Below are 56962 nucleotides of genomic sequence, written 5' to 3'. Positions count from 1 at the left end.
CGCCATCGTGTCGGCGTTGACGTTCAGATCGTTGACGCCGTCCGAACCGATAGGATATATTACCGGTACGACGCCCGCATCCAATATGTCATTGAGCATGCCGGTGTCCACACTGACCACCTCTCCGACAAGACCCATGTCCGCCGTCTTCTCTATACCGTCTTCGATATATGCGACCGGATCCGTCTTTTTGCACATGGTGCATGCATATGCCGGCATCCCTATGTGCGGGACGTCCGCGCCGTACAATGCGTCGGTCACCCTGGTATTGATCTTCTTCAGCACCTTGGCCGCGACCTCGAGGCCCTCGGCGTCGGTCACCCTCACTCCGTTGATTTTGGCGGGCTTCATGCCGAGCCTTTCCATCTCGGCAGATATCTCGGGCCCTCCCCCGTGCACAAGAATGATCTTGGAACCTTGGTCCGTCATCTCCCAGATCTCTTCGCAGAGGCGGGAGAGGTCCTCGTCGTCGCTTATGGCGTTACCGCCGAACTTGATCAGGTAGAGCATCCCATCGCCTCATGTGGCATATTCTGCGTTGATGCGCACGTAATCGTAGGTGAGGTCGCATCCCCAGCCGGTGGAGGTTTCGTCGCCTGCGGCAAGGTCGACGATTATCGTGACCTCCTTGTTGTCCATCGCCATGCGGACCACTTCGACCGAACGTTCCTCCTGGAACACCGGCGCCCCTCCATCGAGGATGGGGACCTCCATGTCGCCTCCCTTTATCGTGAGGCGCATCTCCTCCAGATTGAACTCGGCCCCGCTGTTGCCTATTGCCATCATTATACGCCCGTAGTTCGGGTCGGACCCGAATATGGCGGACTTCACAAGCGGGGAGTTCAAGACCGTCTTAACGACAGCGCGGGCATCCTCTTTGGTCTTGGCCCCTGAGACATCGACCTCGATGAGCTTTGTGGCCCCTTCGCCGTCAATGGCTATCGCTTTGGCCGTTTTTGTCATAAGGTATGTGAGAGCATCCACGAATTCGGGGTCCTCGTCGGCAACGCCGCTCTTCGACATGCCGTTGGCCAGGAGTATGCTCGTATCGTTAGTGGACTGGTCACCGTCCACGGAGACCATGTTCATTGTGTCGTCCAGTATCTCCTGCCATTTTTTTGCGAATGCGGGAGATAGTTTCGCGTCTGTGGTTATTATCGAGAGCGTTGTCCCGTGAAGCACGCGGAGGTGGGGTGCGATCATACCGCTGCCCTTCGCCAACGCGGCGATATAGACCAGAGTGCCGTCTCCCAGACGGACGCTTACGGCGAACTCCTTCTTCATCGTGTCCGTCGTCATTATCGCTTCCGATATTTTCGCATCAGCCTCCCTTCCCGAATCAAGCTCTTTGGCCGCGCGGCTGATGCCGTAACGGACCTTGTGCATGTCCATGAAGCGCCCGATGAGCCCCGTGGACATTATTCCGACCTGTTCGGATTTAAGACTTAGTTCCGCGGCGGCGGCGGACTGCATCGACATTGCGTCCTCGATACCGCGGCGTCCGGTCAACGCATTAGCATTTCCGCTGTTTATGACGACCGCGGAAAGCAGCGGCGAGTTCTGCTTCATCATGACCTGCACGGGTGCAGCTTTAACGTTATTGCTCGTATATCCGACGAAAGCGTTCGCCGGGACCACCGAATATACCATGCCCAGGTCCAGCGAGCGGTACTTGACGCCGCTGTGCACTCCGGTGGCTTTGAATCCTTCAGGGGTGGTGACCCCTCCGTCTATTGTGTTCATTTTTCACACTCCGAGTCCGGGCGCTTTCAGCCCTTCAGTTTCTTCGAGCCCCAGCATCAGGTTCATGCACTGAACCGCCTGCCCGGAAGCTCCTTTAACAAGGTTGTCCAACACCCCGAACGCCACTGCGCTCGCGCCGTCCGCATGGGAGGCTACCTGCGCGTGGTTGGAGGCCACTACTGCCCTGATCGACGGTTCTTTCACATAATCGACAAAGAACTCGCTATCATACGTCTTGCGATACAATGCGTCGAGCTTCTCCTGCCCGACTTCCTCGGCAAAACGGAAATAACACGTTGAGATTATTCCGCGTACTATAGGAACAAGATGCGGCACGAAAAGGACGTTGGTATCCTTTCCCGATATGTCGCCCACTACAGTTTCTATCTCCGGCGTGTGTCGGTGCAGACCGACGCTGTACGGTATCACGGACTCGCCGCATGTCGGGTGGTGCAGGCGCTGGGACGGGTTCATTCCCGCCCCTGACGTTCCGCTCTTGCCGTCGATGAATATCGGCCCTTCCGTCAGCCCGCTGCGAACCAGCGGCGCCAGAGGCAATATTGCGGAGGTCGCATAGCATCCCGGGTTGGCCACCAGATCCGCCTTCTGGATACTGTCGCGGTAGAACTCCGGGAGCCCGTAAACCGCATTCTCCAGATTATCGGGGTCCGTATGCTCGTGGCCGTACCATTTCTCGTACAGCGGTATGTCGTGGAGCCTGTAGTCTCCCGAGAGGTCGATCGCCTTGATGCCGCGGTCGATGAACCCCGGGACGAGCTTCATCGCCGCCCCGTGGGGCGTGGCCACGAACACGAGGTCGACATCGACGGAATCAGGAATGGACTCCGTGAACTCGATGTCGGTATATCCCTTGAGGTTGGGCTGCAGACTGCTCACCTTCTGCCCGGCGTTCTGGCGCGATGTCATCGCTGCGATGTTGACATCTGGGTGCATCGAAAGGATGCGCGCGAGCTCTCCGCCCGTGTACCCGGTGCCCCCGATTATACCAATGTTTTTCAATTCGATCCCTGTACCGCTTATTGCTATCTGAGCATTGTAATACTGTTAAAAAAGATATTGTTCCATTTGAGACACAAGTTGTACATCTCGTAATTATAGTGACAAATTGGCTCTCACGGAACGTTTTGGTCCAGGCCCTGGGCCGGCCCCAATTTATATTCGACAAGGGTGTGCGCCGGCCCGTACGCCTTTTGTTGGCCGGTGAACGCCAGACGGCGTCCGTACCACAACAATATAAATAAAAAAGGCAATCGAGCGGAAAGATAACATGACAAACAAAGAATGCTCCGACAATGGCAAAAAAAAGGGCAGGGACAAAGTTGTCCTTGCATATTCAGGCGGTTTGGACACATCTGTGGCAATCCGTTGGATCCAAGAGGAATACGACCTTGACGTCATCGCGGTGTCGATCGACGTCGGACAGCCTCCGAGCCAGGATGACATAATCGCCCGCGCGATGAGGAACGGAGCCCTCAAAGCCGAGCTCATCGACGCAAAGGACGAGTTCATAAACGAATATGCATGGACCGTACTGAAGTCGAACGCGATGTATCAGGGCGTTTATCCTCTGAGCACCGCCGTCGCAAGGCCTCTGATGGTCAAAAAGCTTGTAGAAGTGGCCAACAGGGAGGGTGCCAAATACATCGCCCACGGCTGCACCGGAAAGGGCAACGACCAGGTAAGATTCGACGTGGGCATCGTTTCGCTCAACCCGGACCTGAAGATCATAGCTCCCATGAGGGACCACCCGACCACCCGCGAACAGGAGATCGAGTACGCGAGGGAGAAGGGCATAGAGATTATCGTAAAGAAAGAAAGCCCGTTCTCCCGTGACGAGAACCTATGGGGGTCGTCGTGCGAATGCGGCGCCCTGGAGGACCCATGGGCCGAGCCTCCGGCCGGCGTGTGGCAGAACACCACCGACCCCGAGAAGGCACCTGATGTTCCCGAGTATGTGGAGATCGAATTCGAGAACGGTGTGCCGGTGGCCCTTAACGGAAAGAAAATGAAGGGCGTCGAACTGGTAGAGGCCCTAGACAGGATCGCGGGAAGGAACGGTGTCGGAAGGATCGACCACGTCGAGGACCGCCTCATCGGAATAAAGAGCAGAGAGACATATGAATGCCCCGCGGCCGTTACACTGATAACGGCCCACCGCGCCATCGAGGGCCTTACTCTCCCAAGGGACACGATAGAGTTCAAGCGCACACTCGAACAGAAGATGTGCCAGATAATATACGACGGCCTCTGGTTCGATACCTTGCGCGGAGCGATAATGGCGTTCATAGATAAGACTCAGGAGACCGTTTGCGGCACAGTTCGTATAAAACTCTACAAAGGAAGCTGCTCGGTCGTCGGAAGGAAGTCGAAGAACTCGCTGTACGATGCAGGCCTTTCGACATATGCGGAAGGCGACACGTTCGACCACACGTCCGCAGTAGGTTTCATCTACTGCTGGGGACTCCCCGGAAGAACGTCTGCCGGCGTGCGCAGGAAAAATTCGAAGAAGTGAAAAACATGACACAGCAGGCTCTATGGTCCGGCCGTTTCGACTCGGAAATGGATGATTCCACCTTAAGGTTCACGTCATCGCTTGAAGTGGACGCGGCGTTGGGATACTATGACGTCATGGGGTCTCTGGCACACGCTAAAATGCTTAAGAAGTGCAACATAATCCCGAAGAACGATGCGGATTCCATAATAAGCGGTCTGAAAAGGATCGCAGAAGAGATGGAAAGCGGGGCGTTCGAGATCGACGAATCGCTGGAGGACATCCACACATGCGTCGAATTCAGGCTGACGGAGATCGTCGGACCTGCGGGAGGGAAGCTGCACACGGGAAGGAGCCGCAACGACCAGGTGTCGACAGACTTCAGGATGTTCCTGAGGGATGCGGTGCTCGAAATCGTGGAGAAGATCGAGAGGCTCCGCATAGGCCTCATAGAGGTCGCAGAAGAGAACTCCGGAACCATAATGCCCGGATTCACCCATATGCAACATGCTCAGCCTGTGACTCTGGCACATCATCTTATGGCCTACGTCTTCAAGCTGGGACGCGACTCCGAGCGCCTTATCGACAGCTATAACAGGATCAACGAGTGCCCGCTGGGCTCCGCCGCATTGGCGGGGACCACATATCCCATTGACAGGAAGATGACCGCCGAGCTGCTTGGGTTCAGGAAGCCCACCGAGAACTCCATGGACTCTGTCAGCGACAGGGATTTCGCCGCCGAGCTTACTTTCTGTTCCGCGCTCATGGCCGACCACCTTTCTTCGCTTTCGGAGGAACTGGTACTTTGGTCTTCACAGGAGTTCGGGTTCGTGGAGATGGACGACCGCTATTCCACCGGCTCTTCCATAATGCCGCAGAAGAAAAACCCCGACATCGCCGAGCTGATCCGAGGACGCTCCGGATCCGCGATCGGTGCGCTGGTGACCATACTTACAATGCTCAAGGGCCTTCCTCTGACATACAACCGCGACCTGCAGGAAGACAAGAAACCGGTCATAGATTCCCTGCAGTCGGTCGCCGACTGCGTGGACATGATGTACAGGATGGTTACGACCATGAAGGTCAACAAAGAAAGGATGCTCGACGCCATGGACAAAGGTCAGATAAATGCGACCGACCTCGCCGACTATCTTGTGACAAAGGGAGTTCCGTTCAGGGAGGCCCATGGAATCGTTGGCGCAGCGGTGAGATACTGCATATCCGGAGGGCTGAAACTGGAAGAGGTTCCTCTGACGGAACTGAAGAAATTCAGCGACAAGATCGGAGAGGATGTTTACGGAACGATCTCCATCAAGCAGTGCGTAGAACGCAGGAACTCCTACGGAGGTACGTCGCCGTCTTCGGTGACCGTGCAGATAGAGAAAGCCAGGGCATCGGTGAATGACACCATGAACTTCGTCACATACGAGTCCCAGACATACGAAAAATGCTGGACCAGGCTGCTGGGATGATCACTCGAACTCGATGCGGTCGTTCTTTTTGATATCGAACTTGACACCGGCGGCCGTGAGTATCTCGGATATCTTGTCCGATATGCTTGCAAGGTCTGTGACTTTGCTGTAGCTCTTCAGATAGAACTCCTTGCTGTCGATCGGGAAAACGAGCCTGACCTTCCCCTTGCGGTTGTAACCCTCGGGCTTCCTGTTTTCCTTCAGGTCTCCAACATTCTCCTCGATATACATCTGCATTATCTCCTCTTCGTCGGGGAGCTGTCCAATCTCTTCGAGCAGCATCCTCAGAATATCGGGGAATACGGGAGCGAGGTCCTTGTAGTCGGATTTTCCTTTGAGGATGAAATGCGTGCTGTAGACTTTCACGCCACCTAATCCTGGTCGATTTATTAATCACTTTTGACGGTTCGCCAAAAAGGAATTCACATTTCTTTAATACATTGTAAAACATAACCAGGAATGTGAGAACTGCTTTGACGATAGCGGGTTCCGACTCCATCGGCGGAGCGGGAATTCAGGCCGATATCAAGGCCATGGGTGCATTGGACGTGCACGCTGCCAGCGTCATCACTGCAATAACGGCACAGAACACATACGAGGTGGCCGATATCTTCCCCGTACCCATGGATTTCATAGAGGCACAGTTCCGTTCCGTGGTCAGCGATTTAAAAATTAATGCCGTCAAGACCGGTATGCTCTACAGCTCCGATATCGCCGAACTTGTCGCAGACCTGCTGGAGGACCACGAGGTGCCGCTCGTCATCGACCCTGTGTTGACCGCGGGCGTCGGAGGCTCCCTTGCCGAGAACGGCCTTGCCGATTCCATACGCAAGCATCTGATGCCCCTGTGCGAGCTCATTACACCGAACAAATATGAGGCGGAAATTCTTTCCGGGATCGAGATCAACAACGAATACGATGCGACCCTCGCCTGCGAGCTCATAGGCAGAGACGGTTCGTCCGTGTACCTCAAGGGAGGGCACATGGACACAAAGAAAGTAATCGACTATCTTTATCTGAATTCGCAGATCAAGAAATTCGAATATCCCCGGCTGAACAAATCAGGGCACGGGAGCGGATGCACCCTGTCATCCTATATAACCGCCAACTGCGCCAAAGGGATGGATATCGCCACTGCGGTCACGAAGTCGCGCGCTATGATACAAAAATCGATAGAAACACAGTACTCCATCGGTAAAGGCGACGATATTGTGAATGCCCTTGTACGTTTGGATGATAATCATCCGGCGAAGGACGTCATCGACGAGGTCGAGTCCATTTCATCGAGGATCGTTGATATCTTGCCTTCCGAACTTGTTCCCAAAGAGGGCCTGAACATCGCATATGCCGCTCCCGGTGCCGAAGGCCCCGAGGATATCGCGGCCATCGCGGGACGTATCACTTTATTCAACGGCAAACTGAAGAAGAACGGCCCCGTTAAATTCGGGGCCGCCGAACAGCTTTCCTACATGCTGCTGAGCGCTATGAAGTTCGAACCGGAGACGCGTTCGATGATGAGCCTCAGATACAGCAGCGACACCGCCGACATATTGGAGGAGCTGGGATATACCGTCGGCAGGTTCGACCGCAGGGCCAACAAGTCCATCGATTCCCTGGTGGAAGATGCCGTTAGGAAAGCGGGAAAGGTCCCCGATGCAATAGTAGATCCCGACGCAAGGAAGGAACGCATTATAAGGGTCTTCGGAAAGGACCCCAGAGATGTTCTCGGCAAAGTCGAGACCATCTTCTGAAGATTGAGAAAAAGAAAGAAATTTTACATCGCCTTAAGCGATGGACTTGATCTTTATGACGAAGTACAGGTCTTCGCCGGCCGACGGGTCCGTGGTTATTGTGAGGACGGATCCGGAATTGCTCTGAACATAGAACTTCTCGGATTCCAGGTTGACCCACACCATCTTGTAGGGGTCGGAATCGATGCCTTCGACGCCGATGGTGCACACGATCTCGTCGCCCATCGTATCAACGGTCAGATTCGCCGTCCCATAGTCGTTCAGGTCGTTGGACGCGAGTTGGTATGTCTCTCCCTTGACCGGCTTGTTGATTATGCTCACCCCGCCCCTATCGCTGGAATACACGGCGGTAGCGTCCCATCCGTAGATCGTTTTGAACTCTACCTGGGCCCCCGCGCTGACGGTGAAATCATAGAGCGAACTGAACTGGGTCTGAGACATGTACTGAACAGTCGGAACCGAGAACTGGTCGTCCCTGGTTATGCTCTTGGATGCGTAACCGTCGGCGGAAGGTATCAACACTTTCACCGTATCTCCGACCTTATGTCCGATAAGCGCGTTCTCGAACATTGTTAGGGCTCCGCCGCTTCCCGGAATGACCGTATAATCGGAGAACGTCGTCTTGCTGAAATCACCTTTTATCGGATAATTCTCGGAGTATGCCTTGACGTTTGTATCGAATATCAACGCACCGTCTTCGTTGTAGTAGGCATAAAGGGAGCCGGCATAGTCCACGGTAACCGTGGACCCTGGCTGGACGGTATCGCTGTCAGAGCCCGAAATATAGTTGTCGTTAACGAATACCGCAAGTACCGCTACCGACGCCAGAAGGAAAACGACCATGCTGATAGCCATAATGGGCTCGATGTCCCTCTTCTTTTTCTGCCCTGGTGCCATATTGAAGTGACAAATGGAGCTCATTTATTAATAGGTAGCGTAGGCGCGCGCTCAAACGTTTTTAATACAACCCTCCTCATCCACACATATGAGCGCCGCCCTTTTTGTGGGGACGGAGCGATTAAGGACATGGTCTCATGAGAGCACTGTATATTCACGCGGACTCTATGGAGTTCGAAGCTAAGGAAAAGACCAAGGTCGCCGAGGAAATACCCGACAACCTTCACAACGGCAGAATGGAAGAGGTACTTGTTGCCTTCATCACCGTCGAGAGCAGCGACGAGGACGCACTTCAGGACGTTGCGGCCGAGGCGTCTAAAGACATCCTCGTAACCAAGGAAAAAGTAGGCGCGGAGCGGGTAATGCTCTACCCTTACGCACACCTGAGCAACGACCTGGCAAAGCCCAAATCGAGCGTCCAGCTTCTGGACATGATCGAGAAGATGGTAGCCTCGGACGGAACGGAGGTCATCAGGGCGCCTTTCGGATGGTACAAATCGTTCAACGTCAAATGTAAGGGCCACCCGCTTTCCGAGCTCTCAAGGGATTTCACCGGAAAAACTGCAAAGAAGGCCGCCGCGAAAGGAAAGGACGCCTATTTCGTTCTGACCCCGAATGGAAAAGAAGTACAGATCGAGGACTACAAAGCGACCGCGGACTGCATGAGATACATGATAGACAAGGAGGCCCTCGGAAAGGAGGCGCCCGCCGTCAAAGAGCCCGACTACCTCAGGCTATGCAAGAAGTTCGGGATCCAATGGGAGTCCATGTCCGATGCGGGACACATGTGCCTCGCCCCCCACGGCGCTATGATGTTCGACCTGATATCGGACTATGCGACGCAGATCGTCAACGATTCCGGATTCAACGTCTACAACGTAAAAGGCACCAACATGTTCTCGCTGGACGAGCCTGCGGTGAAGGAGCACGCGGAACTTTTCGGAGACAGACTTTACACTGTGGACACCGGGAAGAAAAAATTCGTCCTCAGGTACGCGGCATGCCACCAGCAGTTCGCGATGATCCGCAATTGGAACATAAGCTACAAGAACATGCCCTTCGGAGCGTTCGAAGTGGCCGACTCGTACAGGATGGAACAGTCCGGCGAGACGATGCTGTGCTTCAGGACCAGGAGGCTCAACATGCCTGACTTCCACGTCATGTGCAGGACCATACCGGAAGCTCAGGACAGCTTCCGTTTCCTGGACGGCAAGATTTACGATGAGATAGAGGCCGTCGGAAGGGATTACGAGATGCTCGTCAACTTCTCATCGATGAAGGCCTACCAGGACAACAAGGACCTCATCATTAAACTGTGCAACGACCACGGCAAGGATGCGCTCATACACATCTATCCCGAAGGCATCAACTATTACTGGACCGTGAACATCGAGTACCACATGCTGGACCAGATGAAGAGGCCCAGAGAGATCGGTACCGTTCAGATCGACATCGGCAACGCACAGAGGTTCGGCATCACATATTCGGACGAGAACGGAGAGAAGCAGTACCCTGTGATCCTGCACTGCGCGGTCATCGGTTCCATAGAGAGATGGATGTACACGCTTCTGGACACCGCGGTTGCCCTGGAGAAGACCGGGATTCCCGGATATCTGCCCGTATGGATCGCTCCCGAACAGGTAAGATTCATGGCGAAGAACGAGGAATGCGTCGAGGCGACCCTGAAGATCGCCGATGCCGTCCGCTCCGCCGGCATACGCGTCTCGGTCGACGACACCGACGCCACCGTCGGAAAGAAGGTCCGCCTGTCCAAGCAGGACTGGTGCTCCTACGCCGCGGTCATCGGAGAGAAGGAGATCGAGTCCCACCAGCTGAAGGTTTACGTCAGATCGGAGAACACGGACGTCGACATGACCGTCGAAGAGCTCATATCCCGCATAAAGAAAGAGACCGAGGGAATGCCCGTACGCCCGATGTACATGCCATCGGACCTCAGCAAGCGCTGCGCGTTCTAAACCATAATGCGGGCTCTGCCCGCTTTCAATCTTTTTTATTATATTTCATTCTGCAAAGACGACGTCACGGCGATGGAATTATACATTTCGCATACATGCCATATTCATGATCGACCTGTATGTCGTCACCGATTCCTCGCTTTCCAAAGGAAGGACCGATGCGGAAGTGGCCAGGCTTGCTTACGAAGGCGGTGCAGAAACGGTACAGCTCAGGATGAAGAACGCCTCCGGGCGCTCGATGCTCGCACAGGCTAAGAAGATCCGGGAAATAGCGTACGAGATGAACAGGATCTTTATCGTCAACGACAGGGTCGACGTAGCCATGGCGTCTGGCGCCGACGGCGTGCACCTCGGTCAGGACGATATGCCTCTCGAGGACGCGAGACTTCTGATGGGCGATGACGCGATTATCGGGATCACCGTCTCTAACGTTGAAGAGGCGGTCGAGGCCTACGAAGGCGGGGCCGACTATCTGGGCATCGGGTCCATTTTCACAACTACCACAAAACCCGATGCCGGTCAAGGCATAGGGCTGGATGCCATTGTAAACATACGCGAGGCTGTGCCCGACATCATGTTGGTGGCCATCGGCGGGATAAATCAGGGCAACATAAAGGACGTGATACGCGCAGGTGCCGACGCTGCTGCCGTTGTTTCGGCCGTCGTAGCCCAGGAAGATATAAGAAAAGCGGCCCACGACCTCCGCGACATGATACTCAAGGTCAGACCGCACGTCTTGAACCCATGACGCCCATAGAACAAATATATTGTAAGTTGCCGGCATATCCATCGGCCGAGGGTTTCCCATGATAGCGAACGGAAAGGAAATGAAGATCGGGGCCGAAACTACATTGCAGGAGTTCCTGGTCTCGTCCGGATATGACCTGTGCAAGGTCGCCGTCGAACTTAACGGGACGATCTCCCCAAGGAAAACCTTCAATGACGTCATCCTGAAAAATACGGATTCGCTGGAGATCGTCAGCTTCGTCGGGGGCGGATGAATTGGCCGTCAAGGTTGGCATTGCCGGCCTCGGGGGCCTCGGTTCCAACATAGCAGTAATGCTGGTCAGATCGGGATTCAATAATCTGGTACTTGTCGATTTCGATACTGTCGCAGAATCAAACCTCAACCGACAAATCTATTTCAGGAAACATCCTGGAATCAAAAAGACCGAAGCCTGCTCGGAAATATTGAAGATGATAGACCCCAAAATCCAACCGGTCACGTCCGATGTCCGTTTGACAGAGCAGAACATCCCCGAGATTTTCAAAGGATGCGCCATCATATGCGAGGCGCTGGACAGCCCCGAGGCGAAGGCGATGCTCGTAAACACCGTGCTTACAGAAATGCCTGGTACATATGTGGTTTCGGGTTCGGGCATCGCCGGTTGGGCCTGCCCCAACAATATAATCACAAAGCACAGCTTCAAAAATCTGTACGTATGCGGCGACGGGACCTCCGATACGGGAGATATGCATGCTCCCAGAGTCATAGTATGCGCCGGGCATCAGGCAAACTTAATTCTGAGATTGATATATGGAATGGAAGATGAAAAAATTGAACGATGACCTGCTTGAGATCGGAGGACGGAAGTTCAGATCCAGATTTATCCTGGGATCCGGAAAGTTCAGCCTGGACATGACCCGGACGGTGATAGAGAACGGAGGCGTGGAAATGGCCACGCTCGCGGTGAGAAGGGCGAACGCAGGAGGGATGGAGAACATTCTGGACTACATGCCGGCCGGCATAACGCTCCTACCGAACACATCGGGTGCAAGGAACGCCGCCGAGGCGGTCCGCATCGCGGAACTTGCAAGAGAACTGGGATGCGGGGATTTCATAAAAGTGGAGATAATACGCGATTCCAAATATCTCCTCCCCGACAATGCGGAGACCACGAAAGCAGTGAAATTGCTTAAGGCCAGGGACTTCGTGGTCATGCCCTATATGATGCCGGACCTGTCCGCCGCAAGGGATATGGCGGATGCCGGGGCGGATGCCATCATGCCGCTGGGAGCGCCGATAGGCAGCAACAAAGGCCTCCTTACGAGAGAGTTCATAAAAATACTTGTGGAAGAGATCGATCTTCCGATCATAGTCGACGCGGGAATAGGCAGGCCGTCCCAGGCCTGCGAAGCAATGGAGATCGGGGCCGCCGCGATAATGGCCAACACCGCGATAGCCACTTCGAGGGACCCGGCATCGATGGCCAGGGCGTTCAGGATGGCGATCGAGGCCGGACGTCTGGCATATCTGTCCGGGCCCGGAAGGATCCTCGAACACAGAGCCGAGGCGTCCAGTCCTCTGACGGGATTCCTCGAGGACAGATGAGATGAGAGATTTCACGGACGCAGATGATTACGAACAGGGAATGGAGCACATAGATCCGGAGATTATGACCCGGGTGCTCGGCCGAGCCTCGGATTATAACCCTGAAGACTACTCCGACCGGGATGTTCTCGATGCCATATCATCCGATAACGTCGGCGAGGATAGTTTCGGAGCCTTGCTTTCGCCTGCCGCCGAGCCGTTCCTTGAGCGGATCGCCATAAGGGCCAGGGAAGAGACGATGAAGCATTTCGGGAATTCCGTAAACATCTTCACGCCCCTATACGCTTCAAATTACTGCACCAACAGGTGCGTCTATTGCGGATTCAACAGCGGCAACGACATCAAACGAGCCAAACTGGTCGGCAACGAGATAGACCGCGAGATGAATGCCATTTCATCGACCGGTCTGAGGGAGATCCTCCTCCTCACCGGGGAATCGAGGGCCCATTCGGACCCCGATTATATAGCCGACCTTGTCTCCAGGGCTTCTAAGTATTTCTCCAATATAGGCTTGGAAGTTTATCCCATGAATATCGGCGAGTACCGTAAGATGCGCGAGATGGGTGCGGATTATGTTACGGTGTTCCAGGAAACATACGATACCGATGTTTACAGAAGGGTGCACCCCTCGGGAAGGAAGAGGATTTTCTCATACAGGTTCAACGCCCAGGAACGTGCGCTGATGGGCGGTATGCGCGGAGTGGGCTTCTCTCCTCTGCTGGGTCTTTCCGATTTCAGGAAGGATTCCTTTGCCTGCGGACTTCATGCGATGGAGATCCAGAGAAAATACCCCCATGCCGAGATATCCTTCTCGCTACCTAGGTTCAGACCGTTCATCAACCACGAGGATGCCGAGAACAGCGTCACCGAGTCCAAGCTCCTGCAGGTCGCCATGGCGTACCGCCTCTTCATGCCGTTCGCCGCGGAGACCATCTCCACCAGGGAGCGCCCCGGTTTCAGAGACAACATCGTCGGAATCTGCGCGACAAAAATGTCTGCGGGCGTGAGCGTCGGGATAGGGGAGCATTCGGGTGCGGAAAAGGGAGATGCCCAGTTCGATATATCTGACCCCAGAAGCTTGGAGGAGGTCATGAACGCGCTTATCGCCAACGGAAGGCAGCCCGTGTTCAACGATTATGTTAAGGTCTGACGGAGGAGTGTAATGAAATCCAGAGCAAAGATCATCGCCGTGACCGACAGAAGGATCATGACCCGGCCTTTTGCCGATCAGATCGCGGCCATTGCCGAATCGGGAGCGGACATGATAATACTCAGGGAAAAAGGCCTCATAGAGCCGGAATACAGGTACCTGGCCACCGAATGCCTCGCCATATGCACGGAATACAGCATGCCGATGTGCATCAACACCCACTCGACAACTGCCATTTCCCTGAACATAGAAAACATACAGCTCCCTCTGGGAAAAATGCGTGAACTGAAAAACAGGGACGGATTTTCATCCATCGGGGTTTCGGTACATTCCCTTAAGGAAGCAAGGGAAGCGGTGAAACTCGGGGCCGATTATCTGATCGCCGGCCCCATATTCAAAACCGAATGCAAGCCCGATGCTGTCCCGAAGGGGACCGCGCTGATCACGGATGTGTTCAAATCTGTTAGCGTCCCGGTCTACGCTATCGGCGGAATAACTCCGTACAACATCGGCCGCGTCTCTGAAAAAGGAGCCGCCGGGGCATGTGTCAGATCGTCCATGATGACGACCGAGAACCTGAAGGTGCTCGTCAGGGAGCTCAGGACCAATTTCGATGCGGGATTAAAGCATCTTGAGATCGCCGGTGATCTTGTCCAGCACTGAGACCTTTTCGGGACCTATGCCCAGGCAGGTGATGGACCCGGGCTCTATCTGGGTCCTTCCTGCATCGGTGATGATGGAACATGTTATCCCTATGGCCTCGGCAACAGCCTTGAATTCGAAAAGCTCGCGTTCGGAATCGACCTTAAGAACCACCTTGGCCTGACCGGAATCATACCAGGCATTGAAGTTGGCAGAGTCTTTTTTCTTGGATGCAAACGCACAGTTCACTGCCGCATGGGCCACCTGGGCTGCGATTTTGCCTTTGGTCATCTTGAGGTCGTTCCTTACAAGGACCACCAGTTTGCGGTCGTCCGGGTCGCGTCCTGCCATATGTCGAAACGTACGCCTAAATAGTATTTCAACTAAACCCAGGGCCGAACTTCAATAATCCTTTTAATATACTCCCGTGTTAGGCTTGATATGGCGATGATCAACATAGAATACAAGCACTCCGGGGAGCCCCCGGAAGCCAGCATTATCAGGAGGAAGACCATAGAGGAGATGAAGAACTACCTCATGGGCCTCGTGGCTGAGATGCTTTTGGCCGACATATCGGCACAGTACGTCGACACCTCATCCGACGGCAGGAACACCGTCATCATAAATGGACAGGACGTCAACGATATTCTTAACGGACTGCAGATCAAGATGCTGGACAGCGAAGATGCCTGCGACACTGGAAAACCTTCGTTGATAAAATTCGAGAGGCCCGTTCTCGATTGGAAAAAGGAATTCATAGAGGACATACCTGACGTTCTTATGAAGAACGCCATCTCCAAAGCTTACGCAGACGCCTACAATAACAGGATAATGTGAGCTGATGGCAAGCTTCGAGCTTCTCAGAAGAGATGGTCTGGCACGCATATGCCGCTTCGAGACCTCTTCCGGCTCCATAGAGACTCCGGCGTTGCTGCCCGTGGTCAACCCGAAGATCAACACTGTACCTCCCAAAGAGCTTCACGACGAGTTCGGTTTCGGTGCGTTGATCACCAACTCTTACATCATCAAGAACACTCCGGAACTGAGCGAAAGGGCTCAGGCAGAGGGCCTCCACAAGATGCTGGATTTCGACGGCATCATAATGACCGACTCCGGAACTTTCCAGAGCCACATGTATGGCGAGGTCGACCTGACCAACCAGGAGATAATCGAATTCCAGAAGAGCATCGGTACGGACATCGGCACCGTGCTAGACATATTCACCGAGCCCGAATGGTCCAAAGAAAAGACCCAGTGGGCTACCGATGAGACCTTGAAGAGGACCAAGGCCGCCTGCGATATGAAGGGCGATATGCTTCTCAACGGAGTCATCCAAGGTTCTGTGTTCACAGACCTGAGGACATACTGCGCCGAGAAGATGGCTAACATGGATATCGACGTCCATCCCATAGGCGGGGTGGTCCCCCTCATGGAGCAGTACCGTTATTCAGATCTGGTCGATGTGATCATGAGCTCCAAAATGGGCATCAACCCCGGGCGTCCCGTGCACCTTTTCGGGGCCGGACACCCAATGATACTCGCTTTCGCCGCGCTCATGGGCTGCGACCTTTTTGATTCTGCGTCATATGCCAAATTTGCCAGGGACGACAGATTGATGTTCGTTGACGGAACGTTCCGCCTGCAGGAGATGCAATCTCTCGACTGCGCCTGTCCCGCATGCATGGGAGTAACGCTCGAGTCGCTCAAAAAGATGAAGAACCGCGAACGCGAAGCCCTGATAGCCAGGCATAACCTTTATCAGATCAAGAACGAGCTGGAAATCGTTAAAAGATACATACGCGAGGGAAGGTTGTGGGAGCTTGCCGAAATGAGATGCCGCGCCCACCCCGCGATGCTTGACGGCCTTAGGAGACTTGCCGAGTACCGCAGGTTCATGGAGGTCCACGACCCCATAAGCAGAGATGGCGCGATGTTCTACACGGGCCCCGAGACTTACAACCGTCCGGTATTCCAGAGATATGAGTCCAGGCTGCTGACCAGATATGTTCCGCCTTCGGACAGGGTAATGCTCTTCCCCGACAACGGAGGAAAACCCTACAGCCGTTCATATGCCAACGAATTCGACATAGCCAGACGTAACGGTTACGCACCGGTGGTAGTGACGCCCTTCGGGCCCATCCCGGCCGAACTGGACGAAATGTATCCTTTGTCCCAGTCGCTTTTCCCCTCGATAACGGACTGCGACACGGATAACCGTTCCATGGCGATAACAATGGAATTCCTCGAGAGATACGACTTCAAGGAGACAGCGAAGCTCGAGGACATTGAAGATACTGGCACATTGGAATATGATGCTGACCTCCTCAGAGCCTTGGCCGTATCCAGATATCAATTCGGAATACTTGCCACCGAGGCGCTGTTCCGCGGGAAGATCGAGCTCGTAAAGAGCAAGAATACAAACAAGATCCGCAACGTCATCTCCGACGGGGAGCATATACTCTCCATGAGGGCGGGCGACGGGATGTACACCCTGAAAACCGAAGGCGCTACAAGAATAGCGGCAGCGGTACCGGCACCGTATATGAGGGTGGTAGTGAACGACGACTCCGTACCTTACGTAACGCAGGGGAGAAATGCATTCTGTCAGTTCGTCATCGACAGCGACCCGGGCCTCAGGCCGATGGAGGAAGTGATCGTAACGGACAGGAACGATAAAGTCCTCGCTACCGGAAGGGCGTTGATGACCCAGAAAGAAATAATGTCATTCGGGAGAGGGGTCGCGGTAAAGATCCGCAGCGGAACCTCTGACGAGCCCTGAAGTCTCTTCGGCTATCTTCAGGCAGGCCAGGAGGTCGTCGGCCGTGTTCCGGAGGGAACCGGCCGACGATGCCTCCATTTTAAAGTTTATCGTGTTTCCCAGGACCTCCATGTACACGTAGGTTCCGTTGTCCGGATCTAGAGCGGCGGCGATCGCTGCCGCCATCTCCGGGGAACCGTACTCGACTCTGAGGTCCAGGCTTTTCATTTGCTCTTCCCGTTGCGGATCTTCTCTGCGACAGCCTTTCCGACCTGCTCGGTGCTCATCTTTCCGCCCAGATCGGGAGTCGTCATTTTCTCCTTCAGACAATCCGAGACGGCCTTGTGGATCAGCTTGCCCTCTCCGGGATAGCCTTGGTCATCGAGGAGCATCTGAGCTGCCAGGATGGCGGCTATCGGGTTGGCGATCCCGCGTCCCGCGATATCGGGCGCAGAACCGTGGATTGGCTCGAACATGCTCAGCCCTTCGGGGTTGATGTTGCCGCTGCATCCCATCCCGAGGCCTCCCTGGAGCTGGGCTCCGAGGTCGGTGAGTATGTCTCCGAACAGATTGGGCACCGCTACGGTCCCGAAGGTCTCGGGACGCACGACCATGGCCATGGCCATGGCGTCCACGAACATGAACTCCAGTTCGAGACCGTATTGGTCGGTCTTCTCCCTGAAGATGTCCCTCTGCATACCGTACATGTTGGTGATGACGTTGGCCTTGTCGACCAATGTGATTTTATCGTCGCCGCGGGCCATCGCGAATCTGCATGCGTAATCTGCGAAGCGGGTGACGCCTTTCTTGGAGAGGAATCCTATCTCGAACGCGAAGTCGTCGTCGTTCGAAGGGTCCGCCTTCATTTCGACTTCCAGTTCGTAAAGCTCCCTCTTCACTTTCAGGCTTACTTTGTTTCCGTTGAAGGACGGGCCGAATTTTCCGCCGGCACCCATGTAGAAGTCCTCGGTGTTCTCCCTCAGGAAGACCATGTTGAACGGGACCTCCCTCTTCAGGGGGACGAACGGGAACCAGGATGTGACCGGCCTCATGTTGATGTACTGGTCGAAAACCGCCCTCATCTTGAGAAGCACGCCCTGCTCGAGTATTCCGGGGCGGACCTTGGGGTCTCCTATAGCTCCGAAGTATATCGCGTCCTTCTTCCTGAGACCATCGATGTCCTCGTCGGTCAGTAGCTCGCCGGTGCTCAGATATCTGTCGGCACCGATGTCGAACAGCTCTCCGTCGTAATCGAATGTGGATATCTCAGCGACCGCATCGAGCACTTCCATTCCTGCATCGATGACCTCTTTGCCTATTCCGTCTCCGGGTATTATTGCCAGATGTTTCATAGTCTTCCCTCTTTGACCAGATTCATGAGCCCGCCGGCCTTGACCATCTCACTGATGAAACCGGGATACTGCGGGAATTTGTATATCTTTCCGCCGGCCTTGACCTCGCCCTTGTCGGGGTCCACCGATATGACGTCTCCCTCTTTGGCGTCCACTTTGCATTCGACCAGCAGAAGTCCGATGTTCATCGAATTCCTGTAGAATATACGTGCGAAAGACTCGGCCACTATACAGGAGAATCCTGCCTGGATAAGCGAAAGGGGGGCGTGCTCCCTAGAGGAGCCGCAACCGAAGTTCTTGCCTGCGACGATGATGTCGCCTTTGCCGACCTGCTGCGCGAATCCCGACCTTGCCTTCTCGAATATGAAATCGTTCAGGTGGTCCAGGTTTGCTGATACCAGGCGCTCGGCCGGTATTATCTGGTCCGTGTCGACGTTGTCGCCGAACCTCCATACTTTGCCTTCGATCCCATTCATCACTGTCCCTCCAGCTGCTCGGGGGTCGCGATCTTCCCTGCGATGGCCGAGGCGGCCACTACGGCCGGGCCTGCGAGGTATACTTCGGAATTCTTGTCCCCCATCCTTCCTATGAAATTCCTGTTGGTGGACGATACGCACTTCTCGCCGGCGGCGAGTATTCCCATGTATCCTCCGAGGCATGCTCCGCATGTGGGTCCCGAAACGAAAGCACCGCTGTCCAGGAATACCTGCATGATCCCTTCGTCGATCATCTGTCTGAACACTTTCTGGCTGGCGGGGACGACGAGGAATCTTACCCCATCGGCCACCTTGCGTCCTTTGACGACATCGGCCGCTATCCTCATATCCTCTATGCGCCCGTTGGTGCAAGATCCGAGATAGGCTTGGTCGATCTTGACGTCGGAATCCTTAACGGGGTGTCCGTTCTCCGGAAGGTGGGGGTAGGCGACCATCGGAACGATCTTCGAAAGGTCGTACCTGAGCACAGATGAATATTTCGCATCCTTGTCGGCCTCTACGGCCTTCCATTCGCCTTTTGCCGTGTCCTTGATGTATTCCTCGGTGAGCTTGTCGCAGGGGAATATCCCTCCTTTCCCTCCGGCCTCGATGGCCATGTTGGAAACCGTGAGGCGGTCGGAAACAGATATATTGGCGATGCCGGGCCCGTGGAACTCGAACACCTTATAGTTCGCTCCGTCCACTCCGATATCGGTTATTATCCTGATTATCAGGTCCTTTCCGCAGGCGCTGCCGACGAACTTGCCGGTGAGCTCGACCTTGATCGTCTCTGGTACTTTGAACCAGAGGCGCCCGGTCGTGAACGCGGCGCATGCCTCCGTCGAACCGATGCCCGTGGAGAACGCGTTTATGCCTCCGTAAGTGCATGTATGGGAATCTGCTCCGACAATCAGCCTCCCGGGCGCGGCGAAGCCTTCTTCGATCATGACCTGGTGGCAGACGCCTCCCTTTCCGACCTCGAAGTAGTTCTTGATCCCATGCTTCGAAGCGAAATCCCTCATCTCCTTCGCCTGTTCGGCCGAGAGGATGTCCTTGTTGGGAACATAGTGGTCCGGTATCAGGACCAGACGGTCCTTTCGGAGGTCTTTCGTCTTCAATTTCTCGTATTCTCTGAACGCTATCGGTCCCGTTACGTCGTTGACCATCACATAGTCCACGTTGGCTACTACGATCTGGCCCGCGTAAGCGTCCGTACCTGATTTTTCCGAGAGGATCTTCTCAGCAATTGTCTTTCCCATTATCATTCCTCTGTCTGGCATAATCTCTGTTTATGGCGGCCATGGTAGCATCCACGGACGTCTCGACGATATCCAGCCCGACGGCCTTGCCGACGGACAGGGACCCGTCGCCCTGAACGTTCTTAACCATTACGGTCACCTCGCATATCGAGTCGCTCTTTCCCGTTATGGCGCTCAGCTTGTATTCTTCCATGGACATCTTGTCGTTGACGGCCTTTCTTATGGCTTTGATCGATGCGTCGACCGGACCGACGCCCGTCTCAGACACGGTCCTTCTCTCGCCCGCGATATCGACGGTCACAGTGGCGGTAGATGTTATATCTTTCCCGGTGAAGACCGCGAACTCCTCCAGGCTCACTGCTCTGTCGGTTATGACTTTCTTCCACATGATGTGGTCCGCTATGGTCATCAGCTCGGCGTCGTCGATCTGCTTTCCGCCGACGGCCATCTCCTTGACGGCGGCCATCAGTTCGGTCATGTGGTCCTCCGGGAACTTTATGCCCAGCTCGTCCAGCCTTCCCTGTACCGAGTGTATTCCCGAGTGCTTTCCGATGACGATGCGCCTGTCGACCCCCACCAGTTCCGGCAGGAACGGTTCGTACGTTGCGGTGTTGCTCATGACCCCGTGAACATGTATTCCGGATTCATGGGCAAAGGCGTTGCGCCCGACTATCGGCTTGTTGTACGCGATGGGGAAGCCTGTGATGCGCTCCACCAGTTTGGAGGTCTGCCCTATCTTGGACAGGTCTATGGTTTCGATACCGTAATTTGCGAACATGTTCAGGGCCACCTCTTCCAGCGACGCATTGCCCGTTCTCTCGCCTATTCCGTTGACGCAGACGTGACAGATCCTGGCTCCCGCCTCTACGGCCGCGATGGAGTTGGCCACTGCCAGCCCCATGTCGTTGTGACAGTGCACCGCGATGGGCACCTTCACGACCTTCCTGATCTCCGATATCAGATAGGACATCGCCCTCGGGGTGATGACTCCCACCGTGTCCGGTATGTTGATCGAATCCACATGGGCGCCCTGTACGGCCACCAGCACCTCCTTCATGAAATCCAGGTTGCTGCGGGTGGCATCTTCGCAGGAGAACTGGACCTTCAGACCATGGTCTTTGGCGTATTCGACGGTCTGCACCGCCTTCTCCTTGACCTGCTCGGGAGTCATCTTCAGCTTGTACTTCATATGCAGGTCTGAAGTGGCTATGAACGTGTGAATGGAGTCCAGCCCTGTGTCTATGACCGCATCTATATCCGACCTGATGCTGCGGGCCAGGCTGTACACCTGGGCGTCCAGCCTGCGGGCCGCGATCTTCTTGAGGGTGTCCTTCTCCGCCTCGGAAGAAGCGGCGAAACCCGCCTCTATCATGTCGACACCGAGGTCGTCCAGTGCCATGGCTATACGGATCTTGTCCTCGGGGCCCATCGCGATCCCGGGGGCCTGTTCTCCATCCCTCAGGGTGGTGTCGAATATCATGACGCCTTCGATGTGCTCAGTGCCCTCGAGCGCGATCCTGTTGTATGGGCTCACGGCGAGCATTTTTTCCATATCCCTAGCGCTTACACTGGTTTGTTTAGTTCTCATAAAAACCACCAAACCGTCAAAGCTTGCACTGACTTACCCAATAAGTAGAAGTCCGGCGTGCTGTGCGAAGATCATTTGATGACCTGTGACGGTTGATTTCTAATTAAGAAGACGGTATATAAATATTAGGTTGCCCCGCCCCATGTGGCATTGCAAGAAGATGGACTTTCAGTCGCGCTTGCGTTCTTTCTCCTTCCTCTCTTTTACCATGGCCGCAAAGGCTTCTTTGTCCGCAGCCTCCTGTTCCTTCAGGTCTTCGATGAACTTGTGCAGCTCTTCCTTCGCCGCCGCGCGATCTTCCTTTGGGAGCTCTCTGATCTTTTCGCGGTGCTTCTTGACCGTTGCTTTGTTGCGGTATTTATTGTCGGAAAGCTGGTTCTTCCTATCGAGCTCTTCCTTACGACGGCTTGCGGCTATGGCGGCGTGCCTCTCTTTCGCCTTGGCGTTGCTGTTTATCTCCTTCTTTGCCATCAGATATACTCCCGAACGGACGGTAATCGGGCATAGATGATATAACACATTTGCATAGAAATGGGAAGAAGTTTGGAAGAAGTTTTTGTTACGGTCACTGGTTGGATTTCCAGACCCCGTGCACGTTGCAGAGTTCCCTTGCGGTTATCACCTTGGCGTCGGTCTTGAAGAAGGCCTCGGGCTTGTCTCCGGGCTTCAGGTAGTGGCGCATCAGCATCCCGTCCGCACATATTTCGATATGGATTATGTAGTGCTCGGGAGTCATCGGATGGGCTGTCTCCTTTCCGACCTTCACGAGTACTCCTCCGTCCTTCTTCTCGATGTACGGTACGTGCTTCTCGAGCGCGAAGTCGGCAGATTTGATCTCGACGAGCTCCATTTCTTGGTCGCAGCATGAAAGCGATCCTTTTCCCTCGTAAAGGACCTCGACGTAGTTCCCGCATTTCTTGCAATGATATACAGCTCTGAATTTTGCCATTTTTAACCTCGGTGTGAACTCTGTTTAAGACCGTATAATACTTTCCATGGAACGCATAACGTTATCAACCGTTGTTAACTCCGGACATCTGGCACATATCCTTTCCGGAAGCTGCCGCGGACGCTATGGATGACACGAATGTCCTGCATTCGTCCTTTATGTCGGAGGGGGACCTGGTGTCCGTTCCCGATATCTTTAGCTCTCCGAGCCATTTCGATCCTGCCGTTATTGAAAGCGCTTTGAAGACATACATGGCACCCCTGAATTCGGGTTGCACATCCCCTCCGCACATCATGCAGGCCATGTAACCGGGCCCGGAAGATCCGCGGGGCCATAATGTTTGGAACCGATCTATGACCGTCTTTATCACCGAGGAAGGGCCGCTGTAATGAATCGGGGTACACATTATGACGACGTCGGAGGTCGCGAAGGAATCATAGATCCGTTGCATATCGTCGTCTATGATACAAACTCCGCCGCCCTCGCAGGAACCGCATCCGGTGCAGTGGGAGATGTCCATGTTGATCGGATAAACAACCTCGACGTCAAAACCCTCGGCCAGAAATCCGTTCCGGGCCTCGGAGCACATAGTATATGTGAATCCTTTTTTGCTTCCGCAGGCGCAGATTATCAAAACCTTCCTTTTCACGACTTATTATCGGTGTGTTCCTTTTATATGTTTCAGATTATCATGTTAAGGGACGAAAGAATATGGATGCCTTTGATAAAGCCAAGATAATGGAATTTCCGAGAAGCGTCCTGATCGGCCACGACGTCCTTGACAAATTGCCTGAAATGTGCGATTCGTTCAGGTTTGGAAAAACAGGACTGATCGTAACCGGAGGGAACACCTACTCCGTGGCAGGAAACGTCATCGAGGAATACATGTCCGGCAAGTACGATGTCAGCGTTTTGAAGACGGGGAACGCGACGCTCGACAGTCTCGAAGAAGTCAAAAAGGCTGCCAAAGAGACCAAGTCCACCTTTATACTGGCCGTCGGCGGCGGAAGCAAAATAGATCTGTCAAAGATAGCATCCAAGGACCTCGGCATACCGTTCATAAGCATACCTACGAACGCCGCCCACGACGGGATGGCCTCGGACCGCGCCACGCTCAAAATGGACATGGGCCCGCAGTCCGTTTCTGCCGTCTCCCCTTTGGGAGTTCTCGCTGACACGCACGTCATATGCCAATCTCCGTACAGGTTCCTGGCCGCCGGATGTGCAGATGTTCTTTCAAATTTCACGGCACTCAAGGACTGGGAGTTCGCAAGAAGGCTCAGGAACGAAGATTTCAGCCGTTCCGCATACTCTCTCTCGCTGTATGCCGCGGAGACTATAATGGAGAACTCAAAGCTTATACGCCCAGACCTCGAGGAGAGCGTCTGGATAGCTCTGAGGCCGATAATAATCTCGGGAATTTCTATGAGCGTGGCCGGAAGCTCCAGGCCCACGAGCGGTTCGGAGCACATGTTCTCCCACGCCATCGATATAATGTACCCGGGAAGGGCCATGCACGGAGAGCAGTGCGGGGTCGGGTCTATCATGATGATGTACCTGCACGGCGGGGACTGGAAGGTCATAAGGGACGCGTTGGACAACATCGGCGCGCCTACCACGGGAAAGCAGATCGGGCTCAAGGACGAGGATGTCGTCGAAGCGCTGACCGCGGCCGCGGGAATACGCAAAGACAGATTCACCATCCTTGGCAACGGGATCAACCACGAGACGGCGACCAAGGTTGCCGAGGCCACCGGCGTAATCTGAGGTCATAAAATGGTCACTATCACATTCATATCTGAGAAATCCGCCAAAGAAGGATTCTCCTTCTACTACCTGGGACCGATGGACGGATGCAGGGAATGCAGGCTCAAGAGCGTATGTCTGAACTTGGAGAGAGGCGCGCTGTACAGGGTCAAAGCGCTGAGGACGCAGATCCACGACTGTCCCGAAACAGGGGAGAAGCTGAAAGTTGTCGAGGTCGAAAAGATCGGCATACCTGCTGCGATGCTCAAGAAGAACGCCATCGAGGGCGGAAAGGTCACTTTCCAGGAGATAGACTGCAAAATGAAGGGCTGCGATAACTGGTTCAGGTGCCACCCCCCGTCGGGCATCTCCGGAGAGAAGCTCACCGTCAAGGCCGTGGAGGGCGACACCGAGTGTCCCTTCGGAGAAGCCGTGGTCCTCGTTCAGCTTATCTGATCAGAACTTCTCGCCTGTTATCCTCTCGTACATGCTGACATAAAGTTTGCTTGTACGGTCGATGATGTCCTGCGGGAGAGCGGGTATATCTGGCTCCTTGAGGCCTTTCTCGCGTGCCTCCATCAGCTTTGCATGATATCCGCTCTCGCGGTAGTACTGGCGTACAAACTCCTTGGACAGCTCGACGACCTTGCCGCCCTCATACTCCGAGGCATCCCACCAGCGGTCCTCGTCCAAGGTCCCGAACGTGTCCAGAACCATCAGTTTACGGTCCCTGTCATAACCGAACTCCTTTTTGCCGTCGCAGTGGATGAGGCCGCGCTTCTTCGCCTCTTCAGAGATTATTCCATCTATTTTGAGAACTGTTTTTTTAATCTCTTCGTACTCGGCGTCGCTGAGCCCTGCCATCTTCTTTGCTTCCGCATCGGTCAGATTCATGTCGTGCTCTTCGAGCTTGGTCGTTGCTTCCAGAAACGGCGTTGGGAGCTTCTCCCCGTATTTCACAGTGTGCCCCTTGGGGAATCCGAGTTGCTCCGCGGTTACTTTCCCGTCCTTTATGCGGTCCATAAGCGAGCCGGCAGCATAGTGCCTGCATATGACCTCGAGAGGTATCAGATAATTGACGGTGCGCCCGTCGATCTTACTGTAATCCCTGATTATGTCGACCCTCTTAACCCTCATCCTATCGGGGGCGGGTTCGCTGATGTAGTGATTGTGAATCCCTTTTTCCGACAGAAGTTCGAACCAGAACTTGGCCGTCCTGCACAGGGTCTCCCCCTTGTGGGGGATCTTGGACGGAATTATCTTATCGAAAACCGATATGTTGTCCGTGTAGGCGAACTCCAGCGTGTCGTCGTCGACACTGTAGACCTCTTTTACCTTCCCGGTCATTATTTTCTTCATGACTGTCCAAATAGATGGGCTGTATTTATTTTCAGCGAGATTACTGGATTCGTCCGCATACGGGACATTTGGGATCGGGGCTTATCGCAACAGTGCCGTAATCATTTGTGCCAGCAAAGACCGTGAACAGCTTTCCCTCCATGGTCTCGCCGGACCCGGTTATGAATTTGACTATGTCGGAAGCCTGAACTGATGCGATAAGCGATACTATCGGAGCCATAGAATCGGGAACGCGTTCGTCAGTACCTCTGAGAATGCAGCGGAGACATGGGGTCCTGCCGGGAAATATGAATGTGGCCTGACCGTAAAAACCGTCGATCCCCCCATGTGCCAGAGGTATATTGTTCAAAACGGCGTATTTGTTTATAACCAGACGCGATCTCACCGAATCCAGACAGTCTGCTATGACGTCGCATTTGCCTATGATCTCGGGAGCGTTGTCTTCCTCGATGAATCTGCATATTGTCTCTATCTCGACTTCGGGATTTATCTCCCTGAGCCTCTTGGATAGGATGTCTGCTTTGAATCCTTTGGCACCGGTATAGAAGAACTGCCTGTTCAGATCGGTTTCCGATGGTGTGCCGCCGTCGACCAGCCTTATTTTTCCTATGCCCGCGGACGTCAGCAGCAAAGAAAGATATGTGCCGAGCCCGCCGCACCCCGCGACGGTTACCGTGGCGACCGAGAGCTTCTTTTGGCCTTCGATGCCGAAAAGCTTCTCCTGCCTGGAATATCTGCTCATATCTTCTCCGTTACGAACTCTGCCAACAGCTCGAAGACAGCTTCGGCCGTCTGTTCCCTGACCTCCTCCCTGGTACCTTCGAAGTGCTTCGTGAATGCGAGAGAACGTCTTCCATCGGTGAGCCCGATGCATACAGTCCCCACCGGCTTGCGTTTAGTACCTCCGTTGGGTCCCGCTATTCCCGTCACGGATGCGGCATAATCGGAAAGGAACGCTTCGGCGGCCCCTTTGGCCATCTCGATCGCGGCCTCTTCGCTGACCGCCCCGAATTTTGACAGCGTCTCCGGGGACACGCCGAGTATCCTGCTTTTCGATATGTTGCTGTATGTAACCGCACTTCCGATAAAATAATCCGAGGAACCGGAATCCTGAGTTATCTTCATTGAAATCAGCCCGCCCGTGCAGGATTCTGCAAGAGAAAGTGTAGAACCGGTCGATTTAAGGGCGGCGGACATCTTCCGCAACACCGACATTCTCAATTTCCTCCCGATATGTCCTTTATGCGGCCAATGCCGTCTATCTCATCGATGACTTCTGCGACGGCCTCGGGAACCAGCGGGCGCCAGTTTTCTTCCGCAACGATCCTCCTGCGGACCTCCGTACCGGAATATTCATCCCTGTTATACATGGGGGATTCCTTTATTCTGTAGCCTGACTCCTCGAAAAGACGGCGGGTAAAGGGATTATTGCTATAGACATAGGTGAACGGCGGCGACATAGACGTCACGTGGGCCACCCAAACAGAATAACGGTTGATGTCCTCTATCGGAACTATGCAATAATTTTCGATCCCTTCATCGTCAAGGGTATTCTTGATCATGAGGTACCTCTCTCCTGCCGTGAATGGATTTTCAAGGGAGTGGGAATACTGGGCGCTCCCTATCCCTATGGTCAGATTTTCGGACTCGGACGCGCACTGGCGTATAACTTCCAAATGTCCCCTGTGGAGAGGCTGGAACCTGCCTATCATCAGCGAATATTTGTCGTACCCGTGTCCTCCTGACATAATTGATGATGTCCCTCCTGGGGTTAAAGTGTTAGGCTCCGCAGGGAGCTCCCCCGGTGGCCCTGTCCTGTTCGGACAGGGGTTCGGGCTCGGGTTCGGGCTCAATGTTCTTCTGAGGTTTGACCGGGGGCTTGATCTCGAATTCCTGGACCTTGATCTCGTATCTGGGAGGGCGCTCCAGTTTCTTGACCGTGGACTTTCCGTTCGGAGTCAGAGGCAGTAGCTTTTCCAGGTACTGGGTCTTCATCGGGCAGTCTACGAAGGCGTACTCCAGCACGTCGCGCAGATTGGCAACGGAATAGATGTCCATCATATCATAGTACTTGTCCTCGATCAGCACATCCTTGACGTTGCTCTCGGGTATGAGGGCCATCTTGATCCCGGAAGCCGCTGCGGCCTCCAGCTTTGCCGTGACTGCCCCTATCGGAAGCACCTGTCCCCTGACGTTGAGGCTTCCCGTCATCGCCAGGTCCTGGCGTATCGGGATGTTCTCCATAGCGGATATTATGACAGTGGCCATGGTTATGGACGCACTGTCGCCCTCGACGCCGGAATAGGTTCCGATGTACTGAAGGTGTATGTCGCTGTCCGTGAGGTTGGTCATCGTGTACTTCTTGATGACCGCCGATATGTTGTCGACCGCCTCCTTGGCGATCACTCCGAGTTGGCCGGTCGCAACTATGCGTCCGCCCTTCTTCATCTGCGCCGGGGTGACCTCTGCGACTATTGGAAGGACTATTCCCGCGAATTCCGACATTTCCGAATCAGAGTTCATCGCAGCGAGGCCGTTGATCATTCCCACGGATGAACCTTCGGTCTTGAATAGAGTGTACGCTTTGTTGGACTCGACGTAACGGTCTGCAATCTGCTGCTCGAGCCCGCGTGCCGAAGACTTTGCTTCAAGGACATCTTCCTTGGTGACCAGCTTCGCGTTCCTCTTGACGGCAACGTCGCCCGAGACACGGATAAGGCCTCCGAGCTCCCTCAGTCTGAGTGTGAGCTCCCCGCGCCTTCCGGCGCGACGCTGGGCCTCCCTGATGATCTCTCCGACGGCGTATTTGTCGAAATGAGGGATCTTGGCATCTTTCTTGACCTCCTGGGCCACGAACCTGGCAAGATCCGAACGGTTGACATCGGTGTCTTTCATGGTGTTGCGCATGTAAACTTCGTAACCGTATCCTCTGATCCTCGACCTGAGCGCCGGGTGCATGCCCTTCAGAGCATCAAGGTTCCCTGCGCAAACAAGTATGAAATCGCAGGGGACCGGCTCAGACTTTACCAATGCTCCGGAAGAGCGTTCGGACTGTCCGGTGATTGACATCTTCCTCTCCTGCATTGCAGTGAGGAGCGCCTGCTGAGATTCCATCTTAAGCATGTTGATCTCGTCTATGAACAGAACCCCTTTGTTTGCCTTGTGGATATCTCCCGCCTCGATCCTGTCATGAGAAGGAGTCTCGAGGCCTCCGGACTGGAACGGGTCGTGCCTGACGTCGCCGAGCAACGCGCCTGCATGGGCGCCCGTAGCGTCCACGAACGGCGGCATATCTCCGACATTGTGGCCTACCAGGACCTTAGGGACGATTATAACTTCGGTCTTCTGGTTGGGGTTCCTGAGGAACAGCAATATTATGAACACGCTGAAAAGCGATATGAACATGATCGTCCAGTTGTTGAAGAATATGGAACCCAGAAGTCCCAGTATAATTATGAACATGCTGACGTAGATGTACATCGTGCTCTTCTGGTTTTTAACGACGGCGGCATGGGCCTTCTGCTCGGCGACGATCGCCTTGCCTTTGCCCGAGGGCAGGGCCCTTATCCTGGGCTCGTTGAAATCCTCTGGATTATGATATGCCACAACATCCTGCAGGTCCTCCTTGGGGAGATACTCGACCATCGAATTGGCAAGCATCGACTTTCCGGTACCTGGCTCACCGATGAGCATGACGTGCCTCTTCTGGGAGGCCGCCTTCTTCATGACCTCCACTGCAACGTCCTGCCCGATAACGCGATCGGACATCTTCTCAGGTATCTCGACATCCTCTGTGGACTTGAAGGTCTGCCTCTCGATCCACTTCTCTAAAGGCTCGTCGGTCGGCTTCTCTTCCATCTTCTTTTCCATCTTTATTCCTCATGAATTAGTATGTTCTTTTATATAAACATTGCTCATAATCAAACACGTCTAGCGAAAAACGCCAATACGATGCAGAGAACGGCAACTATGGTTATTATAACTATGTCCCCACCGTATTTCTCTATGAAAGTGGGCTCTGGAACAACCTCTGGAGGCCTTACGAACAGTTCAGGCGTATCGATCACAACGTTCGTGCCGATGTAATTTGAAATATCTGGGTCATGCGATGCGGCGAATGTGTAATCGGTATTGTATCCATGATCGTTGGAGGCCTTCATAAGATATGTGTTTGTATCTTTCTCTTCGTTGAGGCCCACATCGACACCGTACCACGCATCCGTGTCCCTTACGACATTCCATGCGTGTGAATAAGATCCGTCTGGGTCATTCAGTTTTCCGCATACGAGGGCGACGTCATAGTTGTTGATCGTGTTATTCGAAGCACAGTACTTGACAGCGGCCGCAAAACCGAAACTGTTCGCTTTCCCTAATACGATTGCCCCATATGCCGTATAGTAGAGGGGATTGTCCGTATCATCCGTATATTCCGCGACGTTGCGAAGCTTGGAATTTATTATACTGACGGCCTCCGAGGCAGAGGTGTCGGCCTGTATTCCCAGCCCCTCTGCGAAATCTTCCATGGCTTCAGTATAAGACGAAGAAACGCCCGTCAAAAGCGTGAATGTGATTGTCTTGGCCGTCTGGTCGTAAACGTAAGTGTTGGCAAGATCAGTTGGAACCATCCATAACCAGATCTTTCCCGGGTCGTCAAGGTATGCGGCCGCTACGGCATGCTTAACGGAATCCGCGGTAGCTTCCGCGGACAGCGTGGCGGTCCAACCGTTTTCGGCATTGGGCTGTGTATCGACAGCATCGTACACGGCCTTTTCCTCGTCGTCTAGCTGGGAATAATATGAGGTAAAATCTGTTACCTCTGCTTCCGAGCTATCCGCTGAGGCTAAAGGCAGAAACAAAAACGGCACGACCAAAACCAGTGCGAGGAGGACTTTCTTATCCATTTCGCTGTTATATTATCAGGACATAATTAACGATTGTGCAAGAACGCTTCGATAAGGGTTAATTATCGCGTCCCATATGCCCGCACATGAGATTCGATGAACTTGACGTTCCTGACAACGTCGCTGATGCCCTTCGGGAACACGGCTTCATTGAACTACATCCTCCGCAGGCGTCGGCGCTGCCCATAGCCCTTGAGGGGCACAGTATCGTCGTCTCCGTGCCTACTGCTTCCGGTAAATCGCTTATCGGATATATACCGGCTATCAAAAAGGTCCTTGAAGAACATAAAAAGGTCCTGTATATTGTTCCGCTAAAAGCGTTGGCCTCGGAAAAAAAGGAAGATCTGGATTCCTTTTCCCACCTTGGATTTACAGTTGCTATGAGCACGGGCGACCTTGACTCGGACGACGGTGGCGTCAGGGACGCGGACATAGTGGTGGCAACTTCGGAGAAAGCGGACTCGATGATCCGTCACGGAAGCAGATGGATAGATTCCGTTGGCCTGGTGATAGCCGACGAAGTGCACATGATACATGACCCCGGAAGAGGTCCCACCTTGGAAGTTGCTCTTACCAAACTGATGAGAAGGAATCCCAACCTTCAGATAATAGCGCTGTCGGCAACAATATCAAACGCCGAAGATCTGGCCATGTGGCTTGATGCCAAGCTTGTCAGGAGCGATTGGCGCCCGGTCCCGTTGAGAGAAGGCGTGTTCTTCGACGGGGAGATAAAGTTCGACGACATGAAAAAGAAAGAAGTGCCTGCTGAAAAAGACGAGATATGGGCGCTTATCAAACAGACGATAGAGGAGGGCGGACAGTGCCTCGTGTTCGTGAACGCGCGCAGGTCCACCGAATCCCTGGCGACGAAATATTCTGCGAAGATGGAAGAGTATGCAGGCAGAACTCTGTCAAAACAGGACTCCGACCTGCTCGAAGGAGGTTCGGAGACCACATCTCTGGGAAAGAAGCTGGCACAATGTGTTTCCTCGGGAACCGCATTCCACAATGCTGGCCTGACATACAGGCAGAGGAAGTACGTGGAGGATAACTTCCGCAGCGGGCTCATCAAGTGCATTGTCGCCACGCCAACCTTGGCTGCGGGCATCAATCTTCCGGCAAGAAGAGTCATCGTCAGAGATACGGGAAGGTTCGAATCGAACGCTGGAATGGTCCCCATTTCCGTGATGGAGGTCAAACAGATGTGCGGCCGCGCGGGTAGGCCGGGTTATGATCCTTATGGCGAGGCTGTGCTGATCGCAAAGAACCTACGCGACAGCGACCGCCTGATGTACGACTACATAATGCACGACACAGAGCGCCTGACATCGAAGCTGGGCAACGAAGTTACGTTGAGGAGCCATATGTTGGGCCTCATCGCCACCGGCGACGCTTCCTCCGATGACGATATCGTCGACTTCCTCCGCTCCACCTTCTATGGGAGCACCTCGTCCCTTTTCGGAGTGGAAAGCGTCGTTGAGAAGGTCACCGATTTCCTGGCGAGAGAAGGAATGATAGAAAAGAACGGCGGGTCCGTGAGGATACTTCCCTTCGGAAAAAGAATTTCCGACCTGTATATCGACCCAAAGTCCGCGGTCATCCTCAGGGATGCCGTCAAGAATATGAAGGAAGACACTGACGTTTTCTCGGTGCTCCTCGCGGCCGCTTTAACTCCCGACGTTATGGGACTATATCCAAAGAAGAGCGACGAGGCCAGGCTTGGCGCTCTTGCCGAAGAATATGAAGGAAAATGCCTTTTCGATCCTTTCGAAGACCCGGATTTCAATTATGAAGTATTCATGGGAGCCCTGAAGGTTTCCGCCATGACCGAGGACTGGATCTCCGAGATTCCCGAGGATGTCCTGACCGAGTCTCTGGGTATAGGTCCCGGGGACGTCCGCTCGAGGGTGGACATGATGGACTGGATCATGTATTCCATGAGCGAGATAGCATACATCATGAGGCCGGATTCCGTCAGGGCCATAAGGCCTCTGCTCACACGCATAAAGTACGGCGTGAAGGACGAGCTGATCGACCTTGTATCGTTCCGGGGCGTCGGCAGGACCAGGGCGAGGACCCTGTATAATGCTGGATACCGCAAAAGGTCGGACATCATGTCGGCCGATGAGAATAAACTCGCCTCTCTCCCGCGCATCGGCCCTTCACTCGCGAAGAGCCTCAAGAATCAGGCCGGAGGATCGGTCGGCAAGGAGATTCCCATGCCGGAGTGGGACCCCGAAATGGAAGATCTGGACGCTATGTCCGCTGAATTTAATGGGGAAAAGGTTTCGAAGCAGTCGAATATATTCGACTTCTGATCACTGAGACAGGATCCTTTCCACTTCCGCGACGGAGTTGGAGCACCTTATCGGCGGCTCGCTGTACTTTACCGCTGTTTCGGGATCCTTCAGGCCGTTTCCTGTGCAGATAGCGACCACTCTTTCGTCACGGTCGATTATTCCCTGCTCCCTCAGTTTCAAGATGCCTGCGACGGATGCCGCAGAGGCAGGTTCGACGAACACGCCCTCTTTCCTTGCGGTGAGCTTCTGGGCCGATATTATCTCCTCATCGGTGACCGTAGCGGAGTAACCTCCCGTGCTGTATATCGCGGCAAGCGCCTTCCTGCCGCTGACCGGGTTGCCGATGCGGATCGCAGTGGCAAGCGTTTCGGGATTCTCGACCGGCACAAAGTCCTCTTCGTGCTTTCCGAATGCTTTCGCCACGGGGCTCGATCCTTCGGCCTGTATGCCGGTGAGCATGGGCATCTTATCGATCCATCCGACCTCTTCGAGCTCGGTCAGCGCCTTGTAAACGGCCCAAATATTGGCGGCATTGCCTACAGGGAGGACGATCCTGTCCGGAACCTCGTAGTTGAGCTGGTCCATGATCTCGAATAACACCGACTTCTGCCCTTCAGGACGATAGGGATTGATGGAATTCAGAAGATAGATCTTCTTCTCGTCCGCCATTTTCCTTGCAAGTGCCAACGCATCATCGAAATTCCCATCGATAGAGAGTACCTTCGCACCGTAGAACAGGGCCTGTGCGAGTTTACCGGCGGCGACCTTCCCGGAAGGAAGGAATACGGCACACTTCATCCCGGCCTTTGCGGCGTAGGCCGCAAGGGACGCCGACGTATTTCCGGTGGACGCGCAGCCGACGACCTTCGCATCGAGCTCTTTTGCACGGGTGACGCCGATGGTCATCCCGCGGTCCTTGAACGAACCGGTGGGATTGAGTCCTTCGAACTTTACGAACATTTCTTTTACGCCTGCCTTCTCTGCAAGCGCATACGTCTTGTAAAGGGGCGTGCCCCCTTCCTGGATCGAGATCTTATGCTTAGGATCTACCGGCATGAAGTCGTGGTATCTCCAAACTCCCAAGGGCTCTTTCCTTAGGTCTTCGGGCTTCTTCTCCTTGACCTTCTCCAGTTCCATCTTGACGGTGAGCAGACCGCCGCATTTGGGGCATACGCTGACGAACGGGTCTTCGACCGTCGCTCCGCAGTCCCAGCACATTACCTTATGATTTGCCATTTCAGATCCTCCTGCAACCTTCTCCGCAATCGGTGACCCACGTGTCGCATCCGATGCCTGCCTCGATAAAGACGGCTTTCACACTCTCGGCGATTATGTCCCCTTTATGAGTGTTTTTGTCGTAGAACGACATAACGCACGGTCCGGAACCTCCAAGGAACGACGCCAAAGCTCCATGGGACATCGCGGCGGACTCGGCCTCTTTCAGATGTGGGACGAAATGAGTACGGTAGGGCTCAGAAACAAGGTCCTGTACGGACCTGCCGATGAGCTTCAGGTCTCCGGTGTCCATACCGTGGACAAGACATGCGGCGTTCCCTGCGTGGTATATGAGATGTTTAAGAGGCACCTCTTTGGGAATTACCTTCCTCGCCTCTTTCGTCTCCACATAGATGTCTGGGAGCGCCACTACCAACCCGAGGTTCTCGGGAGGTTTTATCGATATCATTTCAAACGGTTCGTAGGACCTGATAACGGTGAATCCGCCTATGATGCAAGGTGCTACGTTATCGGCGTGGAATCCTCCGGAAGTCACGTCTTCGGCGTGAGCGGCACATAGAACAACTTCGTTTTCACTGAGCTTCTCTCCGCACATTAAATGTGCCAGATATGCTCCTCCTGCAGCAGATGCGCCGGAAGATCCCATTCCGCTTCCCGGCCTGATGCCCTTCCTGATCCTAAACTCGATTCCGAATTTCTCCCCCGATCTTCTTAGAACCTCGGCGGCCGCGATGCAGACCGAGTTTCGTTCCGGGTCTTTGGGGATGCTTCCGCTCCCGGGCCCGGATATCTCGGATATGGACAGACCTGACTCGGTCTTCCTGCCTTCGATCACATCATAAGGTTCCTTAAGAGCCAGTCCGAAAGTGTCAAACCCGGGCCCTATGTTGGAGGTGGTGGCGGGTGCCGCCACTTTTATCCATTCGTTTTTCATCTGAATGCGTCCTGGAATTATTCCTATGCTCAGGCGTACCGCGCTGTATTTGATAAACTTTATCCGTTTAGCTCTGAAGACATGAGCAAAATTAAAACCGTAGTCGGGACATCTGGTCGACATGACCTCCGTCAGTGTGATAGGCATAAGGTGCAAAAAGGAACCTAAAGAGGTTGCAGGTCACTTCATATCGATGGGGGCCGAAGCGGTGGTTTTCGATCCCGATTTCATATGCGGGGCAGACCATGTGCTATCATCATACTTTCACGCCGAGAGGGCATTCTCCCAGGGAACCCAACGTTCCAGGAACCTCCTCACGGAAACAATACTTTACGCTTCGGCGGACAGACAGATAGGGCGCGCCCTGAAAAAGATGAGCCCGAAGAATGGCGATGATGCTTTCGTTGTTCTGATCATCGGAAAATGCGACGATCTGGCACTTTCAGAGATCGGTGCAGAAAGAGACGATTCCCTCATAGAATGCACCGAAGTATCTGCAAACAACATGGAACTGAAAAAATGCTCCATACCTTACACGGACCTCATACTGGAACAGATAGCTACCGTGGACATAATGAAGTATTGAAAAAGAGTAAGAAGTTTGTCCGGCCTGTTTAAAGGTCGGGAACGAATTTGAATCCGTAGTGGATGACTCCGGATGCTCCGTCTTCGTCCAGTTTGCGCAGTACCGAACGGACGCGCAGGCCGATCTCGATCTTCGAGATGTCCACGTCCACAAGCTGCCCGGATATCAGGAGGCCGTCGTCGGTCCTGATCATTGCCACCGCATAAGGTTTCAGGCTCTTGTTGCACTCAGGCGCGTCGTGTATCACCGAGAAGGTGAACACCTTGCCTTTCCTCGATACCTGGTATGGGTGCATTTTTCCGAACCCGTTCCTCCTGCAGTACGGGCACATGCTGCGCTTCGGGAAGTATTTCCTGCCGCAGTTTCCGCATTCGGACCCTTCGAGGTTGTACCTCGCAGGAATTTCCCTCCATTCCTTTGCAACGGTTGCCATCAGATCGCCTCCAATATGCTGACTGTTACGGTAGATCCTGTTCCTCCGACGGACTGTGCGAGTCCGTATTTGGCGTTGGGAACCTGTCTCTTGTCAGCCTTGTTCCTGAGCTGGTCTGCTATCTCGACCACCTGTGCGACGCCCGAGGCGCCGACCGGGTAGCCTCTGGCCTTCAGGCCGCCAGATGTATTGATGGCGACCTTGTTGCCAAGTCCTACCTGGCCTTCGAGGACCGCCTTGCCGGCCTGGCCCTTCTTGAAGAAGCCCAGGTCCTGGAGCGCCATGACCCCTCCGACCGTATAGTCGTCATGGACCTCTGCTACGCAGATGTCGCTTGCTTCGATGCCTGCTATCCTGTAAGCCTCTTTTGCAGCCACGGTGGTGGCCTTAAATGTGGTTATATCTTCCCTCTGGAACAGTGCCAGAGTATCGCTTGCCTGACAGGCTGCGGACACCTTGACGTAATCCACTCCCATCTTCTTGGCGACATCCAACGGCACCAGGACGACGGCCGCGGCCCCGTCCGAGTATGGGGCGCAGTCGAAGACGCCCAGTGGCTCGGCGACGGGGCCGGACCTGAGGACCGTGTCCAAATTGATAGGGCTCCTGTATTGGGCATTGGGGTTCAGCGCGCCGTGCTTGTGGGCGTTCACTGCGAACGATGCTATCTCCTCGCGTGTCGCCGTGCCTTCATATATCAGACGCCTGGCTATCATCGCGTACAGCGATGTCAGGGTCAGGCCCATGGAGGTCTCCCATTCCGCATCGGCGGTACTGTCCATGACCGATGCCGTGGAAGCATCGTCAAGGTCGGTCATCTTCTCCGCACCTCCGACGAGCACTGCCTCGTGCATTCCCGACGCGACAGCCATGACTCCCTGTCTGAAAGCCACTCCTCCCGAGGCTCCTCCTGATTCCGTTCTGACCGCGGGAATGTTCTTTGTCGCCATTCCCGAGTAGTCGGCGATCAGAGCGTTGATGTGCTGCTGGTTGATGAAACGGGACGACATGTTTCCGATGAACACTCCGTCTATTTCAGAACCTGACATTCCGGCATCCTCGATCGCCTTGATCCCGGCTTCGATGCCGATGGATCTAAACGATTTGTCCCAAAGCTCACCGAATTTGGTGACGCCTGTACCTACAATTGCTACTTCTCTCATCTTAATCACTCCGGCATGATGATGGTTCCCTTGAACTTCGCATACAGGGCGTAGTCGAGGTAAACCGGGTTCTCCAGAACCTTGTCGAGGGTCGGGGCGTTCTCTCTCTTGTAATCCTTTATCTCGTCGGTAACGGTGATGTCGAAGGCGTCGCTTCCGGCACCGGAACCATATGATGTCACGAATATCCTGTCCCCTGGCTTCGCTTTGTCGAGCACGCTTGCGATACCCAGCGGGACAGCTCCGCTGTACGTGTTGCCGATGGACGGCGTCAGCAGGCCGCACTCGATCTGTTCGGGAGTGAAACCGAGCATTTTGGCGACCTTTTCGGGGAACTTGCCGTTAGGCTGGTGGAACACTGCGTAATCATAGTCCTCGGGCTTTGTGTTGCGGTCCTCCAACATCATCTTTGCCGCGGATGTTATGTGCTTGAAGTATGCCGGATCGCCGGTGAACCTCCCTCCGTGGCTCGGATAGGGCTGGCCCTCCCTCCTCCAGAAGTCGGGAGTGTCCGTGGTGAAGCTCAGGGTCTTGTTGATCCTGGCGATGACCTTCTCGGAGCCTATTAGGAATGCCGCGCCTCCGGCGGATGCCGAATATTCGAGCGCGTCGCCGGGAGCTCCCTGCGATGTGTCCGCTCCCACTGCGACCCCGTACCTTATCATGCCGGAACCTACAAGCCCCATGCACATCTGGATTCCGGCGGTCCCGGCCTTGCATGCGAACTCTAGGTCTGCGGCAGTGAGGGTTGGCGTAGCCTGTATTACTTCGGCCACGACTCCCGATGAGGGTTTGACCGCATAGGGATGCGATTCCGATCCCACGTATACGGCGCCGATCTGCTTGGGGTCGACCTCAGGGACCCTCTGCATCATGTATCTCGCCGCTTCGGACGAAATGGTGATAACGTCCTCGTCCGGCGAAGGCACCGATTTCTGGTCGATCTTCAGTCCTTTTCCCATCCCTTTGCCGTCCGCACCCCAGACACGCCCGATTTCCTCGGGCTTTATCCTGTAGCGGGGGACGTATGCTCCATAACTTACAATTCCTACATCCATTCATTTCCCTTCCTTAAGTTTGTTCAAACGTTTCACAAGTTCTTCCACCGATAGTTCGGTCACGACGAGGGGGATCTTCTCCAGCTTCGCCAGCTTGATCGCTAAAAGGTCCGTGTTCTCCGGGCTCTGGTACACCACCATCGCCGGTGTCAAAGGGTGTGCCCTTATCGCCACCATAGGGGACCTGCCGTAGTGCACGTTCGTGAAAATCAATGCGCGTTCTATGTTCCAGCCATATATTTTCAGATAATCTTCGGAACTGAGGTTCACTATCGCCTTGAGGGAGTCCACGATAGTATAGCCGTAGACCTTCTTCGACGGCGTTCTATCTGTGTTAAGATTCTTTCCCGAAACGATCGATATGATCATTTCCGGGTCGACACCGCTTTCGAACTCCTCCATGGCGATTATACATTCGTTCCTCATCCCCGGCATGTATCTGGTGGCCACCGGCGAACCTTTCATCCTGTCCAAAGCGATGAAGGACTCGACCATCTTCTTCACGACCGCGACTCCCGGGGACTTGCGTCTCCCGGACTCGTAATCGCTGATAACAGAATTGGAAACGCCCATCTTGTCCGCGAGCTGTTGCTGCGAGAGCCCGAACTCCTCCCTCCATTTACGGACGATCTTCCCGGGCTCCGCCGACATGGATATCTCTCCTGCGATCTTCTCGCTGAGCTCATCCGTCATACCGTTGAGACAGACGGTTTATTATTTAATAATGTCGAACTCGAGAATCGGCAATCAACGTACTCAGCGTTTGCACAGCTCTTTGTCCAGAACCTCTATTACCGTCTCCATAACCTTCAGGCGCCCGTACTTCTTGTCCTCGGACTCCACGACATACCAAGGAGCTTCCCGAGTGTTTGTGCTTTCGATCATGTCGTCGATGTATTCCGTGTAAACGTCCCACTTCTCGCGGTTGCGCCAATCTTCATCGGTGATCTTCCAGTTCTTGAGAGGGTTCTCCGTGCGGGCGTTGAACCTCTTCAGCTGCTCCTCGCTGCTGATCTCCATCCAGAATTTGATAAGTATCGCTCCGGTATCGACCATCGCTCTCTCGAAACCGTTTATCTCCTTCGCGGAGCGGACGTACTCTTCATGGGTGCACAGCCCTTCGATGGGCTCGACCATCATCCTGCCGTACCAGCTGCGGTCGAATATCGCGATGTGCCCGTCGGCGGGCATGTCGGCGCAGAACCTCCAAAGATATGTGTGGTCCATTTCCTCTGTGGTCGGTACCCCCACCGACCTGGCGGCATACCCCCTCGGGTTGAGGGCGTGCGCCAGACGTTTGATGCTGCCCCCCTTGCCGGCGGAATCGCGTCCCTCGAACACGACCACGAGCGAGCGGTCGCTTACCGCAAGGATGGACTGAAGTCTGGACAGTTCTTTCGAGTACTCTTCGAGCTTGTCTTTGTAGCCCTCCGCCTTGCGCGTCAGATCGGCGTACTTCCTTGGATTGCCGCACCCGGGCGTGAGATATTCCGTGGGCGAGAACGGATGATATTTAAGCTTATGAGACAGGGCGTTGGTTATGGCGGCAATGCTGTTGAAAGCCGTGATTTCCGGCTCTTGGATATTTATCTCCGACCATCTTCCGTACGGGGTGTCCGTCCTTGCGATAACATCTTTCATTATCTCCCCGCAATAGATCTCGGTGTCGATGTGATCGTCGTTCAAAAACGATTTTTTCTTATGACGCGGACCGAATTTCTCAGATAATACGTCCACCTCTCCGGCTTCGGCTTTGAGGAATATCTTGACTATGACCACTCCGTTGTCTATCAGATACCTCTCGAACGTATTGGCCTCGTATATCATGCGGTCCAGTTCCTCGCCCGTTATTTTCTCGAGGTTTTCCGCTATGAACGAATACCATCCGCGGTCGAATATCCCGAGCTTTCCTTTGCCCGGGGTCGACGCAAGGAAACCTAGAAGCGCCTTTGGGCTCGAAAGCTTTTCCGGGTCGAAATGGGCATATCTGACGCCCCTAGGTTCGAGTTTGTCCAGAAGATCGCCTGCGATTCTTCCGATCACTCTTCCGCTGCACCCTTCGAGGACGATGAGCGCGGGTATCCTTTCGCTGTAAAGTTCATGCTGGACCAGGGTAAGTTTGTTTACCAGCGCCTCCCACTCTTCGTCTCTCATCGTGCGCGTACCTATCTATGTGATTAAAAGGGTTTCAAAGGTAGAATGAAATAATCATTAGGCGGTCGCATGGGCACGATGGACGGACTCAAGGAAGCGGCCAAGGAAGCGGGAAAGATAATGCTGGACCGCAGAGGTCTTATGGTGCATGCCAAAGGCACCAGGGAGAATCTGGCCACCACCGCCGACTTCAAGGTCGAGAGGTTCCTGAGGAAACGCCTCACGGAATTGATCCCCGACTCGTCCTTCATAGGCGAAGAGGACGGCAGAAGCGGGGATGGCGACTGCATCTGGATAGTCGATCCGATAGACGGCACAGCGAACTACGCCAGGGATCTGAGAGTAAGCACGGTCTCGATAGCTCTGCGTAAGAAGGGCGAAACGGTCGCCGGAATCGTCTATCAGCCTTATACGGACGAGATGTTCTGCGCCGAGAAGGGAAAGGGCGCATCCGTTAACGGCATGGAGATCCGTGTTTCCGACAGGCCGTTGGCGAACTCGATGTTCTGCACGTCGTGGAGCGCCTATAAGAAGGAGAGATCGCCGATGTGCTTCAGGATCTCGGAACGCATCCTGCCCCTTTGTGAGGATATACGGCGTTTCGGCACGGCTGCGTACGAGCTTTCGTTGCTCGCCGAAGGAAGGATAGATATCTATTTCGAAGCGGCGTTGCAGCCCTGGGACCTTGCCGCCGGCGCCCTTATCGTGAGGGAGGCGGGAGGCGTGTGCGGTTCGGTGCATGGTCCCGAGTCTTATGATGAAGAAGGATCGATGATCGCGGCGAACAGCAGAGAAAGCTTCGACGTGATGAGAGATATCGTCGAAGATGAGATGCTCAAATGGGAGTACGGGAACAGTTTGCCGCAATGACGGCCCGGGCCCATCGACCATGAATTGCGACGGCATGTCATTCGGTTATTGAAATCACCGATAGGCCGTTACTGCGATGGTTTATTATCCCGTCATATTGTTTTGCACCTATGCCATGCAAAAAAGACTCTGAATGTGATATGAGCGGCAAGAAGTTCTGCGATATGTATGACAACATGGGCGGATTCGCACCCAGGACCCTGAAGGCCATAAAGGATCTGGACCCGGAGATGATAAAACTGATCCACGAAATGGACAAGATCATCCTTGAAGACGGTGCGCTAGACAAGAAGACCAAGAGGCTCATCGCCCTTGCGTGCATCTGTATAAGGTCATGCGAGGACTGCGTCTACCCCCAGGCGAAAGTTGCCAAAAACTACGGAGCTACGAGAGAGGAGATCCTCGAGGCCGTGAACGTAGCTGTGCTCACCGGAGGGGTCCCTTCCTGGTCCATAGCCAAAAGGGGCATCGCCCAGCTCTTCGAAGAGTGGGACAAGGAATAAACATCATTCCCCGGCATCAGTGCCGGGGCATCCATACTTTTTCTTAAAATATTCAACGATTTTGTAGGCGGCCACGGCGCATATTATCCCTATCAGGGCCCCCATTATGACATCCGAAGGGTAGTGCACCATAAGATACACCCTTGAGAATCCTATCAGCGAGGCATATGCCAAAAGAACCGTTCCCCACTTTTTGTCGTATATGAACAGGGCGAACGCCGCGGCGAACGCCCTGACCGTATGGCCGGAGGCGAACGAATGGCCGCCGGGAGGATCTATTATGAGCAGCAGCGATGGGTCCTCGATGAACGGCCTCGGCCTTTCGATCAGCGGCTTTATCATGAGATCGTTCAGCACCAGCCCCAGCAGAACGGCTACGGCCATAACGGCGCCGACCTCCCTCGTCGGTTTATAAATAAGCAGGGCGGCAGATATGATCATCCAGACTGCGGCGTAGTCTCCCGAGCAGGAGACGTACTTCATGACCGTGTCCATGGCTCCGCCGGACATGTTACCGTGTATCCAAGTAAGGACCTCCGCGTCCAATCCCATACCGGTCGCGACGGTTTACGGATATTTCAAACCCGGCAGGCCTGCTGTGCGCACATACGATGGCATTTTACTATCCGCACTCTTTTATCATTCCTTTGCTGCACCTTTTATTTGACAAAACGCTCGTCTTGTAAGCCTTATGTAGGGATTATCGTGCGACGTGCATGAGAGCTGAGAACATGTCCGAGTTGACGAAGAATCCCGAAGAATGATGCACTGAACCTAAACTCGAAGTTTATTATATTACACACGACTAAAGGGTGTCAGGAGATAAAGCATGACTGAGGTCGGGAAATGCATCAGAACAATCGATACCGATGAAGGTAGGATCGACATATACAGCCTCAGGGAACTTGAAGAGAAGGGGATAATCAAAGACCTCTCCAAGATGCCCTATTCGATCAAAATCATAGTCGAATCCATGCTCAGACAGCGGGACGGCAAACTTATCACCGACAAGGACGTGGTCGCGGCCGCGTCTTGGAATCCGAAAGAGAATTCGGACGACGAGATACCGTGGATACCTGCCAGGGTCCTTTTGCAGGACCTTACTGGAGGCGCGGCCGTCGCCGACCTGGCGTCCATGAGGGCCGCCGTGGACGGTTTGGGATTCGATGGGTCGATCATAGACCCGCTTGTCCCGGTGGATCTGGTCATCGACCATTCCGTACAGACCGATTATGCGGGCAGACCTGACGCACAGGACCTCAACGAAGAGCTCGAGTTCGACAGAAATAAAGAGAGGTACGCTTTGTTCAAATGGGCCCAGGGCTCGTTCAGGAACTTCCGCGTGGTCCCTCCCGGAAACGGAATATGCCACCAGGTGAACCTCGAGTATCTTTCACCGGTAGTACATGTCAAGGACGGCTGCACAGGTAAGACCGCATATCCGGATTCATGCTTCGGAACCGACTCCCATACGACCCAGATCAACGGACTGGGAGTAGCAGGATGGGGAGTGGGAGGGATAGAGGCCGAGGCGGTGATGGTGGGGCAGCCCAGCTACATGAAGCTGCCCGACGTCGTAGGTTTCAGACTCAAAGGCAAATTGAAGCCGGGAGTGAACGCCACCGACCTGGTGCTCACATGCGTGCAGATGCTCAGGAAAAAGGGAGTCGTAGGTAAATTTGTAGAATTCTGCGGCCCTGGCTATTCCGGACTCGAACTTGCCGACCGCGCCACATTGGCAAACATGGCCCCGGAGTACGGCGCAACGATGGGATATTGCCCCATTGACGAAAACACCATCGAATACCTGAAACTGACCGGAAGGGACCCAAAGCACATCGATTCGGTGAAGAAGTACGCCGAGGAACAGACTCTCTGGTACAACGGCGAAGCGGAGTACACAGACACGCTGGAGCTCGATCTGGGAACGGTCGAGCCTTCGCTCGCCGGGCACAAGAGGCCCCAGGACCGCATACCTCTTTCGAAGATGAAAGAGTCCTTCGAGGGAACCCTCGGAGATCTGGGCGTTGTGAAAAAGAGAGAGCCTGCCTCGGACATGCTGGGAGACGGCTCGGTCGTTATCGCTTCCATCACTTCATGCACGAACACCGCCAATCCGTCAGTGATGATAGCGGCAGGACTTCTCGCCAAAAAGGCCTGCGAGCTTGGATTGGAGAAGAAGGACTTTGTGAAGACATCTCTCGCTCCGGGATCGAAAGTGGTCACCGAATATCTGAGGAGGTCCGGGCTGCTGCCGTTCATGGAGAAGCTCGGATTCCAGGTTTGCGGTTACGGATGCATGACATGCATAGGCAACAGCGGACCTCTGTCCGACGACGTGTCGAGACAGATAAGAGCTAACGACCTTGCTGTTGCGGCGGTAGCGTCGAGCAATCGCAACTTCGAGGGAAGGATACACCCGTTGGTAAAGGCCAACTATCTGGCCTCGCCGCCCCTTGTGATCGCATATGCCATCGCGGGAAGGATCGACATCGATTTTGAGAACGAGCCGATCGCACATGCCGGCGGAAGGGACGTTTACCTGAAGGACCTCTGGCCCGACGATGCGGACATCGAGAAGGTTAAGAAGGAGTTCGTCAACTCGGAGACGTTCTCTAAAGAATACCGCAACATCTTCAAGGGGTCCGAGAGATGGGATAAGATCCCGTACGAGAAGTCCCCTCTTTTCAAATGGGACGAGAGCTCCACCTACATACGCAACCCGCCTTTCTTCGACGATATATTCGAAGAACCGGCGATAAAAGACATCGAGGGCGCAAGGTGCCTCGCCAAGCTGGGAGACTCGATCACTACCGACCACATTTCCCCGGCGGGGGATTTTCCCGCCGACAGCGATGCAGGAAGATATCTGATGGCGCGCGGTGTCGAAAAGAAAGACTTCAACTCCTACGGCTCGCGCAGGGCGAACCATGATATCATGGTCCGCGGAACGTTCGCCAACATCCGCCTCAAGAACCAGCTCGTCCCGGGGTCCGAAGGAAGCAGGTCCGTATATTTCCCCGACAAGAGCGTCGGCACGATATTCGAGACGTCCGAAAAATACATCGAAGAGAGGACCCCTCTGATCGTATTGGCCGGAAAGGAGTACGGGACCGGAAGCTCAAGGGACTGGGCGGCCAAAGGTCCGCTCCTCCTGGGCGTGAAGGCGGTCATCGCCGAATCCTTTGAGAGAATACACCGTTCGAACCTGATCGGGATGGGTATCGTCCCGCTGCAGTTCCTAGAAGGCCAGAACGCGGAGAAGTTGCAGCTCGACGGAAAGGAGACGTTCGACATCGACCTCGAAGGGCTTGAACCGAAGTGCATGGTCGGGGTCACCGCCTACAGGGACGGCAAGAAATTGGAATTCGACGTGGTCTGCAGGGCGGACGTACCGGCGGAGATCGATTATCTGGCCAACGGCGGGATACTCCAGTATGTCCTGCGCAATATGATACTGTAAACCTTTTCAACACAAATCTTTTTATCATGATGCGGACTACACGCTTCAGTCGGGCCCGTGGGCTAGCTTGGTATACTTGTAGCTTCGGGAGCTATAGACTCCGGTTCAAATCCGGGCGGGCCCACCACTAAAAACCGATACGGACCATAGTTATTCGTTTTGGAATCTGTCCGCGACTTACCATTTATTTCTTATAACATTTCTTTAAACATACAGAGAAAACCAGTTGTTCAGAAAAATAAAAATGACCGGTGCAAGTACCAGGTGCCATGAGTAAATATTGCAATGTTTGCGGTCGTTCCCTTAATGAAGGCGCCAGATTCTGTCCGGGATGCGGCACCTCCGTATCTATGGAGAATACCGGCTTTACATCTCCTGTCAATGATGGTGCAGACGCCGCTATCACGGCAGAAAGCATATTTGTCGTCACAAAACAGGAGTTGTCGGAACTATTCTCTTATAACAGGATAGGCAGGGAATTCACAGGCGATATTTCGATCATCAGAGACAGGGTCCGAAGAACTATAAGCGGGACGCCTGCGGAGACCCTCGGCGTCATCGCCGATTCGCACATGTCTGAAGTCCGCCGGAAATTCTCGCAGATCAATGATAATATTGATGATCGGAACTGGAATGCCATCGATGATTTCATGAAGAACGCTCTGCCGGCCGCAATCGTCTCATTTTTCTTTAACCATGTTTTGGCATCCGAAGTAAAAGATATATTGAACCGCCTGGCGACGCTGTCAGAAAAAAGATGGGACAAAACCAGATTCCTCGGGAAGGCCCTCGTGCCCTCGGCCAAGTTCGAGGACGTGTACGCCCTGCGTTACATAACTTCCAACATAAGGTTCTGAGAACAATCTAGATAGCACGCGTGGGGCCTTACGCCGGCTCGTCACCATTCCCGAGCAATTGCTCCACCCAGGGAGTTTTCTCGGGATCATCGGACACCTTACGCTTCATCCTCAACTTGTGAGGAATCTTCACATGTGGGCACCTCGTCACAGACATCATCGACGCCCGTGGTCTATCATCCACATGCTGGGGGCTCTGAGCGTTTCGGAAGTGAGCGACCTCGCCCAGTATGGAATATTTATCCACCTTCTTATTCCGCCCGTGCGATTCCCACGCGTGCAACTACTAATAGGTGATATACAATATTTATAATTATCCCTAGTTACATCCATGCGCGTATTAATTATTCTTATTTTAATCGAATGGTCAGATCGGACGGGGCATGGATGGAACGCCGATCGGCTCGCATTATTATCAAGAACGTCACAAATCTCAAAAAACGTGTTGCCAGCTGTATAATTTACTTTAATGACCCGACGTTTATCGTATGTCGAGAACACATTGAATCGTTCGATACTCCCAAAAAAGAAGATAACGATGCGGGGATTCGGGAGTTTTTGCTCTCGACCGATTTCAAAAATAGACATTGAGCCAATAAACAGCAAACAAGAAAAAACAGGTAGCACGCGTGGGGCCTTGCGCGGGGTCTTCACCATACCAAGAAATCGCTCCATCCAGGGAGTTTTCTCGGGATCATCGGACACCTTACGCTTCATCCTCAACTTATGAGGAATCCTCACACATGGGTGCCTCGCCGCAGAACGTCGATAACGCCCGCGGTTTATCATCCACATGCCGTGGGGCTCTGGACTTTTCGGAAGTGAGCAGCTTTACCACAACGGGTTCTTTCTCCAGCGTCTTACTCTGCCCGTGCGATTCCCACGCGTGCAGCGTATAATATTAGATATACAGTATTAATAATTTTCTCTAGTTACATCCATGTATGAATAAAAAATACATTGATTTCCATTTTAGTGTGAAAATCAGAGCATATAGAAAAATAAAATGCCGATCAAAATATGTTATGACGAACAGGAACAACTGTGGACGATACCGATTTAAAAAAGAAAAAGTGGTGGGCCCAATTTGATTCTTGAACCCGTCAGCGATGCTGGCTCATACTTTTTTTCAAGCGAATCCGACGTTGCCGATCTCGTAACCAAAAAGCATCTGAAGGAAGAAGTAATAAATGATCCTAACACATACGTTAGGACTATGAGCGAAGAAGTTTACAGAGGAGGATGTGATTTCTATGAACATATGTTTAAACTTCAGGAAAAAGCCGGTCTGACATTCAAAGAAGCATTCGTCGTTCTGTCGACTCCTGCTTACAAAAAACAATTGGCGAAAGACTGGGGCGTAACTCCCGAAGCAGTAATGAACCTTGACAGGAGAGGGTGGGATAAAATCAGTGCGTTCGCCAACGGCGCCGAGGATTTGATGTATACAATAGCTCCTGCTAGATTCTGGCATCCATTCTGAAACTATATGTAAAAGACTGGCTAAGGAACTGAATAAAAATTATTAAATAACGTGACCTAAACGTTAAATCATGGACCCATGGGTCGAAAGAGTCGGGGGAGCATAATTCTCTCTGCGTTTGTTCGGATTGCAGGACCAATGCAATCTTACGTTCAGAGAGGCCGTAGCAGTGCTGTCTCCGTCGTCGCATGCAGGCAAGCTGGCAGAAAAATGGGGCACGACCAAAGAAGCCGTCCATAACGCTAGCCGACGTGGCTGGGATGAGATCCTATCGAAAGTCGGAGAAGAATGGTGGGCGCACCCTAATGAAAGTGACATATGCGGTATCGATACAACCAAGGACTGGGGAAAAATAAGGGGATATTCCCGGCAGAAGTATGATGCTTCAAGGAAGATAATGATCCTCGATGCCAAAAAGGACGTAGATGCTGAAATACGTAGGGTCCTGATGGATAATTTTACCAATGGGGAGCTCGACAAGATGGCATCTGGTAACGGAGTGACGGTCGTTGTCGAGAATATGGGAGATGCAGGATCTTACGACCCGGTGAACAAGACAATACGTCTAAATCCTCCCTACTCGAAATCAGATAGCACGATCACCCATGAGTTCACACATCATCTTCGTTTGAAAGATAATAAACGGAATGGAGAGGTCACAAGGTCTAGGGTAGAAGACTCAATATCCGGTGAAGATAGAAATCTGGAAGAAGCCGCCACAACCGCAGAGACATTGACGCGCCTCACACCATACAAGAAGGTGGACAATACAGGCTATCACGGTAGTATGGCCAATTGGAATGACAAATTAGGGCATGAGCTCGTTGATAGAGACAGGAAGATATTCGTTGGGAATGCGGAGTATGGGCTCAAGGGGCTTCGTGGCAAGCGGGCCATCGATGCTGTGGAGACGAAATTCGATGAATCAGAAATTTCTAAGCTGAAAATGTCTTATTCCTCAGAAAGCGCCAAGACGACGCTTGATAAACATAGAAGGGATGTTAAGAAATAATATTATATAATATTAACATAATTGTTCAACATGGACGATGAATTGAAGCGGATCAGGACACATTTCAGGGAGCAGCAATACAATATGGCAATGTGCATATACAGGCTCCAGAAGGAGACGGGGATGAGCTTCCGCGAGGCAAGGATCGCGATGATCGACAGGGGCGAGAGCGCATTGGCCATTTCAAGAGAATTCGGAATGAACCAGGACGCTTACAGAATGGCCAGCCTCAGATCGGAAAGGAAATTACGCAAGACGGGAAAGACCTTAGAAGAGTTCTGCGGAGAGGATTTTCCAGCGTTCATCCTTGCTGACTGAGGGCCCAGCCAAGGTTCGGAAGACCTCCCCACGTCTTCGGGATATCCAGGCAGGCGCTGCACTCAAGGCTGAAGAACGCGAGGCGGAAGATAGCCGCATGCGAAGCTCCGGTGCTGGAAATCATCGAACCATATATTAAGGCCGCTCCGTTGCTGTGGGTCGACTGATCTCGGACCTCAATCTCAGGGATGTCATGGTTCGAGGGTGCGCTACTGTTCATTTTCGGCATGTATTCTGATTGAAAAATGGCTTATGAGTCATTCGTCAACATATGAGAAGTCAACTGAATATGTTCCATTTTTGTGTTTTGTGAATATCACTGCGTTGACGCCTTTATCATCAAGGATATCCATAGTAACAAGTTGACCGTCTTTGAGTTTCAGAACATCCCTGAGGAGCCATTCGCCTAGATCCTTGTTGGGATTGGACATAATCGCCTTTCCGTCGGCTTGGCATACCTTTGCAGACATGTGCTTGCCATTAGGCAGAAGCAGATCGAAAGGAGTATCACGTGCAGGGAAAAACCCTATGCTGGCGTTACGGTACTCTTTATTGTACGGTATGTACACTTCATCATAGCTACGGGGACGCCCCATAGCGTTCCATTGGTTCAAACCGCTGCGTTCGGGCACATATCCGCCTTTGCGGGATGAGAACAATGGAAGTATCAATGTATCCTCTTCTGCCTCAGCCGGATGCTCCTCGACCATCTCGAGGATCTTCAACAGTGCATCCTCCGGACTATCGATATACGAAACTCCGAATTCGTAAACTGGTTTGTCGAGAGGGAAGCTTTTGAACAGCGTGCTCTTCGCCCTGTTGAATCTGTATCTGTTCATTCTGTCTTCGAATTCAAATCCTTTTACTGTCTCGCTGACTAATCTCAACGAATCGAAATCGATGTGATCCATCGGACATTCGTGCACCGACAGTGAGAAGTCGTGGCGGAGAACATAATGGTATGATAACGAATCTATCGCGTACGCATCGGTGGCGAAATCAAGACGTGTGTTCCTCAACTCTGATACCTTGCACGCATCTTCGTATGCGTCTCCAGAATCGACCTCTGAACGTTTCTTGTCGAATTCGGCAATCTTCTGGAACGGGCTGTTGTCGACGAAAGTCTTGATTCCTATCCCCTCTGCCCCCACCCTCGCATCGACGGCGATGCACGAACGGGAGAGGTTCTCTGCTCCGAAGCATTTGCAGAATAGATTCTCCACGATCCTATAGTCAAGATACGGTTTGTCGCTGTCTGAGAAAAGACGGCTGATCGCGCTCATAGCCATCAGGTATTTCTGGTACCTTTGGCGAGGTTCTTCGGATGAGCGCTCATAAATTGACATTACTGTCCGTATCTCTCATCGACGTGATAATGTTATGCGCTATGCGCGATATGACGGGGACCGAAACGGAATTGCCAGCTTGTTTGTATTTGTGGCTGTTTGCCATCTCCGGGAAACTGTAATCGCGGGGAAATCCCTGGAATGCAAGGCACTCTTCCGGTGTGAGTTTCCTGATGCCAAAATCGTCGCGGATGAGGGGTACATTGTGGCCCCCGGTCCCCATGTTAGCTGTCAATGTCGGGCAAACATTGCTCTTGTTCTCGCGTACGTACACTCTGCGCCACTGGTATATCGTATCGGGATTGGTCATCGCGGCATCCAACTTCTCATAGTATGGGTTATTAAGACCATAATAAAACGAATCGTCCTTTTTCTCATGGATATTGATGATATCGTGTATCGTCGCTTTCAGTTTCACAGGGTCTGGAAATTTGAATGCATCGAATTCTGGGCACGTCCCATCATCGTGTTTCTTGAATCCTACGACATAGATTCTCTCCCTGTTCTGCGGGATGTTGCTGTACTCCATCGTGTTCATGACTTTCTCGATGACAAGGTACCCCTCATCTGTCAGAAGTCTCTTGATGGCCCTATAGGTGTTCCCATCATCGTGATTCTCGAGATTTTTCACATTCTCTAGGAACACCGCACGCGGTTTCTTCGCCCTTATGACTCTCATGACTTCATAGAATAGCGCACCGCGTGCGTCTTCGAATCCTTTTCTGTATCCTGCTATCGAGAATGCCTGGCAAGGGAATCCGGCGACTAGTATGTCGATCTTCGGAATAGAATTCTCATCAACTTTGTAGATGTCTTCTTCATGCAGGAACGGCGCTCCATTGAAATTATGTCTGTACGTCATACATGCGTATGGATCGATTTCGTTCGCCCAAACAATGTCCACTCCAGCTGTTTCAAAACCTAGGCATATGCCACCTATGCCAGCGAACATGCTACCTGCAGTATGTTTCTCAGACATCGTATCGACATGAAAGAGGGCTGCTATAAAGGTTATCGTATCCGCCTCGGAAGGGGCTGGAGGCTCCAGCCTGAAAGCCTCGTCGAAGCAACCAGCACTATCGAATTTCTCCGCCAGGGCGCTATAGGGCGGGAAAGCACCTCCGAAACCAATAACGCGTCTTGCCTTGGAATCATTAAATAATGTAACCTAAATGTAACATCATGGACCCATGGGTTGAAAGAGTCGGGGAAGCAGAATTCGCTCTGCGTTTGTTCAGATTGCAGGACCAATGCGATCTGACGTTCAGAGAGGCCGTGGCTGTTCTCACACATTACGACTATAACGACCTTCTGGCGGAGAAATGGGGCGTCAGCAGGCAAGCCATATGTAACGCGAGCAGACGCGGGTTCGACAAGATTTATGCCAAAGTGGGTACTGACGAGATGGCAGTGGCGGAATTCGTGCCGTTCTACTTCACGCAGAGGTTCTGAAAGCAAGGGAATCGGGGGGTAGACGGCCTATGCAGGATATGTGCGGGCTGTCGTTCAAAGAAGTCGCAGCGGTACTGTCACCTAAAGTTTGGATTATTCAATGCAGATTGAATCCCCGGAATCTAATCCGGTGACGGCCTTGCTGTTGCAACCGCATAGGTCCGAGTTCAGATTGTCGCTGAAGAAGAATAGCTCTTTGCCCATCTTGCGTTCGTAAGAACTGTACTTGAGCGTGAACCTCTGCGGCACAATATCACCATATATCTTCACGATTTCAGGCACGTCATCATAGCTCAACACCCACTTGTGACGGAGTCCCAATATCACTTTGGCAAGGTCCTCATGATCTTCGGCCGAGTAGTGGTTCATGTACAAAGAGCTGCCCTTATCGAAATAAGGGGGGTCGATGTAGACAAGAGTCGCATCCTTATCGTACTCGTTCAAATCCTCGGCCAAGAACTTGGATGCGTCCTTACAGGACACCTCGATGCTGTCTGATAACTTTGACAAGGCGGCTATGCGTGCCTTAAGGGCCTTCTTGTTGAACCTGGCATCAATCTTGTACTTTCCCTTCTGGTCCAGGCCACCGATGACACCACCATTGAGGATTCCCGATCTGTTCGTCCTGTTCATGTAGAGCGTGGAGAAACCAAGGTCGAAGATATCCTCATTCTCCTTGTTCCTCTGGAATTCGCGCTGCTTCTTCCATTCATCTATGTTGACATTGATGGAATCGATGGCCTCGATCAGTTCGTTTCCGTAGTGCTTAACCGAATACCACAGAGCATAAATCGAACGGTCGGCGTCGTTGAGGACTATCTTGGAAACCTTGCCCTCTGCCAAGAGCGAGGTAGCCACACCCGCGCCTCCGGCGAACGGTTCGACGTACGTCCCGCCGTCCAGCCCGTTGGCCGAGACGAGGCTTTCGAAATAACCCGACAGTTTGCCTTTGCCGCCAGGGTATCTCAGCGGGGAATGGTACGCCATGATGCCCTATTCACTTCCTTGGCCAAATACCTTACGAGAATATCGCCCTGAAAAATCCTTCCAAATTGTTCCATAGAACCTTCAAATCATCAGTCTTTGGATTAAAGTGATAGTTGTGTACGTATTGGTTCAGCTCGACCACTAGTTGAAGATTTTCATCCCTCATGATCGCATGGATTGTTTTGTAGATGCTGTCATCTATCTTTTTCAAATTCTTCAGGTCGTCCAGGACACGATTCATCCTTGCATCGAGAGTAAAATCAGTGTTTGTTCTGACCTCCGAAAGTTTCTTTTTATTGACCACGTGGTCTTCGTACTCTTCGAGGTAGTAGTTTATCGAAAGGTCCAGGAACACCCTCAGCATGACCGAGCCGCAATTCCTCAAACTATTCACGTTGAGTTTCTTGAGCTCATCGTATATGTCGTTGATTTTTTCCGGACGTATGTCCATGTCCACATCCTTGGGTATTAAAGTCTGGCGTTTGGATGTGGGCATCCGGCAAGGCACTGCTTCAGAGGGAGCCTTCACCGGTACAGGTTCTGGAGGCTTCTCAGCTTCCGAGATGTGGAAAGCCTCTGAAATCTCATACGGTCTGAACCTGCCCGCTTCACGTCTATCGGAGATGTAAGTCGAGATGTCATCGGTGGTCATGAAGTTCCGGACAGTGTAATCGTCACCTGATATGTCTTCGATGACCTGCGCCATTTCATCTAAGAACTGCTCGGTGTCCCGCTCGACGATCACACCGGTATCTTCTATCCTGTATCCCATTGCGTCGCGGAACACAGTCGATCTCAGTAATCTCTCCAAGGTTGTTATCGGGAATTTGTCCCTTGCTTCGATTCCCCTCTGGGCTGTGACATAGTCATAAACCTGGACCGCAGGATCCACGGTATTACTCCGTTTGGATGCAAACCTCTTTTTCTGAATAGCATCCCATTGGACCTGACCTATTCCGTTCTGGAATCCGCTGTGGTTCCTCTCTACCCAAAGGTCCGCCTCGTTCTCGTCATCGAACACGATGCAGTCGATGTACCTATACTTGGAGCGATCTATCTTGCCGTTGAGCTCCTTATATCTCTTTTTGTTGACCTTGTCTGCCTTAGGAACCAAGGATGGATGCATCATGAGCTTGATGGCTGTAACCCTTCTGTTCCCGTCCTTGACCTTGTATGTCCCATCAGGGCTTGCGTAGACTGAGATATCAACCGTTGGATTCTGACCAACCTCTAGCATGTCGCGGGCCATGTTGTATATCTCGTCGCCTTTTTTGGCGAGCATGATAGCAATCGCTTCATTCTGATCCTTGGTCTCCTTGAACCTTGGATTGTCGGTGCTGATCATCAGCTTCCCGAGACCGATTTTCTTCCTTTCAAACCCCATACTCTCATCTCACATTATGTCCTCTTATGCTCCTGCTTTGCAGGTGCACTACAATTTGTTTCTGCCTCCGGCTACAGACCATCCATAATGTTGCCGGCGGCCGATAGCTTCCGCGCTACCTTGTATCCAAGATCGGTCAGCTCGGCGTAGTTGGTTTTGTAGGGCTTAGTAGCCTTGTCAAGATAACCAACTCGTCCGCCTCGCAATATTTGAGACAAATCATCTTCAAACGGGATGTTTTCCTCTTGGAATAATAAAGACCGCTCTGGCAGGAGCCGCGAATATTCCTAACAGTAAGTACGGCCATTTAAGTTTGTGACTGTCAGCGGCCCGGGGTCCAATCTTTTTGCATCGCTGAACATTCACATCATCTCACTTAAAACGAAGGAACAGAAATACTGCAGCTATTCCGAATATGATAAATCCTACAACAACGGCCAGATCGGTACCATTAATGATTGGTTTGTCGGAATCTTCAGCAATCGATGCCCCGTCAGAAACAGTCTGATATACAGTTACGTCTGAGGTCACGGGTGTGGTCCAATCGAACTCAGTGGTCCTGTCCGAATCCGTGTAATAAGTGACGGTCTTTCCCTCTGGTGCTACCGGCATGGTTGCTGTCTGTCCATCCCGTACTGTTACAGTGTCCGCGACAGTCCCGTCGGATCCTATAATTGTCAGCGTGTGCTCGATGGGCGTGATGCTGGAATACGAGGCGTAAACCGTGAGGGGTGCGGTCATATCTGTCGGCCAAACCATCGGTACGGTCAGTTCCTCATCGGCGAACCATCCGAGGAAGTCGTGTCCTTCCCATACGGGGTCCTCAGGCTCGACTGCAGCATCGTGTGTCTCCACATAGGTGCGTTCCATGGCCGGGGCTCCGGCAGGCATTACATATTCGACGTAAGGGTTGCCCTTCATGTGCAGCAGATAGTATCCCACTGTAGTAGACCCGCCATTGTATGAGTTCCATACTGTCTGAGTTACAACATAATCTCCCGGCTCGGCATACGTGTGCGTGGGATTCCACTCGGTCGAAACAGCAGTTCCGTCGCCGAAGTCCCATTCTATGGTTTCCGCATCGGAGCCGGTAAACATCGTATGGATTGTCAGTGACCAGAACTCCCCCTGGTCTGCAATCTCGGCATCCTCGGGAATTTCGGTTGCTTCGATCTCCGGTATGGCGCAAACCATAATGGTTGCGGCCACCAAAACGGAGACTGCCATTCCAATTAATTGTTTAACCGACATAGAAAATCAACAACCCTGAATTCAGTTTCCTCTTTTTGCTCATAATTTATTCTGTGATCAACTCACAGAATCCCTTTGCTCCGAAGATGGCTCGTAATCCATCTCGGCACCACTCGCAGCTAGCTCGCCCGACAGGATCCCTTCAATCTCCAGCAGCTTTCTGGCAATCGCGCGACCTTCAAGGGTCAGCGACACCATCGTCATATTGTTGGCAAAGGTGTCGGTGGTCATCACGATGAGGCCCTCTGTTTCCAGTTCCTCTAGTTTTGCTGCGTTGGCATTGTTTGCTTTGATCTTAGAATATAAATCTGTTTTTTTCAGCGTACCTTCTCTTTCCAAGACTAAAACCATACGGATTTTATTCATGTCTCCGAGAAGGTCCACTAGGCGGTCCACAATTAGCTAACCGCTTTTTCCGTTCTAAATAAGATGGGCGAATAAGCACTTAGCTTAATGCTAAACCATATATACCGCGAGTAGTATTATCACATAGCTAACTAATGTGATACTATGGCTGAAATAATCGTAACTCCGAAAATATCCGTAGGATGGCGCATTGCGTTAACCAAGGATTTCTGCAAAGAGATGGGTGTGGAGATCGGCGACAAGATCTTGATCGTCCGAAGGAACGACGGGGAGATCGTCCTCCGCAAGAGCCTGGTCGTGGCATGATGTACACCGGCCTCGAGACATGCGAGCCGCCATCCATCATGGTGATCGCATGATAGCCTATCAAGTCAGGGAGGACGGCGCCCATGGGCCCATCGATGTGGATGACGACCTGTCTTCGTTGCATGAGGCCATCGGCGGTTACATCGACATAGTGACACGCCGGATCGGGTCCGATGGAAGGGAGTATGCGATCATCTGCGACGATGAAGGAATACTTCGCGACAGAGAGGTCACCGCGGTCCGCGGGTGCTTTCAGGCACTGGTCGGGAACCTCCTGATTGTCCGCAAAGGGACCAGAGGGGATCTTAAGTCCCTGACGAACAAAGACATAGATTACATCTCGAAACGATGAAGGACATCTGGACCTGCACCGATCATGTTGTTGTTCGCTCTGTGCTGGAGCTGATCTGATGATGTCCATTAAGGAGGCCTCTCCATGAACAGCACTGTCCTTAATTATCCCGAAACCCTACTTGAGTCCGCCCCCGGAAGGGGAGAACGGACAAAGGGAGGTGAAAAAACGAAGAGCGAATGGGAAGAGCTTGAGAAGCTGACCAAGGATGAACTGATCATCGAGCTCGTACATTGGAAGAACATGTACGGCATCATCCGCGTCGAACAGGACGACAACTGCCCT

At 53.1% G+C, this 56962-nt stretch carries 62 protein-coding genes and 1 tRNA gene (2 of these 63 cut by a window edge); 28 read left to right on the top strand and 35 right to left on the bottom strand.

The genetic code is table 11. From position 1 onward, the window contains the following. The 3 genes in view from argB to argC are tightly spaced (at most 9 nt apart) and all read right to left on the bottom strand, a layout consistent with a single transcriptional unit that may run on beyond the window. A protein-coding gene (argB, locus tag VB016_04190; GenBank protein ID MEA4977731.1) for an acetylglutamate kinase crosses the window boundary here: on the bottom strand, positions 1-510 show its 5' portion. It extends 297 nt beyond the left edge of the window; the window shows 510 of its 807 coding nt (coding positions 1-510); the start codon lies at positions 508-510; its stop codon lies beyond the left edge, outside the window. A 9-nt stretch (positions 511-519) separates the two neighbouring features. Beyond that, the gene (gene argJ / locus VB016_04185) at positions 520-1743 is read right to left on the bottom strand and encodes a bifunctional ornithine acetyltransferase/N-acetylglutamate synthase (protein ID MEA4977730.1); all 1224 of its coding nucleotides are present in this window, start codon (positions 1741-1743) and stop codon (positions 520-522) included. A gap of 3 nt (positions 1744-1746) precedes the next feature. Beyond that, positions 1747-2763 (bottom strand): N-acetyl-gamma-glutamyl-phosphate reductase, encoded by a 1017-nt coding sequence (gene argC, locus VB016_04180; GenBank protein MEA4977729.1) that lies wholly within the window; start codon positions 2761-2763, stop codon positions 1747-1749. A 268-nt stretch (positions 2764-3031) separates the two neighbouring features. Between argC and VB016_04175 the strand changes: the two genes are divergently transcribed. Continuing rightward, entirely contained in the window at positions 3032-4276 is a 1245-nt protein-coding gene (locus tag VB016_04175) for an argininosuccinate synthase (GenBank protein MEA4977728.1), read from the top strand. Positions 4277-4281: 5 nt separating this feature from the next. Continuing rightward, the gene (gene argH / locus VB016_04170) at positions 4282-5727 is read left to right on the top strand and encodes an argininosuccinate lyase (GenBank protein ID MEA4977727.1); all 1446 of its coding nucleotides are present in this window, start codon (positions 4282-4284) and stop codon (positions 5725-5727) included. Here the strand turns inward: argH and VB016_04165 are convergent, their stop codons facing one another. Then, positions 5728-6093, bottom strand: coding sequence for a hypothetical protein (locus tag VB016_04165; protein MEA4977726.1), 366 nt, complete (start codon positions 6091-6093; stop codon positions 5728-5730). A gap of 95 nt (positions 6094-6188) precedes the next feature. Here VB016_04165 and thiD point away from each other — a divergent pair, with 95 nt between their 5' ends. Beyond that, positions 6189-7478, top strand: coding sequence for a bifunctional hydroxymethylpyrimidine kinase/phosphomethylpyrimidine kinase (gene thiD, locus VB016_04160; protein MEA4977725.1), 1290 nt, complete (start codon positions 6189-6191; stop codon positions 7476-7478). A gap of 33 nt (positions 7479-7511) precedes the next feature. Here thiD and VB016_04155 read toward each other — a convergent pair whose 3' ends face one another. Then, entirely contained in the window at positions 7512-8375 is an 864-nt protein-coding gene (locus tag VB016_04155; GenBank protein MEA4977724.1) for an FKBP-type peptidyl-prolyl cis-trans isomerase, read from the bottom strand. Between the two features lie 137 nt (positions 8376-8512). Between VB016_04155 and VB016_04150 the strand changes: the two genes are divergently transcribed. The 7 genes from VB016_04150 (at position 8513) to VB016_04120 (ending at position 14496) form a co-directional block, all read left to right on the top strand. Then, a complete protein-coding gene (locus VB016_04150; GenBank protein MEA4977723.1) occupies positions 8513-10351 on the top strand; it encodes a threonine--tRNA ligase in 1839 nt (612 codons plus the stop codon). Positions 10352-10457: 106 nt separating this feature from the next. Next, the gene (thiE, locus tag VB016_04145) at positions 10458-11099 is read left to right on the top strand and encodes a thiamine phosphate synthase (GenBank protein MEA4977722.1); all 642 of its coding nucleotides are present in this window, start codon (positions 10458-10460) and stop codon (positions 11097-11099) included. A gap of 58 nt (positions 11100-11157) precedes the next feature. Then, positions 11158-11352 (top strand): sulfur carrier protein ThiS, encoded by a 195-nt coding sequence (gene thiS, locus VB016_04140; GenBank protein ID MEA4977721.1) that lies wholly within the window; start codon positions 11158-11160, stop codon positions 11350-11352. 1 nt (position 11353) lies between these two features. Next, positions 11354-11920, top strand: coding sequence for a sulfur carrier protein ThiS adenylyltransferase ThiF (gene thiF / locus VB016_04135; protein MEA4977720.1), 567 nt, complete (start codon positions 11354-11356; stop codon positions 11918-11920). Next, the gene (locus VB016_04130; GenBank protein ID MEA4977719.1) at positions 11901-12683 is read left to right on the top strand and encodes a thiazole synthase; all 783 of its coding nucleotides are present in this window, start codon (positions 11901-11903) and stop codon (positions 12681-12683) included. Before thiF ends, VB016_04130 begins: the two co-directional genes overlap by 20 nt. A 1-nt stretch (position 12684) precedes the next feature. Beyond that, a complete protein-coding gene (thiH, locus tag VB016_04125) occupies positions 12685-13833 on the top strand; it encodes a 2-iminoacetate synthase ThiH (GenBank protein ID MEA4977718.1) in 1149 nt (382 codons plus the stop codon). A 12-nt stretch (positions 13834-13845) separates the two neighbouring features. Next, positions 13846-14496 carry a thiamine phosphate synthase gene (locus tag VB016_04120; protein MEA4977717.1) on the top strand — a complete coding sequence of 217 codons (651 nt, stop codon included), beginning with the start codon at positions 13846-13848 and terminating at the stop codon, positions 14494-14496. Here the strand turns inward: VB016_04120 and pth2 are convergent. Beyond that, positions 14455-14826 (bottom strand): peptidyl-tRNA hydrolase Pth2, encoded by a 372-nt coding sequence (gene pth2 / locus VB016_04115; protein ID MEA4977716.1) that lies wholly within the window; start codon positions 14824-14826, stop codon positions 14455-14457. The two genes, VB016_04120 and pth2, sit on opposite strands and share 42 nt — an antisense overlap. Before the next feature lie 90 nt (positions 14827-14916). Here pth2 and VB016_04110 point away from each other — a divergent pair, with 90 nt between their 5' ends. Continuing rightward, positions 14917-15312, top strand: a complete 396-nt coding sequence (locus VB016_04110; GenBank protein ID MEA4977715.1) for a hypothetical protein — start codon at positions 14917-14919, stop codon at positions 15310-15312. Between the two features lie 4 nt (positions 15313-15316). Next, positions 15317-17254, top strand: a complete 1938-nt coding sequence (gene tgtA, locus VB016_04105; GenBank protein ID MEA4977714.1) for a tRNA guanosine(15) transglycosylase TgtA — start codon at positions 15317-15319, stop codon at positions 17252-17254. Here the strand turns inward: tgtA and VB016_04100 are convergent. From VB016_04100 to VB016_04065, 8 genes are all read right to left on the bottom strand, one after another. Continuing rightward, positions 17198-17461 (bottom strand): KEOPS complex subunit Pcc1, encoded by a 264-nt coding sequence (locus VB016_04100; protein MEA4977713.1) that lies wholly within the window; start codon positions 17459-17461, stop codon positions 17198-17200. The two genes, tgtA and VB016_04100, sit on opposite strands and share 57 nt — an antisense overlap. Further along, on the bottom strand, positions 17458-18585 hold the full coding sequence (locus VB016_04095) for an isocitrate/isopropylmalate family dehydrogenase (GenBank protein MEA4977712.1): 1128 nt from the start codon (positions 18583-18585) through the stop codon (positions 17458-17460). Before VB016_04095 ends, VB016_04100 begins: the two co-directional genes overlap by 4 nt. Further along, a complete protein-coding gene (locus tag VB016_04090; protein ID MEA4977711.1) occupies positions 18582-19061 on the bottom strand; it encodes a 3-isopropylmalate dehydratase in 480 nt (159 codons plus the stop codon). Before VB016_04090 ends, VB016_04095 begins: the two co-directional genes overlap by 4 nt. Next, a complete protein-coding gene (locus VB016_04085; GenBank protein MEA4977710.1) occupies positions 19061-20320 on the bottom strand; it encodes a 3-isopropylmalate dehydratase large subunit in 1260 nt (419 codons plus the stop codon). Before VB016_04085 ends, VB016_04090 begins: the two co-directional genes overlap by 1 nt. Continuing rightward, entirely contained in the window at positions 20301-21872 is a 1572-nt protein-coding gene (locus tag VB016_04080; GenBank protein MEA4977709.1) for a 2-isopropylmalate synthase, read from the bottom strand. The genes VB016_04085 and VB016_04080 overlap by 20 nt, the downstream gene beginning before the upstream one ends. 204 nt (positions 21873-22076) lie before the next feature. Then, complete coding sequence (locus VB016_04075) at positions 22077-22379, bottom strand: hypothetical protein (GenBank protein ID MEA4977708.1); 303 nt, start codon at positions 22377-22379, stop codon at positions 22077-22079. 94 nt (positions 22380-22473) lie between these two features. Next, on the bottom strand, positions 22474-22857 hold the full coding sequence (locus VB016_04070; protein MEA4977707.1) for a desulfoferrodoxin: 384 nt from the start codon (positions 22855-22857) through the stop codon (positions 22474-22476). A 64-nt stretch (positions 22858-22921) separates the two neighbouring features. Continuing rightward, entirely contained in the window at positions 22922-23506 is a 585-nt protein-coding gene (locus tag VB016_04065) for a flavodoxin family protein (GenBank protein MEA4977706.1), read from the bottom strand. 62 nt (positions 23507-23568) lie between these two features. On the opposite strand from VB016_04065, the gene VB016_04060 reads away from it, so the two are divergent. Next, a complete protein-coding gene (locus VB016_04060) occupies positions 23569-24624 on the top strand; it encodes an NAD(P)-dependent glycerol-1-phosphate dehydrogenase (GenBank protein ID MEA4977705.1) in 1056 nt (351 codons plus the stop codon). A gap of 9 nt (positions 24625-24633) precedes the next feature. After that, the gene (locus VB016_04055; GenBank protein MEA4977704.1) at positions 24634-25059 is read left to right on the top strand and encodes a UPF0179 family protein; all 426 of its coding nucleotides are present in this window, start codon (positions 24634-24636) and stop codon (positions 25057-25059) included. On the opposite strand, the gene purC is transcribed toward VB016_04055, so the two are convergent. From purC to VB016_04025, 6 genes are read right to left on the bottom strand one after another with little or no spacing between them, the layout of a single operon-like run. Next, positions 25060-25962: a phosphoribosylaminoimidazolesuccinocarboxamide synthase gene (gene purC / locus VB016_04050; GenBank protein MEA4977703.1), complete on the bottom strand. Its 903-nt coding sequence runs from the start codon at positions 25960-25962 to the stop codon at positions 25060-25062. Between the two features lie 40 nt (positions 25963-26002). Continuing rightward, positions 26003-26704: a HesA/MoeB/ThiF family protein gene (locus VB016_04045; protein ID MEA4977702.1), complete on the bottom strand. Its 702-nt coding sequence runs from the start codon at positions 26702-26704 to the stop codon at positions 26003-26005. Next, a complete protein-coding gene (locus tag VB016_04040; GenBank protein ID MEA4977701.1) occupies positions 26701-27177 on the bottom strand; it encodes a CinA family protein in 477 nt (158 codons plus the stop codon). Before VB016_04040 ends, VB016_04045 begins: the two co-directional genes overlap by 4 nt. Positions 27178-27179: 2 nt before the next feature. Then, on the bottom strand, positions 27180-27710 hold the full coding sequence (locus VB016_04035; protein ID MEA4977700.1) for a nicotinamide-nucleotide adenylyltransferase: 531 nt from the start codon (positions 27708-27710) through the stop codon (positions 27180-27182). Between the two features lie 31 nt (positions 27711-27741). Beyond that, a complete protein-coding gene (gene lonB / locus VB016_04030; protein MEA4977699.1) occupies positions 27742-29832 on the bottom strand; it encodes an ATP-dependent protease LonB in 2091 nt (696 codons plus the stop codon). Between the two features lie 50 nt (positions 29833-29882). Beyond that, positions 29883-30863, bottom strand: coding sequence for a hypothetical protein (locus tag VB016_04025; GenBank protein MEA4977698.1), 981 nt, complete (start codon positions 30861-30863; stop codon positions 29883-29885). Positions 30864-30949: 86 nt separating this feature from the next. Here VB016_04025 and VB016_04020 point away from each other — a divergent pair, with 86 nt between their 5' ends. Beyond that, entirely contained in the window at positions 30950-33181 is a 2232-nt protein-coding gene (locus tag VB016_04020; protein ID MEA4977697.1) for a DEAD/DEAH box helicase, read from the top strand. Here VB016_04020 and thrC read toward each other — a convergent pair whose 3' ends face one another. Next, positions 33182-34399, bottom strand: coding sequence for a threonine synthase (gene thrC / locus VB016_04015; GenBank protein ID MEA4977696.1), 1218 nt, complete (start codon positions 34397-34399; stop codon positions 33182-33184). A gap of 1 nt (position 34400) precedes the next feature. Continuing rightward, positions 34401-35456: a homoserine kinase gene (locus tag VB016_04010; protein MEA4977695.1), complete on the bottom strand. Its 1056-nt coding sequence runs from the start codon at positions 35454-35456 to the stop codon at positions 34401-34403. Here VB016_04010 and cgi121 point away from each other — a divergent pair. Beyond that, on the top strand, positions 35455-35919 hold the full coding sequence (cgi121, locus tag VB016_04005) for a KEOPS complex subunit Cgi121 (GenBank protein MEA4977694.1): 465 nt from the start codon (positions 35455-35457) through the stop codon (positions 35917-35919). The two genes, VB016_04010 and cgi121, sit on opposite strands and share 2 nt — an antisense overlap. A gap of 28 nt (positions 35920-35947) precedes the next feature. Here cgi121 and VB016_04000 read toward each other — a convergent pair whose 3' ends face one another. From VB016_04000 to VB016_03980, 5 genes are all read right to left on the bottom strand, one after another. Further along, a complete protein-coding gene (locus VB016_04000) occupies positions 35948-36352 on the bottom strand; it encodes a Zn-ribbon domain-containing OB-fold protein (GenBank protein ID MEA4977693.1) in 405 nt (134 codons plus the stop codon). Then, positions 36352-37515: a thiolase domain-containing protein gene (locus VB016_03995; protein ID MEA4977692.1), complete on the bottom strand. Its 1164-nt coding sequence runs from the start codon at positions 37513-37515 to the stop codon at positions 36352-36354. Before VB016_03995 ends, VB016_04000 begins: the two co-directional genes overlap by 1 nt. Before the next feature lie 5 nt (positions 37516-37520). Beyond that, positions 37521-38573 carry a hydroxymethylglutaryl-CoA synthase gene (locus tag VB016_03990; protein ID MEA4977691.1) on the bottom strand — a complete coding sequence of 351 codons (1053 nt, stop codon included), beginning with the start codon at positions 38571-38573 and terminating at the stop codon, positions 37521-37523. Beyond that, a complete protein-coding gene (locus VB016_03985) occupies positions 38574-39266 on the bottom strand; it encodes a helix-turn-helix domain-containing protein (protein MEA4977690.1) in 693 nt (230 codons plus the stop codon). 63 nt (positions 39267-39329) lie between these two features. Then, positions 39330-40727, bottom strand: coding sequence for a hypothetical protein (locus VB016_03980; GenBank protein ID MEA4977689.1), 1398 nt, complete (start codon positions 40725-40727; stop codon positions 39330-39332). Positions 40728-40796: 69 nt separating this feature from the next. On the opposite strand from VB016_03980, the gene VB016_03975 reads away from it, so the two are divergent. Together VB016_03975 and VB016_03970 are read left to right on the top strand one after the other, a co-directional pair. After that, the gene (locus VB016_03975) at positions 40797-41597 is read left to right on the top strand and encodes an inositol monophosphatase family protein (GenBank protein MEA4977688.1); all 801 of its coding nucleotides are present in this window, start codon (positions 40797-40799) and stop codon (positions 41595-41597) included. A 110-nt stretch (positions 41598-41707) separates the two neighbouring features. Continuing rightward, positions 41708-42100, top strand: coding sequence for a carboxymuconolactone decarboxylase family protein (locus tag VB016_03970; protein MEA4977687.1), 393 nt, complete (start codon positions 41708-41710; stop codon positions 42098-42100). A 3-nt stretch (positions 42101-42103) separates the two neighbouring features. Here the strand turns inward: VB016_03970 and VB016_03965 are convergent, their stop codons facing one another. Continuing rightward, on the bottom strand, positions 42104-42652 hold the full coding sequence (locus VB016_03965) for a phosphatase PAP2 family protein (GenBank protein MEA4977686.1): 549 nt from the start codon (positions 42650-42652) through the stop codon (positions 42104-42106). Between the two features lie 277 nt (positions 42653-42929). Between VB016_03965 and acnA the strand changes: the two genes are divergently transcribed. From acnA to VB016_03935, 6 genes are all read left to right on the top strand, one after another. Then, on the top strand, positions 42930-45563 hold the full coding sequence (gene acnA / locus VB016_03960; protein MEA4977685.1) for an aconitate hydratase AcnA: 2634 nt from the start codon (positions 42930-42932) through the stop codon (positions 45561-45563). A gap of 51 nt (positions 45564-45614) precedes the next feature. Beyond that, positions 45615-45690: transfer RNA gene (locus VB016_03955), tRNA-Pro, on the top strand. A gap of 142 nt (positions 45691-45832) precedes the next feature. Then, positions 45833-46420 (top strand): zinc ribbon domain-containing protein, encoded by a 588-nt coding sequence (locus VB016_03950; protein MEA4977684.1) that lies wholly within the window; start codon positions 45833-45835, stop codon positions 46418-46420. A gap of 1087 nt (positions 46421-47507) precedes the next feature. Then, positions 47508-47903 carry a hypothetical protein gene (locus VB016_03945; protein MEA4977683.1) on the top strand — a complete coding sequence of 132 codons (396 nt, stop codon included), beginning with the start codon at positions 47508-47510 and terminating at the stop codon, positions 47901-47903. Positions 47904-48030: 127 nt separating this feature from the next. Next, positions 48031-48915 carry a hypothetical protein gene (locus tag VB016_03940; GenBank protein ID MEA4977682.1) on the top strand — a complete coding sequence of 295 codons (885 nt, stop codon included), beginning with the start codon at positions 48031-48033 and terminating at the stop codon, positions 48913-48915. Positions 48916-48945: 30 nt separating this feature from the next. Beyond that, entirely contained in the window at positions 48946-49233 is a 288-nt protein-coding gene (locus VB016_03935) for a hypothetical protein (GenBank protein ID MEA4977681.1), read from the top strand. Here VB016_03935 and VB016_03930 read toward each other — a convergent pair. The 3 genes from VB016_03930 to VB016_03920 are packed head-to-tail and all read right to left on the bottom strand — an operon-like array spanning position 49217 to position 51558. Continuing rightward, positions 49217-49453: a hypothetical protein gene (locus VB016_03930; protein ID MEA4977680.1), complete on the bottom strand. Its 237-nt coding sequence runs from the start codon at positions 49451-49453 to the stop codon at positions 49217-49219. The genes VB016_03935 and VB016_03930 overlap by 17 nt on opposite strands. Positions 49454-49490: 37 nt before the next feature. Next, entirely contained in the window at positions 49491-50579 is a 1089-nt protein-coding gene (locus tag VB016_03925; protein MEA4977679.1) for a hypothetical protein, read from the bottom strand. Continuing rightward, on the bottom strand, positions 50566-51558 hold the full coding sequence (locus VB016_03920; protein ID MEA4977678.1) for a DNA cytosine methyltransferase: 993 nt from the start codon (positions 51556-51558) through the stop codon (positions 50566-50568). Before VB016_03920 ends, VB016_03925 begins: the two co-directional genes overlap by 14 nt. A 203-nt stretch (positions 51559-51761) precedes the next feature. On the opposite strand from VB016_03920, the gene VB016_03915 reads away from it, so the two are divergent. Continuing rightward, the gene (locus VB016_03915; protein ID MEA4977677.1) at positions 51762-52031 is read left to right on the top strand and encodes a hypothetical protein; all 270 of its coding nucleotides are present in this window, start codon (positions 51762-51764) and stop codon (positions 52029-52031) included. A 93-nt stretch (positions 52032-52124) separates the two neighbouring features. Here VB016_03915 and VB016_03910 read toward each other — a convergent pair whose 3' ends face one another. The 4 genes from VB016_03910 to VB016_03895 all read right to left on the bottom strand — a co-directional run bounded on the left by VB016_03910 (position 52125) and on the right by VB016_03895 (position 56037). Next, positions 52125-53018 (bottom strand): DNA adenine methylase, encoded by an 894-nt coding sequence (locus VB016_03910; protein MEA4977676.1) that lies wholly within the window; start codon positions 53016-53018, stop codon positions 52125-52127. Between the two features lie 31 nt (positions 53019-53049). Further along, the gene (locus VB016_03905) at positions 53050-54402 is read right to left on the bottom strand and encodes a hypothetical protein (GenBank protein ID MEA4977675.1); all 1353 of its coding nucleotides are present in this window, start codon (positions 54400-54402) and stop codon (positions 53050-53052) included. A gap of 372 nt (positions 54403-54774) precedes the next feature. After that, positions 54775-55629 carry a PKD domain-containing protein gene (locus tag VB016_03900; protein MEA4977674.1) on the bottom strand — a complete coding sequence of 285 codons (855 nt, stop codon included), beginning with the start codon at positions 55627-55629 and terminating at the stop codon, positions 54775-54777. 81 nt (positions 55630-55710) lie between these two features. Then, positions 55711-56037: a hypothetical protein gene (locus VB016_03895; GenBank protein MEA4977673.1), complete on the bottom strand. Its 327-nt coding sequence runs from the start codon at positions 56035-56037 to the stop codon at positions 55711-55713. Between the two features lie 126 nt (positions 56038-56163). Here VB016_03895 and VB016_03890 point away from each other — a divergent pair, with 126 nt between their 5' ends. From VB016_03890 to VB016_03880, 3 genes are all read left to right on the top strand, one after another. Next, a complete protein-coding gene (locus tag VB016_03890; protein ID MEA4977672.1) occupies positions 56164-56325 on the top strand; it encodes a hypothetical protein in 162 nt (53 codons plus the stop codon). Between the two features lie 49 nt (positions 56326-56374). Beyond that, positions 56375-56677 (top strand): DUF3846 domain-containing protein, encoded by a 303-nt coding sequence (locus tag VB016_03885; GenBank protein ID MEA4977671.1) that lies wholly within the window; start codon positions 56375-56377, stop codon positions 56675-56677. An 84-nt stretch (positions 56678-56761) separates the two neighbouring features. After that, positions 56762-56962 carry the 5' end (the start) of a hypothetical protein gene (locus VB016_03880; protein MEA4977670.1) on the top strand. The gene runs 252 nt beyond the window's last position, so 201 of the gene's 453 nt are visible here — the first part of the coding sequence; it begins with the start codon at positions 56762-56764; its stop codon lies beyond the right edge, outside the window.

The organism is Methanomassiliicoccaceae archaeon (assembly GCA_034928305.1).
Classification (GTDB): domain Archaea; phylum Thermoplasmatota; class Thermoplasmata; order Methanomassiliicoccales; family Methanomethylophilaceae; genus VadinCA11.
The sequence above is the reverse complement of the archived record's forward strand: the minus strand, read 5'-3'. Positions and strand labels throughout refer to the sequence as shown.

What these genes read in the sequence shown, in the direction of transcription:
- argJ (MEA4977730.1), bottom strand. Translation starts at nt 1,743, where the DNA reads ATGAACACAATAGACGGAGGGGTCACCACCCCTGAAGGATTCAAAGCC.
- VB016_04175 (MEA4977728.1), top strand. Translation starts at nt 3,032, where the DNA reads ATGACAAACAAAGAATGCTCCGACAATGGCAAAAAAAAGGGCAGGGAC.
- argH (MEA4977727.1), top strand. Translation starts at nt 4,282, where the DNA reads ATGACACAGCAGGCTCTATGGTCCGGCCGTTTCGACTCGGAAATGGAT.
- VB016_04155 (MEA4977724.1), bottom strand. Translation starts at nt 8,375, where the DNA reads ATGGCACCAGGGCAGAAAAAGAAGAGGGACATCGAGCCCATTATGGCT.
- VB016_04150 (MEA4977723.1), top strand. Translation starts at nt 8,513, where the DNA reads ATGAGAGCACTGTATATTCACGCGGACTCTATGGAGTTCGAAGCTAAG.
- thiE (MEA4977722.1), top strand. Translation starts at nt 10,458, where the DNA reads ATGATCGACCTGTATGTCGTCACCGATTCCTCGCTTTCCAAAGGAAGG.
- thiS (MEA4977721.1), top strand. Translation starts at nt 11,158, where the DNA reads ATGATAGCGAACGGAAAGGAAATGAAGATCGGGGCCGAAACTACATTG.
- VB016_04130 (MEA4977719.1), top strand. Translation starts at nt 11,901, where the DNA reads ATGAAAAAATTGAACGATGACCTGCTTGAGATCGGAGGACGGAAGTTC.
- thiH (MEA4977718.1), top strand. Translation starts at nt 12,685, where the DNA reads ATGAGAGATTTCACGGACGCAGATGATTACGAACAGGGAATGGAGCAC.
- VB016_04120 (MEA4977717.1), top strand. Translation starts at nt 13,846, where the DNA reads ATGAAATCCAGAGCAAAGATCATCGCCGTGACCGACAGAAGGATCATG.
- pth2 (MEA4977716.1), bottom strand. Translation starts at nt 14,826, where the DNA reads ATGGCAGGACGCGACCCGGACGACCGCAAACTGGTGGTCCTTGTAAGG.
- VB016_04110 (MEA4977715.1), top strand. Translation starts at nt 14,917, where the DNA reads ATGGCGATGATCAACATAGAATACAAGCACTCCGGGGAGCCCCCGGAA.
- tgtA (MEA4977714.1), top strand. Translation starts at nt 15,317, where the DNA reads ATGGCAAGCTTCGAGCTTCTCAGAAGAGATGGTCTGGCACGCATATGC.
- VB016_04100 (MEA4977713.1), bottom strand. Translation starts at nt 17,461, where the DNA reads ATGAAAAGCCTGGACCTCAGAGTCGAGTACGGTTCCCCGGAGATGGCG.
- VB016_04095 (MEA4977712.1), bottom strand. Translation starts at nt 18,585, where the DNA reads ATGAAACATCTGGCAATAATACCCGGAGACGGAATAGGCAAAGAGGTC.
- VB016_04090 (MEA4977711.1), bottom strand. Translation starts at nt 19,061, where the DNA reads ATGAATGGGATCGAAGGCAAAGTATGGAGGTTCGGCGACAACGTCGAC.
- VB016_04085 (MEA4977710.1), bottom strand. Translation starts at nt 20,320, where the DNA reads ATGGGAAAGACAATTGCTGAGAAGATCCTCTCGGAAAAATCAGGTACG.
- VB016_04080 (MEA4977709.1), bottom strand. Translation starts at nt 21,872, where the DNA reads ATGGAAAAAATGCTCGCCGTGAGCCCATACAACAGGATCGCGCTCGAG.
- VB016_04075 (MEA4977708.1), bottom strand. Translation starts at nt 22,379, where the DNA reads ATGGCAAAGAAGGAGATAAACAGCAACGCCAAGGCGAAAGAGAGGCAC.
- VB016_04070 (MEA4977707.1), bottom strand. Translation starts at nt 22,857, where the DNA reads ATGGCAAAATTCAGAGCTGTATATCATTGCAAGAAATGCGGGAACTAC.
- VB016_04060 (MEA4977705.1), top strand. Translation starts at nt 23,569, where the DNA reads ATGGATGCCTTTGATAAAGCCAAGATAATGGAATTTCCGAGAAGCGTC.
- VB016_04055 (MEA4977704.1), top strand. Translation starts at nt 24,634, where the DNA reads ATGGTCACTATCACATTCATATCTGAGAAATCCGCCAAAGAAGGATTC.
- purC (MEA4977703.1), bottom strand. Translation starts at nt 25,962, where the DNA reads ATGAAGAAAATAATGACCGGGAAGGTAAAAGAGGTCTACAGTGTCGAC.
- VB016_04045 (MEA4977702.1), bottom strand. Translation starts at nt 26,704, where the DNA reads ATGAGCAGATATTCCAGGCAGGAGAAGCTTTTCGGCATCGAAGGCCAA.
- VB016_04040 (MEA4977701.1), bottom strand. Translation starts at nt 27,177, where the DNA reads ATGTCGGTGTTGCGGAAGATGTCCGCCGCCCTTAAATCGACCGGTTCT.
- VB016_04035 (MEA4977700.1), bottom strand. Translation starts at nt 27,710, where the DNA reads ATGTCAGGAGGACACGGGTACGACAAATATTCGCTGATGATAGGCAGG.
- lonB (MEA4977699.1), bottom strand. Translation starts at nt 29,832, where the DNA reads ATGGAAAAGAAGATGGAAGAGAAGCCGACCGACGAGCCTTTAGAGAAG.
- VB016_04025 (MEA4977698.1), bottom strand. Translation starts at nt 30,863, where the DNA reads ATGGATAAGAAAGTCCTCCTCGCACTGGTTTTGGTCGTGCCGTTTTTG.
- VB016_04020 (MEA4977697.1), top strand. Translation starts at nt 30,950, where the DNA reads ATGAGATTCGATGAACTTGACGTTCCTGACAACGTCGCTGATGCCCTT.
- thrC (MEA4977696.1), bottom strand. Translation starts at nt 34,399, where the DNA reads ATGGCAAATCATAAGGTAATGTGCTGGGACTGCGGAGCGACGGTCGAA.
- cgi121 (MEA4977694.1), top strand. Translation starts at nt 35,455, where the DNA reads ATGACCTCCGTCAGTGTGATAGGCATAAGGTGCAAAAAGGAACCTAAA.
- VB016_04010 (MEA4977695.1), bottom strand. Translation starts at nt 35,456, where the DNA reads ATGTCGACCAGATGTCCCGACTACGGTTTTAATTTTGCTCATGTCTTC.
- VB016_04000 (MEA4977693.1), bottom strand. Translation starts at nt 36,352, where the DNA reads ATGGCAACCGTTGCAAAGGAATGGAGGGAAATTCCTGCGAGGTACAAC.
- VB016_03995 (MEA4977692.1), bottom strand. Translation starts at nt 37,515, where the DNA reads ATGAGAGAAGTAGCAATTGTAGGTACAGGCGTCACCAAATTCGGTGAG.
- VB016_03990 (MEA4977691.1), bottom strand. Translation starts at nt 38,573, where the DNA reads ATGGATGTAGGAATTGTAAGTTATGGAGCATACGTCCCCCGCTACAGG.
- VB016_03985 (MEA4977690.1), bottom strand. Translation starts at nt 39,266, where the DNA reads ATGACGGATGAGCTCAGCGAGAAGATCGCAGGAGAGATATCCATGTCG.
- VB016_03980 (MEA4977689.1), bottom strand. Translation starts at nt 40,727, where the DNA reads ATGAGAGACGAAGAGTGGGAGGCGCTGGTAAACAAACTTACCCTGGTC.
- VB016_03975 (MEA4977688.1), top strand. Translation starts at nt 40,797, where the DNA reads ATGGGCACGATGGACGGACTCAAGGAAGCGGCCAAGGAAGCGGGAAAG.
- VB016_03970 (MEA4977687.1), top strand. Translation starts at nt 41,708, where the DNA reads ATGCCATGCAAAAAAGACTCTGAATGTGATATGAGCGGCAAGAAGTTC.
- VB016_03965 (MEA4977686.1), bottom strand. Translation starts at nt 42,652, where the DNA reads ATGGGATTGGACGCGGAGGTCCTTACTTGGATACACGGTAACATGTCC.
- acnA (MEA4977685.1), top strand. Translation starts at nt 42,930, where the DNA reads ATGACTGAGGTCGGGAAATGCATCAGAACAATCGATACCGATGAAGGT.
- VB016_03950 (MEA4977684.1), top strand. Translation starts at nt 45,833, where the DNA reads ATGAGTAAATATTGCAATGTTTGCGGTCGTTCCCTTAATGAAGGCGCC.
- VB016_03935 (MEA4977681.1), top strand. Translation starts at nt 48,946, where the DNA reads ATGGACGATGAATTGAAGCGGATCAGGACACATTTCAGGGAGCAGCAA.
- VB016_03930 (MEA4977680.1), bottom strand. Translation starts at nt 49,453, where the DNA reads ATGAACAGTAGCGCACCCTCGAACCATGACATCCCTGAGATTGAGGTC.
- VB016_03925 (MEA4977679.1), bottom strand. Translation starts at nt 50,579, where the DNA reads ATGTCAATTTATGAGCGCTCATCCGAAGAACCTCGCCAAAGGTACCAG.
- VB016_03920 (MEA4977678.1), bottom strand. Translation starts at nt 51,558, where the DNA reads ATGTCTGAGAAACATACTGCAGGTAGCATGTTCGCTGGCATAGGTGGC.
- VB016_03915 (MEA4977677.1), top strand. Translation starts at nt 51,762, where the DNA reads ATGGACCCATGGGTTGAAAGAGTCGGGGAAGCAGAATTCGCTCTGCGT.
- VB016_03910 (MEA4977676.1), bottom strand. Translation starts at nt 53,018, where the DNA reads ATGGCGTACCATTCCCCGCTGAGATACCCTGGCGGCAAAGGCAAACTG.
- VB016_03905 (MEA4977675.1), bottom strand. Translation starts at nt 54,402, where the DNA reads ATGGGGTTTGAAAGGAAGAAAATCGGTCTCGGGAAGCTGATGATCAGC.
- VB016_03900 (MEA4977674.1), bottom strand. Translation starts at nt 55,629, where the DNA reads ATGGCAGTCTCCGTTTTGGTGGCCGCAACCATTATGGTTTGCGCCATA.
- VB016_03890 (MEA4977672.1), top strand. Translation starts at nt 56,164, where the DNA reads ATGGCTGAAATAATCGTAACTCCGAAAATATCCGTAGGATGGCGCATT.
- VB016_03885 (MEA4977671.1), top strand. Translation starts at nt 56,375, where the DNA reads ATGATAGCCTATCAAGTCAGGGAGGACGGCGCCCATGGGCCCATCGAT.